This window comes from Achromobacter sp. PD1 (assembly GCF_048541815.1).
Taxonomy (GTDB): Bacteria; Pseudomonadota; Gammaproteobacteria; order Burkholderiales; family Burkholderiaceae_B; genus Achromobacter; species Achromobacter bronchisepticus_A.
Window position 1 is genome coordinate 1466595 of sequence record NZ_CP183349.1, and the last position, 50052, is coordinate 1516646.

The window sequence follows — 50052 nt, forward strand, 5'->3', positions numbered from 1 at the left end:
CGCCGCCGCCGTCGCCGGCCATTTCGTCGACGTCCGCACTTTCCGTTAAACGTCACGCACCGAGTATCGACATCATGCAAGCATTTACCACTCACGAAGGCCTGGTGGCTCCGCTCGACCGCGAAAACGTGGACACGGACCTCATCATTCCCAAGCAGTTCCTCAAATCCATCCAGCGCACCGGCTTTGGTCCGAACCTGTTCGATGAACTGCGCTATCTGGACCATGGCGAACCCGGCATGGACAACAGCAAGCGTCCGCTGAATCCGGATTTCGTGCTGAACCAGCCGCGTTACCAGGGCGCGTCGGTGCTGCTGGCGCGCAAGAACTTCGGCTGCGGCTCCAGCCGCGAACATGCGCCCTGGGCGCTGACGCAGTTCGGTTTCCGCGCCATCATCGCGCCGTCCTATGCCGACATTTTCTTCAACAACAGCTTCAAGAACGGTCTCTTGCCCATCGTCCTGTCGGAACTGGAAGTCGCGCGCCTGTTCGACGAAGTGAAGGCTTTCCCCGGCTACAAGCTGCGCGTCGACCTCGACCGCCAGGTCGTGGTGGCGGCGGATGGGCGCGAGATGGGTTTCGACATCGAACCCTTCCGCAAGTACTGTCTGCTCAACGGCTTTGACGATATCGGGCTGACCCTGCGCCAGTCGGACAAGATCCGCGCTTTCGAGGCCGAGCGCCTGGCCCGCCATCCGTGGCTGGAAAGCCGTCCCATCGCCTGACGCCACCATTCTTCTGATTACAGGATCGTTTTCGTATGACTCACAACATCGCAGTCTTGCCGGGTGACGGCATCGGCCCGGAAATCGTCGAACAGGCCGTGCGCGTCCTGAAGGCGCTGGACGTGTCCTTCGATATCAAGCAAGCGCCCGTGGGCGGCGCCGCCTTCGATGCGTTCGAGCATCCGCTGCCGCCGGCCACGCTGAACCTGGCCAAGGAATCGGACGCCGTGCTGTTCGGCGCCGTGGGCGACTGGAAGTACGACAGCCTGCCGCGCGAGTTCCGCCCCGAGCAGGCCATTCTGGGCCTGCGCAAGGCGCTGGGCCTGTTCGCCAACCTGCGTCCGGCCATCCTGTATCCGGAACTGGCCAGCGCTTCGTCGTTGAAACCCGAGATCGTGTCCGGCCTGGACATCCTGATCATCCGCGAACTGACTGGCGACATCTATTTCGGCACGCCGCGCGGCGTGCGTTCCTCGCCCGACGGCGCCTTTACCGGCGAACGCGAAGGCTACGACACCATGCGCTACGCGGAATCCGAAGTGCGCCGCATCGCACGCATCGGCTTCGAATCGGCGCGCAAGCGCAACAAGAAGCTGTGCAGCGTGGACAAGGCCAACGTGCTGGAGACCTCGCAGTTCTGGCGCGACATCGTCATCGAAGTGGCGCGCGAGTATCCCGACGTGGAACTGTCGCACATGTATGTCGACAACGCCGCCATGCAGCTGGTGCGCAACCCGCGCCAGTTCGACGTCATCGTGACCGGCAATCTGTTCGGCGACATCCTGTCCGACGAAGCGGCCATGCTGACCGGCTCGATCGGCATGCTGCCTTCGGCTTCGCTGAACGCCGGCGGCCAAGGCTTGTACGAGCCCAGCCACGGTTCCGCGCCCGATATCGCCGGCCAAGGCATCGCCAATCCGCTGGCGACCATCCTGTCCGCGGCCATGCTGCTGCGCTATTCGCTGAATCTGGCGCCGCAGGCTGACCGCATCGAGGCCGCCGTGCGCCGTGTGCTGGCCGACGGTCTGCGCACCGCCGACATCTTCGAGCCGGGCACGACCAAGGTCGGCACGGCGCAGATGGGCGACGCAGTGCTGAAAGCGCTGGCCTGATCTTCTCGGGATCGAGCCGCCGGGCGCCCGTGCGCCTGGCGGTTGAAGCGCCGTAAAACAAGGGGCAGCCCGGCTGGGTCGCCCCTTGTTTTGCTGTTGTGGCATCGCCTCGAAAGCGCTCTGTATCCATTGCGGCCCCTATTATTTCTAGCTGCGCCGCAACATCCGGCCGTGCATTCTGATAAATTGTTGAATTGCACGGCTTTTTCCCCTGGACCCTAGTTTCCACACCTTTAAAGAGCGATTGAAATGAATCAAGCAGTAGGCCTTGTCGGCTGGCGCGGTATGGTCGGCTCGGTGCTCATGCAACGCATGCGCGACGAGAACGACTTCGCACTGATCGAACCGGTGTTTTTCTCCACCAGCAACGCTGGCGGCGCCGCGCCCACTTGGGCCACTGGCGCAGGCCCGCTGCAAGACGCCTACAACATTGACGCTCTGAAAAAACTGCCGATCATCGTGACGGCGCAAGGCGGCGACTACACCTCCGAGGTCTATCCCAAGCTGCGCGGCGCAGGCTGGAACGGCATCTGGATCGATGCCGCCAGCACCCTGCGCATGGCCGATGACGCCATCATCGTGCTGGATCCGGTCAACCGCCCGGTCATCGACGCAGCGCTCAAGCGCGGCGTGCGCAACTTCATCGGCGGCAACTGCACCGTCAGCTGCATGCTGATGGGCCTGGCCGGCCTGTTCAACAACGACCTGGTCGAATGGATGACCTCCATGACCTACCAGGCTGCTTCCGGCGGTGGCGCGCAGCACATGCGCGAGCTGCTGACCCAGTTCGGCGAGATCAACGGGTCGGTCAAGTCGTTGCTGGACGATCCCGCGTCGGCCATCCTGGAAATCGACCGCGGCGTGCTGGCCAAGCAAAAGGATCCGGCGCTGCCCCACGAGCACTTCGGCGTGCCGCTGGGTGGCAACCTGATTCCCTGGATCGACAAGGACCTGGGCAACGGCATGTCCAAGGAAGAGTGGAAGGGCGAGGTCGAGACCAACAAGATCCTGGGCCGCGGCGCCGCCTTCGGCACGCCCGCCACGCCGATCGACGGCCTGTGCGTGCGCATCGGCGCGATGCGCTGCCACAGTCAGGCGCTGACCATCAAGCTCAAGCGCGATGTGCCGCTGGACGAGATCGAAGCGCTGATCGCCGAAGGCACGCAGTGGGCCAAGGTCGTGCCCAACACCAAGGAAGCCACGGTTTCCGCGCTGACGCCGGTCGCTGTTACCGGCACGCTGGACATTCCCGTGGGCCGTCTGCGCAAGCTGTCGATGGGCTCGCAGTACCTGGGTGCTTTCACCGTGGGCGACCAGCTGCTGTGGGGCGCCGCCGAGCCGCTGCGCCGCATGCTGCGCATCGCGCTGGCCGAAGCCTGATGCCGTTGCAGGCGGCGTTCGGCGCCGCCTGAGCAGGCACGCAAGGCAAGCAAGGGCACCTCAGGGTGCCCTTGCCGTTTGCAGGGCGTCTGTACCGTGTCGGCGGACAGGCCTGCCAGCAAGCGCGGCCGGGCCTTTCAGGTTTGTGAAATGCGCATGATCCATTACACTTTTCCCGTGAATTGATGCCAGTTCTCACCGATATGGCGTGATCCGGCTCCAGCCCGCAAGTCGACTACAAGACGGAATTCCAGCTTATGACCCAGCGTTCGCGCCAAGTGAAGCATGCCCGCCGTTTAAAAGCCCTGCAGTGGGCGATTGCGCTGGCGATTGGCTCAAGCGTGTGCAGTACCGCCATGGCCATGCGCGTGGGGCATTCGCGGGTGGTTTCCGTGCCGGGCGCGCCGCTGCAGGCGGTGGTGGGATTGCAGGAACTTACGCCCGAGGAAATCGCATCGCTCAAGGTGTCGGTGGCCGACGAGGCCTCCTGGCAACGCGCGGGCCTGAAACCGCCGGTCCCGCTGGCAAGCATGGTGGTCCGGGTTGAGGACGGCCTGGACGCCACGCGCAAGAATCTGCGCGTGCGGGCCTCGCAGCCGCCGGCCAGCGGCGCGGTTGATCTGCTGCTTGATATCAGCTCCAGCTCCGGGCAGCGCCAAGTGCAGGTCAGCATCCTGGTGCCGTTGCGCGGCACCACGGCCGACGTGACGCCGGCCGCGGTCGGCACGCCGGGGCGTGCGGCGGGATCGCGTTCGGTCAACGTGAAGTCTGGCGACAATCTTTTCGCGATCGCGCAGCGCAATGCCGTGCCCAACGCGTCGGTCTATCAGATGCTGGTGGCCTTGTGGCGCGCCAATCCCGAGGCATTCATCCAGAACAATATGAATCTGGTGAAGGCTGGCCAGAGGTTGACGATTCCCGACGCGGCCACCGTGCGCGCGGTGGATCCGGCCGAAGCGCGGCGCATCTTCAATGAGCATGCCGAGGCATTCGCGAAGTACCGCGCGCGCATCGGCGCGGCGGCCGGCGCGAATCCGTCCGTGGTCCAGGGGCAGGGCGCGGCTTCGGGCAGCGTTGCGCCTCCCGCAGATGCCGGGGCGGCCAGCGCATCGCCGCCGCAGGATCGCGTTCGCTTGTCCTCCGGGCAGGCGCAAGACAGCGCGTCGGCCCAAGCCGAGGCGCAGGCTGACGCCAGGACGTCGAGCGAGCGCGCCATGGCCGATGTCCAGGGGCGTGTGAGCCAACTGCAGAGTAATGTCGACGATTTGAACAAGGCGGTGGCACAGCAGGGCACCGCTGGTGCAACGGGCGCTTCGGGTGCAACGGGCGCTTCGGGTGCAGCGGGCGCTTCGGGAGCAGCGGGCGCTTCGGGTGCAACGGGCGCTTCGGGTGCAGCGGGCGCTTCGGGAGCAGCGGGCGCTTCGGGTGCAACGGGCGCTTCGGGTGCAACGGGCGCTTCGGGTGCAACGGGCGCTTCGGGTGCAACGGGCGCTTCGGGTGCAACGGGCGCTTCGGGTGCAGCGGGCGCTTCGGGTGCAACGGGCGCTTCGGGTGCAGCGGGCGCTTCGGGTGCAGCGGGCGCTTCGGGTGCAACGGGCGCTTCGGGTGCGGCGGGTGCTCCGGGTGCGGCAGGCGCTTCGGGCGCTGCGGGTGCGGCAGGCGCTACGGGTGCGGCAGGCGCTTCGGGTGCAGCGGGCGCTTCGGGTGCAACGGGCGCTTCGGGCGCTTCGGGTGCAGCGGGCGCTTCGGGTGCAGCAGGCGCTCCGGGCGCGGCAGGCGCTCCCGGCGCAACAGGAACGGCAGGAGCCGCGAGCACTCCCGGCGCCGCCGGCGCTTCTGGGACACCTTCGCCAGATCAGGCCGCCGGTACGCCGGCAGGCAAGGATTCTGCCTCGGACATGCCTGCGTGGCTGGCCGACAATCTGCTCGTTATCGTCACCGCAGTGCTGGCGCTGATCGCATTCGCGATTGCCTGGCTCTTGCGCCGGGCCGGCGCGCGGCGCGGGGACGATGACGAGGAAACCTACGAATTCAACGAGCCAGCGCTGGATACGGCGGCGCTGAACCGCAAGCTCGGAAGCATCAATCTCGACCTGGACGAACCGCCCACGGACGAACCGCACCGTGTCGGCGGGCCACGGGTTTGATACATGTCTAGAGTTGCATTGGGGCTGGCGTATGACGGCTCCGCCTGGCAGGGTTGGCAGACACAGCCGCATCGGCAAACGGTGCAGGACACGCTGGAGGCCGCCCTGGGCAGTTTTTGTGGTGTGGAAGGGCCGGTGGCGACCATCTGCGCCGGCCGTACGGACACCGGTGTGCACGGCGCGATGCAGGTAGTCCATCTGGACACCGAGCTCGATCGCCGGATGGAATCCTGGGTCCGGGGGGTGAACGCCTTCCTGCCACCCAGTATTTCGGTCCAGTGGGCGCAGCCGGTATCGGACGAATTCCACGCGCGATTTTCCGCGCGCGCCCGCACCTACGTTTATCTGTTGTGGCGCGGCCGCGTTCGGCCTGCGTTGTGGGCCGGGCGGGCTGGCTGGTGTTTTCAGCCGCTGGACGTCGATGCCATGCGGGCCGCGGCAAACGCCTTGCTGGGCGAGCATGACTTTTCCAGCTTCCGTTCCTCGCAATGCCAGGCCAAGCATCCCGTGCGTCATCTCTACCGGCTGGACATCGATGAACGCGGGCCGTTCCTGGTGTTCACCCTGAAGGCCAATGCCTTCCTGCATCATATGGTGCGCAATATCATGGGCGCACTATTGCAGATCGGGCAAGGGCGCGAATCGGTGGACTGGATGGCGCAGTTGCTGTCCTGGCGCGACCGCAAGCGGGGCGCGCCGACCTTCGCGCCCGATGGGCTGTACCTGTCGGCCATCGATTATCCGGAAGCGTTCGGCCTGGATGAGCTCGACGGGGGATCGCAGTTGCTGTCGCCGTTTACTCAAACCTATTAGGGATGTCGCCGGCAACGGCGATGCCTGTCCATATCCGATGGAGGCTCTTGCCATGCAACGCCGCGCGTTTTTGAAGCAGACCGCCCTGGGCGGCGCCGCCCTGGTCGCTCCGGCGTTCGCGCAGGAAGTCCCGTCGACCGAGGAAAACGCCAGCGCTGTCCCGTCGGAACCGCCGTCGGCTCCGCAAGAGGCTCCGGCCAGTCCGCCGCCCGCTCCGGTGGCCGCGCCCGAAGCGCCCGCGGTGGTGGCAGCCCCATCCAAAGTCGCATGGCGGCTGGCCTCCAGTTTTCCCAACGAGTCTCCCACCTTGTTCGCCGGCGCCGAAGACGTGGCGCGTTACGTGAACGAGGTGACCGACGGGCGCTTCAGTATCGAGATCTTTCCCGCCGGCGACCTGGTGCAGCCGGGCCAGGTGCTGGAAGCCGTGCAGCACCGCGTCGTCGATTGCGGCCATACGGCGTCGACCCGCTACTTCGATATCGACCCTGCGCTGTGCTTTGACGCCGGCGTGCCGTTCGGCCTGAACACGCGGCAGATGAACGCGTGGATGACGCAGGGCGAAGGCCTGGCGCTCACGCGCGTGCTGTTCGACAAGTACAACATCCTGAACTTTCCCTGCGGCTATACCGGCGCGCAGATGGGCGGCTGGTTTCGCGGGGAAATCAAGACCGTGGACGACCTGCGGGGGCTCAAGGTGAAGGCCGGCGGGTTCGCCCGCCATGTGCTGGCGCGGATGGGCGCGACGCCCGTGGACGTTCCGGTGGCCGAAGCCTATGGCGCGCTGGAGCAGGGCGTCGTGGACGCCGTGGCGTGGATCGGCCCGTACGACGATGAAAACCTGGCTCTCTATAAAGTGGCCAGGAATTACTATTTTCCGGGCTGGTGGGCGGGCACGCTGCAGCTGTCCTTGTATGTGAACCAGGACGCCTACGACGAGTTGCCCAAGCCGTATCAGTCCGCTTTGACGCTGGCATGCCGCATGGCGACTGCCAACATGATCGCCAAGTACGACGCTGGCAATCCGGACGCGCTGCGCCGGCTGGTGTCGCGCGGTGCGCAGTTGAAGGCGTTTCCCAAGCCGGTCCTGCAGGCGAGCTACGAGGCGTCGCTGGCCGCCTACCAGGAAATGAGCGCCAAGGATCCCATGTTCAAGAAGCTGTACGACAGCATGGCGGCGTTTCGTGACAAGGAAACGCCCTGGTTCCGTCTGGCCGAGGGCAGTTTCGACAATCTCGTGGCCACCATGGGCCAGCCCGCCGCGTAGGCGGTGCCTGCACGCCGGATATACTGATTCGACCAGCCGCGCAGGGCGGCCACGCAAGCGAAGAGTTTCATGCGCACACGCATCAAGATCTGTGGATTGACCCGGGAACAGGACATCGACGCCGCCGTTGCGGCGGGCGTCGATGCGATCGGTTTTGTGTTTTACGCCAAGAGCAAGCGTTGCCTGACGCCGACGCGCGCAGCTCAGTTGCGGCGCATGGTGCCGGCCTTTGTCGACGTGGTGGCCTTGTTCGTGAATGCGCAAGAGGCCGAGGTGCAGGCCGTGCTGGACCAGGTCAAGCCGGAGCTGCTGCAGTTCCATGGCGATGAAACGCCGCAGGATTGCGCGCGCTACGGTCATCGCTTTCTAAGGGCATTCCGTGCCGGCGCGCCCGGTCTGGATACCGCGGAAAGCCTGGCCTCTTCGTGCCGCGCCTATGGCGAAGCCGCGGGCTGGTTGTTCGATAGTTACAGTGCGGGATACGGCGGCAGCGGCCATGGCTTCGACTACACCCTGCTAGACGAGGTGAGGGCCGATCCGGTGTCGCGGCCCCTGATTCTGTCGGGCGGCTTGAACGCAGAAAACGTCGGGCAGGCGGTGGAATTGATCAGGCCTTGGGCGGTCGATGTGAGTAGCGGCGTGGAGCTTGAGCAAGGAATTAAAAGTTCTGATAGAATCTCGTTCTTCGTTGCTGCAGCGCAAGCGGCAGACGCGAAGCTGAAGGGAAATTAGTTAGTGCAGTGCAGGCGGTTTGAAGCGGTGCGGCAATGCTGAAAAGCGGCGCTTAAAGTTTCTTGGAACAAGTTCCTAAGAACGGACTCTTCAAAACGCGTTGCGCAAGGAAGTTTGAAGGCATGCGAAAGTAAACGCCGCAAATTTCGAAGCGCAATAAATAATGCAAAAAATCTTGTTAGACGATTTGCATAGTTTAAAAAAGCACTATATAATTCTTCTTCTTTGCAGGCGGTTAGCTCAGCTGGTTAGAGCGCCACGTTGACATCGTGGAGGTCGTTGGTTCGATTCCAATACCGCCTACCAAATTCCTGCAAAGTGGTGCCTAGCACTGCCTGAAAAGCCGCGTAAGTCTTTGACTTCGCGGCTTTTTGCTTTCTGCGCCGCCAATTGCTGCCAAGTAGTGCCAAGAGATTTAAGGGTAGGAATGAGGGTAAGGCGTCCCGGGATAAGGGTAAGGCTTCCGTACCCTTATTGTTCTGGAGTTTGTGCGCACTCGTCGAGATAATCGGACCACCATTGCATTAACTGCCGGCGCTCATCGAGGTATTCAGCGTGGTTGTATGCGCGCCGGATTAAATTGCGTTCCTTGTGCGCCAGCTGCCGTTCGATTACCTCCGGGCGCGCACCGCTACGCTCGTTCATGATGGTAGAAGCTAGGCCACGGAAGCCGTGCCCGGTCTGCTCACCCTCAAACCCCAGAATTTTGAGCGCCTTGTTGATGGTCTCTGCGCTCATCGGAATCTTGGCCGGGTCGCGCAGCCCGGGGAACATCATGCGGTACCGGCCGGTGTACTGAGACAGCTCGTCCAGCAGGCCCTGAACTTGCCGCGACAGCGGGATTATGTGGTCCGCGCCGTTCTCCTTGGTGACCAGCGTCCCCTTCATCCTGCCGGCCGGGATCCGCCACAGCGCGCCGGCCCTGTCCAGCTCCGTCCATTCCGCCCAGCGCAGCTCATTGGTGCGCGGGAAGGTGTGCATCATGATCTGGATGGCAATCCGGGTTTCCGGCCGGCCGTGATAATTCTTCACGCGCCCGATGAGCGTGCCCAGGGCCGCCTCGTTCACGTGAGGGAAGTGCTTGACCGGCGCGCGCGGGTCCAAGAACCGTTTCAGTCCCTGGGTGGGATCTGCCGGCGCGCGGCCGGTGCCGACGGCGTACTGAAACACCATGCTGGTGGCGCTGATGAACCGCTCGGCCATATCCGGCGCACCGCGGGCTTCAATCCGCTTCGCCGCGTCCAAGACTGCCTTGCCTGGGATCGCATCGATCGCATCGGCGCCGAAGTAGGGGTAGGCGTCGTTCTTGAGCGTGTTCGAAATTCGTGCATGGTAGCCCGCGCTCCACGTCGGCAGCCTGAGCGCAAGCAGTTCGGCCGCCACCGCCTGGAACTGGCGCTCGGCGTCGGCCCGCTCGGCCTGCACTACCTCAAGGCGGTGTGCGACCGGATCCAGGCCCTGCGCCAGCAGCTCGTCGACGCGCGCGCGCTCGGCGCGGGCACGGGCCAGCGGCACCGCGGGGTAGTCCCCGAACGTGAGCATGCTTTCCTTGCCTGTTTGGGGGCTGCGATAGCGCATGCGCCACTTCTTGGCGCCGGAGCGCAGCACCTCCAGGTACAGGCCTCCACCGTCGAACAGCTTGTTTCCGCCGGCGGTGCTGAACTTGGCCAGGCGGCACTTGGGGTCTGTGAGAGGTACTACTTGACGAGCCATTGCGTCCTCAATTCAGTTCTTCGAAACGGCCTGATAGCCATCAGGATCGGCCAGCCAGGCGAGGATATCCGCGCCCCGGTACGCCGTGCAGTTCGGCGACCGGGACACCGGACGCGGCGCGCGGCCTTGCAGAATGCGGTGGCGCCAAGTCTCGCGCGAAAACGGCACGAGCGCCGCGAATTGCCCCCAACGGTATAGACCGTCAGGATGTATCGCGGCCTGGGGCGCAGGCGCCGCGGCCGGTGCTTGGTGTTGGGCTGCGTGTGCCATTACTGCTCCTTGTTGTCGGCTGAGGGGTTTACGCCCATCACATAGACGCAGTTCGGCGTTACCGCACACATGAGCATATGCTTATGCTGAGGTGGCGCTGCTTCCAGGACTAGGCTGAACGCGATGCTAAGCACCAATAGCCCAGCAACTGCTTTCCATATGTTCACGATCCCTCCTTCGCCAATTCATCAGCTCGCACAGTCACCCGCTCAACCGGTATGGCATTGCCGCTAGTGAACTTCTCCCGTAGCAGCATCCCATCCCTCGCCAGCGCCACCAGCTCGTCGCGCTCTACGCGGCTCAGGCTGACCGTCTCGCCGAAGGGCTTACAGCACGTTTGGCGCTGGGCTATCTGCTCCAGTTGGTCCTTGGTCATTACCATAGGTCCTCCGAAAATAGTTGGTCGCCTTGGTACTTGGTTGGGTCATCCGGCCGGATCATTTGCCCGTTCTTACTGGCCAACTCGTAAGCCTCGCGTCGGTTCAGGAATCGCCCGGTGTCATCCAGGAATCCCTGGATGTCAGGCCCAGGGATTCCGCCCATCGCTCGGATCACGTGGTGGTGCCGGTTGGGTGCAGGGAGCGAATGCACTTTCCCTGCATGCTTGATCGCTACATGCGTGATCTTGGGCAGGTCAGCCATTTGTGCCTCCGTCCTTGTTGTCGGGGTGGGCTCTGACAGCTATATCGGCTGCGGCACGAACGATGGCGCGATTCGGGTCAAAGTCTGTAGCTAGTGAGACTTCTCCGTCATAGTCCCAGGCGATGCAGTCCCAGCCGCCGCCCTCCAGGGGAACCAGGCCGAGCCGCAATTTCACCTGCAGACGGCGGTTGTCGCCGTCGTCGGTGAGCGGGTTCCAGATCCTATGTATATCTCCGGTGACATCCCACACGATCTTCCCGCCGGCCGTGAAGTCGAGCTTCATCCCAGCAGCCTTCGCCGCCAACTCCAACAATTCGCGGTCACTCTGCATCGCTCCCTCCGTTCTTCTGCGCGCCCGGTTGCGCGGAATCCGGCTCGGGCCAATCAATGCCTTCTGAACGTGCCAAGTTGCGCATGTCCGCAGCGATCTGCTGCGGCGTTTGCGGCTTCCACTTGTCGTCGCCTTCCGAATTCGGAGCGCCCGGTTGCGCGGACAGGGCGGCGCGGAGCCGTTCCACCTCATCCAATAGCATGGGCAATGCGGTGCGGGCCACCATGACGAATGCGGCGTTTGCTTCTTGCATGCCGCCCACGTGGGGAAATGGCAAGCAAACGGCTACCGGGCAAACGGTTGTTCCGTTCACTGAGGCGAAAAGCGGGAATTCTCGATACCCCTCATCGTCTGCATATGGTTTTCCGAGGCTCCAAGGACCTGGCGTCGCCTTCGCCAGTAGGCCGCGAAGTTGATCAATGTCGATGTTCATTGAGGCTCCCTGTTTACCTGGAGCATCTTCAGCGCACGGATATTTCGGCCCATCCTTTCCATGGTCTGGTTCGCCATTGCCTCGAGTTCCGTGCTGGGCGCGGCCATCAGCCACGAATCACACACGCTCGCCGCTTCCTCCAGCACCGCATTGCGCACCGCCTCGCTGGCCTGGGGCGCGGCATCGCCATACACCAGGGGCCGGACGTGGGCCTTTGCATCCCAGCCTGCGGCCTCGGCATTCAGGCGCTGCTGTTCGGCGTATTCGTGCGCGCTCTCTTCGTTGACCACCAGACGCTGGATGCGGCCATAGGAAATCACGGCATGCGCCACCGCCTCCCCGGCTACAGGGGCGCTTGCTTCACCTTTCAAGTGATCGCGGATCATGTAGGCCACATCCATATCCGCGCAGCTATCGCTATTCCCGCATCGTGGGCACACCGAATCTGAGTTCTCCAGGTCCTGTAGAACGCTCTGGAGCATGGCACGGTCAGTAGTCGTGGCTATAGGGGCGCTTGCCAGGGCGGCGCGGCGTCCTCGTTCTTGCCAAGCCGCGTGCGCTGCGTTCTCAGTCGTCAAAGAGTGTTCCGGGCACGCTTGGTTTTCATCCCACCAGATTCGGAACGCGGCATTCTCCGCATACCCGCGCTCGCGCTCATCGGCTACAGGGGCGCGCAGCTTGGACAGCAGGACGGATTCGACGGCGCGGCCCAGTTCCAATAACCCAGCATCGTCCATGATGGTGCGCGAGGGGCCACCCATTTCATGGACTCGGGTGATATTCAGACTGTCGGACGCGTTGATGGCAGAGCGCAGGATTTCTTCATCCGTCAGCACTGCTTCTTGCTTGGCCGACTGGGCGGCGGGGGTGTGGTCGGTCATTCGAATAGCTCCAGTTGCTGCGGCGCTGTTTGGATGCCGCGCGATTGTTTCCACTGCTCGAAGTCGCTGCCATCCTGGCCGCTCGTGTTGTGGCGGCGTCGGCGTTCGAGCAGGGCATCCCATTCGGCGTAGAGGCCCATGTCTCACCCCTCCTGCTGCTGAGAGGCGGAAAACGACGGCTCGAACTCAAGATCGACTTCCCACCGTCCAATCTCAGGGCCGGTCATCCCATCGAACAGGGCGAACGTCAGCGGCCAATTAGCCTCAAAGCCGTCATGGTTGTGGAAGTAGTCTTCGGCGCAGGCTTCCGCTTCTTCCTCGTCGATATCATCGACAGACGAGCGTTGAACAAAATCCGGGGCCATATCCCGGCTGCCTACGCCAGACTGCGGCCAGACACGCGCATACCAAATGCTCATGCTTCACCCCCTTTGCCCTGCTGGGCGGCAATGGCGGCATCAGCGGCCGCGTCCACCTGATCGGCGCTCGGCGGCGTTTCGTCGTCCAGGTCACACCCCAACGCTGTGAGGGCGGTGTCCATGCGATCCAGCCATCCCAAATCTTGTTGGGTGATAGCGTTGCGGAACGACCGCCACCGCTCCGCATCCCGCGCATCGCCAGCAGCGGGAGCGGGGACCGCATGCGCCCCGTTATAGATGCAGTGCGATCCCTGCCAGACGCCTACGCTGACGCCGCGAGGATCGGGGTCGAGGGATACGGTGATGGGAGCGTCCTGGGTGGTGGCGGGAGGGGTGCAGTCCGGGCACGGCTCAGCGTCGTAGCCGGAATGTGGCGTCAAGCCACCTACCATCCCGTGACCGTTGCAGGTCTGGCACGGCGCGGCGGGCAGCGGCATCCAGTGCGTGGGCTGACTGACCTTGTAGTCCTCATTCGTTTCCCACCATGCGCCGCGATGAAACTTCACCGCTCCAAAGCTGCAGTCGTGAAGTGCTCCGGTATTCCAGTAGCCGAGAATGCCGGTGCCGTCCTTCGGCGCTGATTCAATCGGCTTCCAGCCGGCGGGGAGGGTGGCGGTCATGTCAGGCTCCAGTGAAAAGGGTCAGCAGATAGCGCCAGAGGAAATAGAGGCCAGCGTTAAAAAACGCCAATCCGATGATCGCGCCCGGAAGACCCCAGGCGATGAGAAGGCTTTCAACGAAGTCATCGTCGTCTTCGTTCGGGTGCCACTTGTCTTCATTACGCATGGAAATCTCCAAGGCAATAGGAGGGCAGCCCCGCGAGGAGCTACCGGTAGGCTTTGGCCAAATCGGCGCTGATGGAATGGCCGCGCTTGCGCAAGGCATTCGCGATCAGTGCGCGGTCGCGGTGGCCGTCGACATGACGCAAGAGTCCGAGATAGCTGTTGCCAGTCTCGAAAACCTTCTCTTGGGGAAGCTCTTCGATGCGGCGCAGGGCGGTGCGGACGGAGCGGCGCCGGACTTCTCGGCGCCACGGCTTGATGACGTGCCCGGCGAAATCTACGCCGCGGTCGATGGGCTGGATGATGGTCTTGCGCGGGTTCAGTTCTAGGCCGAGCCGCGGCAGGTAGGCATTGACAGAGGCCAAGGCTTGCCGGAGCCACTGAGCGGACGGGTGAAGCAGTACAAAGTCATCCACGTAGCGCACGTAGTACTTGCCGCGTAGGCAGTGCTTCACGTGCTTATCGAGGCCGTCCAGCAGGATGTTGGCGAAGAACTGAGAGGAGAGGTTGCCTATGGGTAACCCGCAATGGTCTGGCGCTTCGCCCAGTCTCTTGTGCCTAGGAACCAATGCCAGCGTGGCGCGGTTGCCGCGTACCTCAACGTCCGGGCGAGGGTCATGAAACAGGATCTGGGCAGCAAGGCGCCGCCACCAGTGTTCAGGGATCTTCCCGCCTACCCGCAGCCAAAGGCTTCGCTTGTCGATGCTGACGAAGAAGTTGGCTAGGTCTGCCTTGAGGTACATGGCCGGGCGTGACCAGTTCTGCGTGACGCTGCGCACCTTCGAATCCAGCCGTTGGGCAGCATACAAAGTTCCTCGGCCGGGAATGCACGCACAGGAATCGGCAATGAACCCGGCCAGGAAGCGCGGGGCGATCTTGTTGTAGAGAAGGTGGTGAACCACACGATCCCGGAAATCTGCCGCCCAGACTTCGCGCGGCTTGGGGTGGGTAATCACAAAGCAGATCGAGCGGCCGGGGCGGTAGGCGCCACTCCGAAGTTCGTCGTCTAGCTGGGCCAGGTTGCGCTCAAGGTTCATTTCAAAGCGCAGGGCGCTGGCTGTAGTCCTTTTGAGCCGGCGACAGTCGAAGTAAGCCTGCACCAGCTCCGCGAACGAATGGCAAGAATCCATAGAAACTCCGAGCATGATTTGCGGACGGGGCGAACTCGGAACTCGTTGTTGCGGTTCCAGTTGTTGACGTTGCCGTTCTCGAAATTCACCGCCCAGGCGTTGTTGGAGCCGTAGGGCGAGACATCACGCTATCCACGTCGCCCCGCCGAAGGCTTGCCGGATCAGCGGGGAAACTGCGCGGGACCTGGGCGGCCTGAGCCGTTGGTTTCCTCTAAGGCGCATATCGGTGGCCTTGTGGGCCAGCGGCGTGACCAGATCATTAAGCGCGTTGACCCTGCCGCCGTGACGGCGGGGCAGCAAGCGCATTCTCGGAGTGTTTCAGCCATCCTGTGGCCTGACGGCCGATGCTGTCAGTCAAATTGATCGCTTCGCCGTACTGCCCGCGAGAGATCAACCGAAGATCGGCCGCCAGCCGAAGCGACAGATTTGCCGCCTCTACCCCTTCCCGAAGGATTCGGATGATGGGCGGCCTGTCCGATGCCGAATTAGCCCGATACACCAGTGTGACCAAGTCGAAGCACTGCTTGCGCAGGTCGGCTCCGAAGTCGGCCTTGTAGTTCCTGGGCATATTGGCCACCAGCTTCGTGACCAACAGGCTCAGGTCATAGGTAACCTTGAAAATCTTGGTGTCTGTGTGCAGGGCCATGGCATCAGCGGGCTACGCCCGCAAAGGGTTAAAGGGGTGAAGCGATGATGCTGCGGACGGGGCGAACTCGGAACTCGTAGCCGCGGTTCCAGTTGAGGACGTAGCCGTCCTCGAAATTCACCGCCCAGGCGTAGTCGGAGCCGTAGGGCTTGTTCGTCCAATACCAGTCGTCCTTTTCGAACAGGTCCGGCACGTTGATGTAGGCCAGCATCATGTCTTCCTGGTCTGGGGCGCGCCAGTCGCCATGGCCGTTGACTTCGCCCCGGTCAGCCACGGCAGTTGTCAGGTCGTTGAATGCGACATCCGCCAAGTCGAATTCCTTTCCACCAGGGACGATGACGTGATGGGCCACGCCATGGACGAGACGCGTGCCGATGAAGACGCCGCCCTGCTCGGGCCATTCCTGCCCGATGGCGGGCGTGCTGGTTGCGGTTGCGGTCATGCAAGTCTCCTGCGGGCTGCGCCCGCTTAAGGGATAAATGGATCAATAGGTAAATCTGCGGACGGGGCGAACTCGGAACTCGGTGCTGCGGTACCAGGTGAAGACGTGGCCGTTCTCGAAACTCACCGCCCAGGCGTAGCGGGAGCCGCAGGGCGTCGAGGTCCAGTACGGTTTCGGCTGGAACAGATGGGGCAAATTGGCAGCGATGATTTGCAATTCCCGCTTGGCCGGCAGATAGAAGTCGGCGTGACCGTCGGCGCTGTAGGCCTTGGCAGCACGCGCCGCGGGATGACTGGTGTTCAGCCGGAGCAGGGCGTTGGTGTTCACCAGGCCATCCCAGCTACTTGCCTGAATCTCGCCGTCATCAGGGCTCCATTGGTAGGTGCCCTGCAGATCATCCTCGGCCACCACAAGCCCATAGACCGTGCCGTCATCACCAAGAATGTCGCCGGCGTAGATCCCGCCCTGGCCCGGCAGGTATTCGCCGATCTTTACCTGGTGGATAGGCTTTGCCGGCCGGGCAGACAGATAGCTTGCCAACGCGCTGAGCAAGGTCGAAGCGGGAATTTCCAGGCGCAAGCCGCCCGGATCCAACGGGATCATGTTGTTCATGGTCGTCCTAGGGGTTTTGCCGCGGGCGCGGCATGGTGGGTCAGAAAGGCACGTCGTCTGACATATCGGCCAGGGTTGAGGCTTGGGAAGGCTGGGCGGCGCTGCGTTGCGGAGCGGGTTGGCTTTGCTGGCGCGGCGGTTCCGCTGCGGCCGGTTGTTGCTGAGCCGGCGCACCACCGAACTCGATGTTGGAAACGCGGCCAACCAACTTGGCGCCGCGCTCGCCGCCTTGCCGTTCGTAGGTTTCGATGTGCACTTCATCGATGGTGACGCTGACCTTGATGCCGACCGTGAGATACGGCGCGAGCGCTTCGGCGCGCTGGCCCCACAGTGAGGCGTCCACCCATTGAGTCGGTCGCTTACCGTCGGCGTCTTTCTTGCCGTAGGCAAAAGCCAGCGCCAGGTTCGCCACCGGCTCACCGCCTTGCGTGTGACGGACAACAACATCGCGGCCGATGCGGGCCAGGCCAAACAGTTGAGCCATGATTAAGCTGCCTCCTTGCGCAGCAGGTTTTCGTACTTGGAGACCAGGCGCTCGAATGCCATTAGGTCGCCTTCGAGTTCTTCGATGATGTCGTCGTCACGCTCGATGCGGATGATCGTGAGCTGACGTCCGATAGGATCCAGGTCGGGCGCCCACAGGATGAGGTCGACCCATTTGCGGCCGAGCAGCCACATGGCGCCGTTGCATTGGTCGATGTAGGCGCTGATGTCACCGTCGACCACAGCAGTGAAAAGGGTGTCGGACGAAACCATCGTCTTGATCTCGATGACGCCGTCTTCGTCGACGAGGCCGTCCACGCTCACGCCGAATAGGCCGTCGCCCGTGGTGATGAAGCCGGCCTCCTCAACGAAGTTTCCGGTCTTCGCCTCGTAGGCCGCGCGGGCGAAAGGCTCCTGCTCGGTGCCGGTACGCATGGCGGCGTTCGCGAAGACTTCCGGCGTCCGGCCGCCCATACGTTCGCGCGCAACATCCATCGCGTACTTGAGGCAGTCTTTCGAAGGCCCCCCGGCTTTCAGCTTGGACCGTGCGTCCTTGAAACGGCTGCCGGTTATGACGCCTCGGCGGGCGTCCAGCCATTCCTGAGACCCTTGCGGTGCGGTGTGGATGATCGGGTCCATTACTTGGTCTCCTGCTTGAGCATGTTGCGTTTGTCGCGATAGGCCTGCTTGAAAGCTGCAAAGGCGGCGAGGTTGTTGGTCTGTTCGATCGCTTTGCAGCCCGCTTGCCAGATGTCGGCAGCCGCTTCCAGGGTTTCGGCCTGGGCCAGCTTGCTGATCCATTCGTCCCGCAGATCAAGGGCGGCGTCATCAGCGCCGGCGCCGTCATTGTCGTCGCCCTTCTCGGAGATTCCGCAGACCGCTTTCAGCGTGTGACGCTCCAAGTAGGTGGTCGTGGAGACGATGGCCTGGATGGTGTTCTTGCCGCCGCTGTCGTCGGCGGGCGCGTCAAGGGTCACGGACTTCTCGTGGCCAAGACGATGCAGCAGCGTGCACGTGATGAAGATCCGGCCGTTCTTCTGCTCGGGGGTCCAGCTCCAAGAGAAGCCGTGGCGAGAAAGAGCAGGGCCGACTGCCTCGACGACGTCCGACAGTTCCGCGTGCTTGTACTGCGTGCGTCCCTTTTGCGTGGCGAAGTCGACCTGCTTTCGCTTGATCACTTCGACTGCTTCAGCCTTGAACGCCGCGAATGCTTCGTTGAAGGCCTTGCGCGCTTCGTCGGCCTCCCACTCGCGCTGGATCGCCATCATTTCCTTGATCTGATCCAGGGGGATGCCTTGCTTTACGGCAGCCATCATCATGCCCATGGGCGAATTGGCGGCGAGCACAGCGACTTGGCCGGCGGCCGGCTCGGGTTGCATGGCCACTGCGCGGGCCGGGGCGTCGATAACTTCGGTCATGGCGTCCTCAGTAGGTAATTCGAATGTTGGGAATCAGGCCCTTGGCGATCAGCGTGACCGCCTGCCGGGCGCAGTCCTCAGGCACGCCGCCGGCGACGAACGCATCCAGGGCGGCGCGGTTGATGCTTGCCTTGTGCGCCTTGTCTTCCTCGCGGCGCCGGATTTCGGCTTCTTCTGCTGCCTTGGCGTCGGCCTGGCGCTTGATTTCGGCGTGGCGCGCGTCCTCGGCGGCCTGGACCCGGTCCCGCTCGGCCTGCTCAGCGGCCAGGCGTTCACGTTCCGCCGCGGCCGCGCGGTCGATCTCCGCCTGTTTCTCGGCGGCGATGCGGCGCTGATCGGCCAGCTCGGCTTCCAGGCGGGCCGTCTCGGCAGCAGCCAGCGCAACAGCTTCTCGGCGCGCGGCGGCGTCGCGCTCCGCCTGGGCCCGCTCGTCTGCCTTGCGCTGCGCCTCCGCTGCTGCCTCGCGGGCGATGCGCTCTTCGCGGTCCTTCTGCTCGCGCGCCGCGGTCTCAGCGCGAAGCCGCGCCAGTTCGGCCTGGTCCGCGTCGTGCTTCTCCCGGGTGGCCAGGGCCTGCTGCAGCGCCTCCAGCGCGCGGGCTTTGACGCGGTGCGCCTCGGGTTCGAACTCTTCCCAGGATTCATTCACCGCGCGGGCCTGCACGTCGGCAATGGTGGCGCGAAGCTCGTCTGCATCCAGGTCGCGGTTCTCATCGGCGCGTAGCCGGAACCACTCGATACCCTGCTGGTGGCGCTGCTGGCGCGCTTCCTCCGCCTGTTCCCACTGATCCAGCGGTGCGCGGACCTCATCAGCCAGCGCGTCCAGGACGTCGCGCATGCGCTTGCGCTCTGCGTCGATCTTCTTCGGGATATCCTTCAGGCGGTCGACCTGCTCCTTGCCGACGCCATCCAGAGCGGTCTTCACCTTGCGGACCTTGAAGGCCAAGCTGGCGATCGCGTCACGGCCTTTCTTGGTCTTCAGGTCCGGAACGTGGCCCGTCACCTCGGCGCGGATCTTGTCGAGCCAAGGGTCCAGGCCGCCGGGCTTGGAGTAAACCTGCAGCGCAGTTTCCGCCGGCGGCAGCTCGGCAAGTTGGGTCGCTTCGGTCATGTCAGTCCTTGGCTGCGTATTTGGTTGTTCCATCACCCGCGAGGCGGGCAGCTTCGTCTTCCTGTTGCAGGACAGACATGACCCCGACGATGGCGCAGATGATCGAAAAAATGCCCACGGCGGTGTGGGCATCGGTTTGAAGCAAACGGCGAATTAGTTTCTTCATGTCATCCATCCAGTTCGATCTGCACGGCGTCTAGAATCTTTCGTTGGAGGCGCGCTATCTGCGAATCGCCGCTGCGCATCACTGCGCGCAGCATGTGTTCGGCGTCGTACACGTCCAGATCTCGGAACAGGTCCGTCTCCATCAACCGTGCCGCCCACCAGTGCGAGTTATGCCCATCAGAATCCCAGGCATGGATTGACTGCATGACCTCGCCAACCTCTTGAGGCGAAGTCGTCAAGACTTCTAGGTGTTCGTCACCGTGGATTCGGTCCATATCACCACCCGATCAGAAGAAATAGGACGCCGAACAGCACGAGCAGATAGGGCGCCCAGTATTTGAAGTTGTGGAACATGGCTGCTCCGTAGGAAGAGGTGCAGCCCTCTGGCCAATCCTTCACGGCGTTCGGCCGGTCACGCTCCGTGCGCACAGATTGCTGTAGGCCGATTGCTTGGAAGGCGGGAGAGGGCTGCGGTAAGACGTAGATGCTCAAGTCAGCGCACCCCAATGCCGGAGGGACGCACTTTTCGCGGAGTGGGTTGTGGCATGGCGGATGCCGTAGGGATGCGCTGGCCTGAGCAGCCAATGGGAGATCGCCCCGGCAGGCCGGGGCAAAGGGATTAATTGATCAAGCGATGATGCTGCGGACGGGGCGAACTCGGAACTCGAGGAAGCGGAACCAGCGGTAGACGCTGCCGTACTCGAAATCCACCGCCCAGGCGTTGCTGGAGCCGTAGGGCGTCGAGGTCCAGGTGTATTCGCCGTCGTCATTGAAGCCTTCCGAAGCTACCACTTGCAGCAGCTCACGATGGGCCGGCAGGTAGAAGTCGGCGTGGCTGTCGGCCGTGTATTCGGAGGCAGCCAGGGCTGCAGGATGGCCGCCACGCTCCAGCAGCTTGCGGGTATTCTCGGCGCCGTCCAGATCCGAGTAGCCTTCCAGCTTGTCGCCGTAGCCGCCGAATTCGAATTCACCATCCAACGGAGCGACCGCGGCGAACAGGTGGCGGCCTTGGGCCGTCAGGCCGATGTAGATCCCGCCTTGGCCTTCGGCGTACTGGCCAACTACGAATGCATTGCTCATGGTTTCTCCAAGTATTTGAGAGGCCCGATTCATGCCCGGGCGGTTGCTTCTGGGGTAGGGGACAGCCAAGGTGTGTGCACGGCCATTGCCTGATCTGCCGCGCTGCGGTAATCGCGGGCCTCATAGACCCGCACATACAAATCCTGCGTCTGCTGGTGCCCGACGATCTTCTTGACTGCCGGGCTGGCGATTGCCTTGTTGTAGGCGTCGCTTTGATCGCGGGCCTTGAATTCACCCGCGAGAACGGGGCGGGTCAGGCCGCTGCGGGAATGGACGAACGCGTAGAAAGTCATAGCGCTTTCCCGAGCACGTCCAGCAGGTAGGGGCGAAGAACTGAAATCGCCTCTTGGTCGTGGCCGCCGCGCACAAGCTCATGGAGCTTGCCCATCAAGTCCATATCGAGCAGAGGGGGGGCTTCCTTAAACACCGAGAAGCCGCGATTTCCCAGTTCTTCCGACAGGTCATCGGAATCAACATCATCGAGGTCAACATCAACCTCTACGGTCACTTTTGCCATGTTGGCCTCCTTGTTCATTCGTCAGCCATCGCTCATAGAACGGGCTGATGAAAGCGGCCTCTTGCGAGGCCGTTTGCGCCGGGATTCCAACCGGCGTAACCGTTTCTGTTCTTGGCCGTCTACGCCTCACCCAATTGATCCGTGAACCGCGCTTTGGCGGACTGGATACGGCAGGGACACCGCGCAGAGCTACGGCCATGCCCGTAGGTGCGATTGAGCCGGACGAACACCCCACAGGCGGGGTGAGCAACATCGGCGACTGGTTGTTAAAGAGCGGTACTGCTGGTGCAGCTGCCTCTTCTCCATGCCGACTCTTTATGTGTGTGGGCTAACGTCTGCCGCCGAGGTGTCCCGAGGGTGCGGCTCCGTGGAGGTCTTGCTTCGCTGTGTTTGCAGCGCATGGATGAACTATAGCAACGCTACAGTTTTATAGCAATAGCTATGCTATAGATTATTTGTAACTGGCGCAAAAAAGCCCGCTCGAGGCGGGTTTTAGTAGGAGCTGGGCCCTGCTATCCAAAAGCGCAGAACTCTGCGAACCTAAAGCAGTGAAATGTGAAGAGGGCGAGTCACCGTGACCGTCCAGTTATTCACTAGGAGAGTTCACTATGGAACTGATCAAAGCCTCTATCCACACGATGCAGACCAAGTTCGGTACTGAGATCGAGTACGCGCGGCTCACGTATCGGACCGCGAGAGGCATAGTTGGCCAGTCTATGCTGCTGGGTCGGCTGTCGCCTAAGACGCTGAGCCTCGCGCGGGCCGGCTACAGAACTGCGGATTGAGGAGGAGCGGCAACAAAAAAGCCACCCGGAGGTGGCTTGTTATGTCCCTAAATATAAGCAGAGCTATTGAATTTCGAATGGATCGGCTATATTCTGGACTTGCTCTTATTTGAGCAACTAAGGCCCCAGCAACTGGGGTTTCGCAGTAGCCGGAGAGGCGGCTTAGTCACCTCCAGGACCACTCCCCACCCCTTTCGATGCATTGTCACGCCTATACGAAACGGAGGGAGCCCTTGTGCAGAAAGGAGAAAGCCATGAAACCAGTCAAGAAACTAGAGTACGCGCGTTGGGTTGTCGCGGGCGCTATCTTTGGCGCGGCTGCGGCTGGGGCCTTTCTGGGAAAATTTGATGTCAATCTGGCGGGTTTGGACATGAACTCGATGGGCGCAATCGTCGGTGGCATTGCGACGGCATTGCTCGTCAAGGTGGTTCATCTCGTCTGATGTCGGAGTTAGTAGACGGTAACTGGGTAGATATGGCCACCATCGCGGTGGCCATTCTCTATGCAGCGTTCCGTTGCTGGCTGGACAAATGCCGGCGTTCGTGGGAATCGTTTGCCGGTGACGTGAGTTATGGCGTGGTCATCTTTCCCATGCTGCTACTATCCCTGACGGCCATATCCACCAAGGCCTTGCAGATGCTGCTGACCGGGAACAAGATTGTCATCTCCCTGGCTGGGCTGTTCTCCCTCATCGTGATTCTAAAGCGAACTTTCGAGAAGACGAACGGGCAAGCCGACAAGGTCAGTTAAGCCGCCTTTGAGGCGGCTTTTTCATTTCAAGACTTCACCCACTGCCCCGCCTCATCATCCCGCAGCCTGGCGCCAGACCAGACAACCTGGCCCAACACGCGCACAGGCGTGCCATTCTCAAGTGGGATGTCGGGGTAAGCCGGATTGAATGACCGCGCCACCCATTGCTTCGTCAGGCGATCCCGCGTCACCGTCTTCACGATCATCTTGCCGTCATAGTTGATGGCGTAGACGCCGCCCGCGGCCAAGTCACGCACGGTCAGATCCTCATTCGGCACGACTAGCAGTGCAGCTCCATCACGAATGATGGGTTCCATGCTGTCGCCCTTGGCGTAGACGACGCGAGCCTTCCCGGCATCTGCGCCCACGGCACGCAGGAACGAGCGGCGGAAGTGCATCACGCCGGTCTGCTCCTCAAGGTGGTTCTCGATACCGTCGCCCGCAGCTAGGCGGACGTCGGCCATCTCCGGCACCTTTTCGAACTTGTCGTTCGCAGCATATGGCTCGCCAGGGCCGACATTGGCCACCACTCCAGTCTGGGTGCTAATCCGGATCTTGGGATTGGCTTCTGCCTGGTGTGTTGTATTTCCCCCTTCCCACGGGGCAGGGGGGAGGCCTTTGATGCGCATGGGAAATTCGTCGGCGGCGACATCTATGTCGACCACCGAGCCGCGGGTTGGTGCGGCAAATGAGGATGCGGGCCGCTCTGGGACGGTGATCGTCGTAGCCCCATCCGAGTACCCCTGCAGCGCAAACAGCATCACGCCTTCAAGGTGTTTTAGCCGCTCGGCTGGCAACGCCTCAATCCGCTCTCGATCGATCGACGAAAACGGCCACGGGGCAACGGTCGGGCTCGCAGCAGGTGTCGCATCGGACGTTAGCGCCGCGGCCTTCTGTGCCTCGCCTGCGAGTCTTGGGCTGATCTCCGCAAGTGAGCAGCCGAAGCCCTTGGCATACACGGTAGCCGCTTCCAGGTTAAGAGGGCGCCTACCAGTAATGTGCTGGTAAATCATGGCCTGCCCGCCCTTCACCTCGTGGTCGCGAGCGAACGCAGCACGATTCACGCCTTCAAAGCGTGCGCGCAAGGCGGAGGCCTCCTCTTCGATCGTCCAAATTTTCATATAGCAATGCTATTCAAATAAATCTATAGCATGGCTTGCGAATAAACTGTAGCAACGCTATAGTTCAAGCCATGGATCTGAACAACTACCTCAATCGGGACGGAGCAATCAGCGCTGCGGCGCTTGCTCGGTGCGTGGGCGTGTCCCCGGCGCTTGTCTATCAATGGCGCACGGACCGCCGACCAGTCCCGGTCGAACACTGCGCTTCGATCGAACTTGCCACCGCCGGGGCCGTGACGCGCCGCGACTTGCGGCCAGAGGACTGGCAGCGCATCTGGCCCGAGCTGGCCGAGCAGCAGGAGGCGGCGTGATGTCATCGTCTGCGGAGTTTTTCGATGACCGTGGGCGCGGCCTGAGCGGTGACAGGCCCGCTCACGCATACGGGACAACCCAGCCAACCCCCCCACAGGGGCTGCATCAGCACCTTGCGCTGACCGGGCCCGTCGAAGCAGACCTGACAAAGGTAGTGCTCGAAATGCGCCGCGCTTGGATCGGCGGATTCGGAGTCTTCTGGGGTGGGATTTTTCCGGTAGGCAGCAAAGCCATTTCCGATCCCGACAAGCGTGTAATCGCCGCGCTGCGCAATGGCTTCTTTAACTTCGGCCAGCTCCTTTGTGGCCTTGAGATGCTCCTGTTGGAGAGCCATGAGCTGGGCGTTGTGCGTGAAGAGGCTCTGCTGGGCATTGAGCAACTTGTCGTTCATCTCCGCGACCACCGCGGCCAGTTTGTTGGCATCCCGAAGTCCGAGGGCTGCCTTGCCAAGGTCCAGCGCGCTGTTGATGGTCGTGACGGTACCGCTGATCAAGCTGAAGTCCATGAGGGTTCCCCCAACGTAGAAAAGGGCTGTGTGAGAACTCCCGATTCTACGTTGCGCGGGAACCACGGCGGGGAGGGCACATGACTCCATCAATGCACCGTCGCGCTTTCGCGCCCCTCGGTGGCCCACGCCATGCGGTCGCGCTCGGCGCACAGCTCCTTAAAGATCTCCAGCACTGCCTCTTCGGACGGATCGATAAAGGTCCTCTTGGCCACGTCCGCTGCGTTCTTAAGCAGTTTCTCGGTTTCGGTGGGAATCATGGTCGCTCCTTGGCGCGTTGTCGATGGAGCCATCTTCGAATCAGCCCACGCTGTAAGTCATCGTGTAACGCGTTGATTTTTTCCTATCGCGAAATCGCGCTTGGAGCACTGGTAGAGCATCAATTTCCACCGTTTTTTGTCAGCGCCGACTGCTTCGGCGCATTTAAGTCCGCAAAACGGTCCTGGCTATCACAAGCCCATTCTGTAATTCAAGCTGTAACTCGATGAATTTTCACTATGGCCACTAACGGTTCGGATATTTCCCCTGCGCTGATTGCTCTCGGCGCGCGAAATCTGCAGGGCGCCGCAACGGGGCGTTTTGTACCCGAGGCGCAGATCCGCGCATGCCAAACCTATCGCGCTGCAGTCCTTCTGGCGTGGGAGAACCGCAGCCGCAAATGGCTGACCCAGAGAGCACTGGCAGAAGAATGCGGCCTGTATGCGCCGCACGTGAGCAGCTATCTGCACCCCGAGCCGTTGGACGCGAAGAGCCGCCCGCGGCTGGACTTGCCGGCCGACTGCATCGATGCCTTCGAGGAGGCGGTCGGCAACCATGCAATCCGCCAGTACCTCAACCACCTTGGCCGGCTGACGATCATGGAAGAAGTCATTGCCCAGAGGGCCGCATGACCTATGAGCAAGCCCTGGCCATCACCAAGCGTGCCTTCGAAGAAGAGTTGCGCCGGCACAACTGGGACCGCGTGAAGGCATACGAGGAAATGATGCTGCGCGAGGACCGAGACCCCCAATTGCGTGAAGCCTTCCATGTGGCGGGCCTTCATTACGTATTTGCTACGAGGCACTAATGGATAAGCAAGTGTTCATCCTCGCCAATGAGCAGGTGCGTCGGAACGCCGTCATGGCGGTCATGGTGGCCGGCCTTGATATGCGCGTCGAGATCAAGCCTAAGGGACGCACGCCTGCGCAGAACGCCTTTTCGCACGTTTGGTACGAAGAGATTTCGGAAGCGTTCCCTGAAGACGACGAGCTTGGCTGGAAGTGCTATTGCAAGCTACACCACGGCGTACCTATCTTGCGCGCTGAAGACGAAGAATTTCGGCTCGCCTACGATGGGACCATCAAGGGTCTGACATACGAGCAGAAGTTGCTGGCGATGCGCGTCTTCCCCGTGACCTCCCGTATGAACGTGGGGCAGCTGACGAAGTACGCCAACGCTGTCCGCGATGACTTCGCGGCCCGCGGGCTGCTGCTCGAAGTGAAGGGGGGCTGAATGCGTACCTCCACGCTACAGCGAAAGACGCCGATGCGCCGGGCCAAGCCTAAGCGCGAGAAGGGCCTTGGCCACAAGATCGAGGTTGTCATGGGCTTCTACCGCCCGCCGGGCCACAAGCTGCCGACCCTGCTGCGCAGTGAACAGCATCGCCGCAATGTGGCGGCATTGGACTGCGCATGCTGCGGGCGCCAGGGGCCGAGCCAAGCGGCACACGCGAACATCACCAAGGGCATGGGCCTGAAGGCGTGCGACAGCCTCACTTTCCCGCTGTGCCCTGAATGTCACCGCGATCTGGATCAAGCCGGCAAGTTGCTCAAAGACGCCCGACGCCACCGTGAATGGGTCTATGTCGACTGGGCGCGCGCCGAACTCATGGCGCTAGGTAAGTGGACCCCGGAAATCGAATTGCACTATCGCAAGGCCATCGAGCCGTTGCGCGCGCTCGGCAATCCGGACGACGCAAAAGAAAAGGCCGCTGTGACGAGCGGCCCGGGTACTGCACTGATGGAGAAATTCTAATGGCACGGATCAGAACGATCAAGCCAGATTTTTGGACAGATGAGAAAGTCACGGAGTGCTCCATGAGCGCTCGCTTACTGTTCATTGGCATCTGGAACTTCGCGGACGATAACGGCAATCTTCAGCGCTCTGCGAAGAAGGTAAAGATGCAGGTGTTCCCTGCGGACTCGGTGGATTGCGAGCCCCTAATTCAAGAACTGATCGCTCACGGAATGCTCATTGAGTATTCCGTGAACGGCGATTTGTTCTTGCATATCAAGGGGTTCAAGAAGCATCAGGTCATCAATCGGCCTTCTAAATCCAACATTCCTCAGCCATCGATCAATGATGACTCACTGAGTGTTCCCGGAAGCATCATTGACGGAAAGGAAGGGAAAGGAAAGGAAGAGGATAAAGACCCCCCTAGCCCCCCTTCGCAGGGGGGTGACGAGCCCGGCGCGCCTTCGGCTGGCAAACCCAAGCGTGAGCGCCAGCCTGCCATCGCCCTGAAGACCTTTTTGGAAAAGTGCAAGGAGCGTGGCGAGAAGGCGATCAGCGAGCACAAGCCGCTGCTGACCTACGTCGAGGACACCCAGCTGCCGATGGATTTCGTCAACCTGGCGTGGATGGAGTTCAAGCGGCGGCACCTGCCCGAGGGGCCGGATGAACGCCGCCTGCAGGCTGACTGGCGCAAGCACTTCGTGAATTGCGTGACGAAGGGCTGGTACAAGCTCTGGTACGCCAGCGCTGACGGCGGCTACGCGCTGACGACGGTCGGAATCCAAGCTCAGCGCCTGCACGAGAAGCGGGAGGCCGCATGACCCCCGAGGCCGTACGAGTGCCGCCGCATTCCGTCGACGCCGAGCAGGGCGTGATTGGCGGCCTGCTGCTGGACAACCGCGCATGGGACCGCCTGGGCGACCTGCTGAGCGCGGAGGACTTCTACCGCCACGACCACCGGTTGATTTTCGGCGCCACGGCCGGCTTGCTGAACGCGAGCAAGCCGGCCGACGTGCTGACCGTGTTCGATTCGTTGCAGGCCGCCGGGCAGGCTGAGGATGCGGGGGGCTTGGCCTACCTGACCGCGATCGCCAACAGCGTGCCCAGCAGCGCCAACGTGCGCAGCTACGCGGAGATCGTCCGCGCCCACCGCGTTCGCCGCGACGTGCTGGCCGTTGGCCACGACATCGCCGAGCTCGCGGAAACAGCAGACCCGGCCGAGCTGGTGGAGCGTGCGACCGGCCTAGTCATGGCGCTGGCGGACACGCGCACCGCGGGCCGCGACCCGGTTGAGGTTGGCGCGCTGCTGCGGAACGTACTTGAGCAGCTTGAGGCCCGAGGGGAGCGTGAGGGCGGAGTTTCGGGCTTGGCCACTGGATTCGTCGACCTGGATGAGAAGACCAGCGGCTGCCAGGACGGCGACCTGATCATCGTGGCGGGCCGGCCATCGATGGGCAAGACCACGTTCGCCATCAACATCGCGGAGAACGTGACCGAGAAGGAGGGCGTTGCCCTCGTGATCAGCCTGGAAATGGCTGCCGCCCAGTTGGCGGAACGTTCCATTGCACGCTACGGCGCCATTGACACTCAGCGCCTGCGCACCGGGAAACTGCACCAAGGCGACTGGCCGCGGCTGACGCACGCCATCCAGATGCTGGAGAACCAGCGCTTGGTCATCGCAGACGATCCCAGCCTGGCCAACGTCGCGCGGATTCGGCTCACCGCGCGTAAGGTCAAGCAGCGCCAGGGACGCCTGGACCTGATCGTCGTCGACTACCTGCAGCTCATGCAGGGCGAGGGCTCCACGCGGAACGAAGACCTGGGTGGAATCACCCGAGCGATCAAGCTGCTGGCGCGTGAACTGGGCTGTCCGATCATCGTGCTGTCCCAGCTATCGCGGAAGGTCGAGGAGCGCCCCAATAAGCGGCCGATCCTCAGCGACCTGCGCGAATCCGGCGCGATCGAGCAAGACGCTGATGTGGTGCTGATGGTCTACCGGGACGAGTACTACCACGAGGACAGCCCGCTAAAGGGCTTGGCAGAGATCCTCATCCGCAAGCAACGCATGGGCCCTCTGGGCGAAGTCTTCCTGACATTCCAGGGGCAGCACTCCCGATTCCTGGACGCAGACCAGCAAGCAGTCGCCGAGGCCAGGAACGCCGTGACGTTCAAGCCGAAACAGAAATACAGCCAACTGAGGGATTGAAATGATCACTGTTGAACTCCCCTGGCCGCCCAAGGAACTCAGCCCGAACCACCGCGGGCATTGGGCGCCGGTGTCCCAAGCGAAGAAGCGCTATAGGACGGCAGCTCGCCTGCTGGCGCGTTCTGCGCTCTCTAAAGCGGATGACTTCAGCCAGTTTCTCGGGGTGCGCCTTGTGTACGAATTTTTCCCACCCGATGCGCGCGCGTATGACCGCGACAACCTCGCGGCCCGAATGAAGGCTGCAACGGATGGCATTGCCGATGCGGTAGGGATGAATGACCGCGGCTTTCACTTTGCCCCGGCCGAGATTCGCGAAAAGGTCAAGGGCGGCTTAGTCCGCGTCACTATCGAGCAGGTGAACCTATGACGATTATCGAAAAGCCCCGAGCCCGGGAAGAGGGCGGCATGTGGTTGGTCTGGTGCGCAGCTGTTGGCCCGAGCCCTCGCGTTACCTTCGAAGCGGCATATCTGGCTTGGGCCCGACGCCGGGGGGTGGCTCGCATGACGGCGGACCTGCAGAAGTGGGAATTCCGGGATCCGATGCTAGTGGTCATGAGCCGGCAGCAAGCCGCGGCGAATCGGTCGTGCAAGGGCTGTGCGCACGCCAAGACGATAGAGACGCCGTTCGGCGACACGATCACGCGTTGCCTGAAGGGCAAGCCCTATGGGAAGAAATGCAATAGGTACGAGGTGACCGATGAATAGCCTGACAGGTGACGACCTGCTCTGGAACTGGGCCCGCTGGACGTGGTCGGGGACCACGGTGGGCAACATGGAGGCGTATGTGTCCTGGGAAGATGACCACCGCCCGATCCTGACGGACCATGCCCTGGTCGTGGAGAGCATGCATGCGGCGCTCCCCTGGCATGAACGCATGGTGATCATCGCCGAGTATCCACAGAAGAACGCCATGTTCGGGGACCTGGATGCTCGGGCTCGGGTCAAAGCGGCGCGCGAATGGATCGCCAATACCACGGGCGTGGCGCTCACCGAAACCGACTACAAGCTGTACCTGGGCCTTTTCCGCAGCCAGGTCGAAAGGAGGCTGGCGTGAAGTACGCGCACGAGGTGATGGACTTGATGGGCGCGTATCCGATGCGAAGCTTCCGGATGATCGAGCTGGTGCGGCATGTGACCCGCGGCCGAACGCTCGAGCCGCGCGAGCGCGACGCCGCACGAAAGGCAGTTCAGCGGGTGCTTGACGCCCTGGTGGCGGCCGGATCCGTCCAGGTCAGCGCGCCCGCAGCGGGCCGCGGCGCCTTTGCGGGATACTCCGTGTCCCACAAGTGGGACATAAGCTCCACACAAGTGGGACGGGAAGTGGGACAATTCTCCCGGGCTCTTGCGCCCTGAAGAATTGAAGCCCCGGCCATGCGCTGGGGCTTTTTTGTTTTCACACGCTTGGCGATTGGCTGGGACCGCTAACGGGTAAGGCCGAGCAAAGGGCCGTCAGTCGCCAGCCGTGTGGGAACAGCCGCAGCAATCAACCAGTGACATACGCCAGGCGGACCAGAATGCAGGGGCGTGCGTATGTGCGGAGTGTTCCGCAAACAGGCTGGCTCTGACCTGCGCCGCCCGTTAAGCCCCTATCGGTCCAACCAGCGCACACCGAGGTGCGTCAAGGGGCGGGCCCCACAACCCACAAGGACCAGCATGGCCATCTTCGGACGCCTGACCGCCGAGCAGTTGGCGGCCGACTACACGCACTACGGTCGCATGTACAAAATCGTCCCGGTCTACCTAGGCGACCCGCATGGCGAGTGCCGCGTGGCAGTGCGCAACTGGTGGCCTGAATGGATGCTGGACGCGGCTGACTGGATCTGGTCGGCTGCTGTCGTCTGCATGCAGGCCATCAACCCTGAATTCGAACACCCCGGCTTCATGATCGCCATCGACGGCGAACTGAAGCACTGACCGCACCCCATGAGTCGCCTCAGCAGGCCTGGCGCCCGCGCAGGGGCAAATGCGCGGGACACTTCTTGCCGGTCTTGTCGCCGGTGGCCAGCGTGACGAGAACCGCGGCGCCCAGCTCGCTACAGCGAGTAGCCGGATGGGGGCAACAGCAGTGTCAGCGCGTGCCACATTTCGGGCACGGCTCTCCGTCCGCTTGAAAGGTTCTCTCCGTACCGGGCCAGCGAGCCCGGTGATCACCTGCTTCGACGCGCGTCGAGCTCCATTCCTTGGAATAGGGCTGGTCGTTCTCGCTGAAGACCTCGGTTGCGCGATAACCACAAGCCGGGCAGTGATAGTGCGTATAGGTGCGCATCGTCATATGAGCATCCATCAAGTGAACAGGGAAGTTTGATTGAACCATGGGACGACCGTCAAAGCTCACAGACGCCCAGTGGGAGACCATCGGCAAGCGCCTGCTGTCCGGTGAATCCACGTCTGCTCTGGCTCGAGAGTTCGGAGTCAGCAAGGGCGCCGTATCCAGCCGGTTTTCAAAACGCACGGAAACGATCAAAGCCGTTGCAAATCAATTGGTTGCGGCTGACCGGGCGATGGCGAATCTGAACGTTTCTGAACAGATTGCCGCCCGTTCACTTGCCGATGACCTGAAGGCGATATCCGAGCACCTGGCCGGAGCCGCGCGGTACGGCAGCGCCACCGCGCACCGACTGCTGGGCGTGGCTCACGGGAAGGTCGCGGAGATCGACGACGCTGACCCGCTCAATCCCGAGAGCGTGGAAGCCATGAAAGGCATCGCCGCCATGACCAGGTTGGCGAATGAATCCAGCGAAATCGCGGTGAACCTGCTGCGAGCCAACAAGGACAACATCGACGACCTCAACCGGGGCGGCAAGGACGTGCCGGCGGGTCTCGACCATTTCTACTCAGGGCAGTCATGAAAGAAATCCCCCTCTCTCGCGGGCTGGTAGCGCTTGTGGATGAAGCCGACTTTGACCGCCTACGAGCCTTCCGCTGGTGCGCCACTTCCCGTCGTTACGCCTACCGCCATGAGCAGGTGAATGGAAAGCAAACTGGGTATGCCATGCATCGGGAAATCATGGGCCTGTCGAAAGATGATCCCCACGAGGTCGATCACATCGACGGCAACCCGCTCAACAACCAGCGGTGCAATCTCCGCGTATGCAGTCACGCAGAGAACACCCAGAACAAGCGGAAAGGCCGCCGCAATGCATCCGGATATAAGGGCGTGACCTGGAGCAAGCGGGATCGCCGCTGGCAAGCCCAGATCATGCGGGCCGGTAAACAAAAATGGCTCGGGCTGTTCCCAACGGCGGAACTCGCGCATGCTGCGTATTGCCAGGCCGCTGACGCCTTACATGGCCAATTTGCGAACTATGGAGCTTCTTCAGTCTAGGCCGACGCTTAACCCGGCGCTGCGCGATTTCTGGCTCAAGCCCGCGCGCAACCGTGTTCTGCATGGCGGCCGGGCGTCCACGAAGTCCTGGGACGCGGCTGGCTTCGCCACCTTCCTGGCCAGCAACTACAAGCTCCGCATCCTCTGTGTCCGGCAGTTCCAGAACAAGATCGAGGAATCGGTCTACACGCTGCTGAAGACCCAGATCGAGCGATTCGGGTTGAACCCGCAGTTCCGGATCCTGGACAACAAGATCCACCACCGCAAGACCAAGACGGAATTTCTGTTCTACGGCTTGTGGCGGTCGATTGACGAAATCAAGTCGCTGGAGGGCATCGACGTCCTCTGGATTGAGGAAGCCCATAACCTGACCGCCGAGCAATGGGAGATCCTGGAACCGACCATCCGCAAGGCTGGGTCACAGATCTGGATCATCTTCAACCCCAAGCTGGCGACCGACTTCGCCTACAAGCGCTTCGTGCTGAACCCGCCGCCCAATACGGTGGTGCGCCAAATCAACTACGACGAGAACCCGTTTCTCTCGCAGACGATGCGCGACATCATCGAGGCGGCAAAAGCCGAGGACTATGACGAATACGCCCATGTGTACCTGGGCGTGCCACGCGACAGTGACGATGGCGTGATCATCCGTCGGGCCTGGATCATGGCCGCGATCGACGCGCACCTGAAACTTGGCTTTGAGGCCGCGGGCGACAAGCGGATCGGCTTTGACGTGGCCGACAGCGGCGACGACAAGTGCGCGAACGTCTACGCGCATGGTTCGGTGGTGTCCTGGGCGGACGAATGGAAAGCGGCCGAGGACGAACTGCTCAAGAGCTGCACGCGGACCTACGCAGCGGCCCGTGAGCGCGGCGCAGGCGTCACCTACGACTCTATTGGCGTAGGGGCTGGCTGCGGTGCCAAGTTCGGCGAGATCAACGAAGGGCGGCGCCATGAGAGCGACAACCAGCCTGTGCTGTACGAGAAGTTCAACGCTGGCGGTGCGGTGTTTGAGCCCGACGAGGAATACTCGCCCGGCACAACGAACAAGGACATGTTCGCCAACATCAAGGCTCAGGCCTGGTGGATGCTGGCAGACCGGTTCCGCAATACCTACAACGCGATCCACCGCGGCGAGAAATTCGATGTTGACCAGATGATCAGCATCACCAGCGACTGCCCGTACCTGGAAAAGCTGATCGACGAGTTGTCGACGCCGAAGCGCGACTACGACCAGAACGGGCGGGTCAAGGTGGAAAGTAAGAAGGATCTGGCCAAACCCACGCGGGAAGGTGGCCCGGTCAAGTCCCCCAACATCGCGGACGCGCTGGTCATGTGCTTTGCGCCCCGTGATCGCAGCCTGGAGGTCTGGGCGCGACTAGCAGCATAAGGAAAACCATGGGCCGTCGCTCATTCGGAAAGGTCGCAGCGCGTAAAGACGCTCAGGCCACTGTCACCGCGCCGGCCCGCGATTCCTTCGCTAACATCGAAGCACGCGTGGGCATCCAGGCGAACAATCAGGCGTCCCAGGGGCGTTACACGTTCGACCTGGTCAGCCGGAACCGCATCCAGATGGAGGCGGCCTACCGCTCGTCTTGGATCTGCGGGATGGCTGTTGACGCCGTCGCCGAAGACATGACGCGCGCGGGTATCGAGCTGGCCAGCGACATTGACCCGGACGATGTGGAGCGTATCCAGTCGACGATCGAGCAATTCCAGGTGTGGGACGCCTTGTGCGACACGGTCAAGTGGTCACGGCTGTATGGCGGCGCCATCGCGGTCATGCTGGTCGATGGCCAGGACGTAAGCACCCCGCTCAAGCTGGACAGCATCGGCAAGGGGCAGTTCAAGGGGCTGATGCCGCTCGACCGCTGGCTGGTGCAGCCATCGCTGACGCATCTGGTCCGCGAATACGGCCCAGACCTTGGCAAGCCGGAGTATTACGACGTCCTGATTGCCGCCCCGGCCTTGTCGGGACAGCGCGTGCACTACAGCCGCGTGATCCGCCTGGAGGGCCTGAAGCTGCCGTACTGGCAGCGCATCGCGGAGAACTTGTGGGGTCAATCGGTGCTGGAGCGCCTGTGGGATCGCCTTCTGGCATTCGACAGCACCACCGAGGGCGCCGCGCAGTTGGTCTATAAGGCCCACCTGCGCACGTACAAGGTCAAGAAGCTGCGCGAGATCCTGTCCATGGGCGGACCGGCCGAGGCAGGGCTGATGAAGCAAATCGACTTCATTCGCCGCTTTCAGTCGAACGAGGGTATGACCCTCATGGATGCGGATGACGAGTTCGAAGCGCACCAGTACACATTCAGCGGCTTGGACAACGTCCTGCTGCAGTTCGGCCAGCAGATCTCTGGAGCACTCCAAATTCCGCTGGTCCGCCTCTTCGGACAGTCCCCAGCTGGCCTGAACGCCTCGGGTGATTCGGACCTGCGTACCTATTACGACAACGTCGCAAACGGTCAGGACAAGCAGCTACGAGCAGGAATGAGCGTCTTGCTGGACGTCGTTCATCGGTCAACGCTGGGACGACCGCCAGATGACAAGTTCGGCTTCGAGTTCCGATCCTGCTGGCAGCTGACGGATACCGAGAAGGCGACAGTCGCCAAGGATGTCGAATCCGCGGTTGCGGATGCCTACGACAAAGGCATCATCGGTCGCAAGACGGCGCTGTCCGAGCTGCGCAAGTCGGGACACAAGACTGGCGTGTTTGCCACGATCACCGAGGAAGAGATTGATGCCGCAGACGACGAGCCGCCCGAACCTGGCGAGGTCGGCATACCTGGGCTCGATATCGGGAAGAACCCGGGACAAGCACCAGGGGCGCAAGCAGCCGCAACGGCGTGATCCGGTCAATGCTAGGAGGGCCGAGGGGCCATATGGCCGGCAGCTGAAGAAGGTGGCGCAGAACGTCGGGCGGATCATCAACGCGTTTCCGCCCGACGAGCCCAACGCAGTCCCTCCGATGGCGGCGGTGCTCAATGCCTATGCGGAGACACTCACCGAATGGGCGCGCGCTACCGCGCTACAGATGGTCACAGACGTGAACCGGCGCGACCGTGACGCCTTCATGGAGCGAGCCCGGGACTTGTCGACGGGACTTCGGCAGGAGCTGCGCAATGCCGAAACAGGCCGGGTGATGCGGCAATTGATGGGTGAGCAAGTCGACCTCATCAAGAGCATCCCGATCGAGGCCGCCAAGCGCGTTCATGTCCTGACGTCCGAGGCGTTGCTGGACAGTACGCGCGCCGCGGAGATCGCCAAGGAAATCAGGCGTTCAGGAAAAGTGGCCGAGAGCCGTGCACTCCTGATCGCTCGAACCGAGGTGGCCAGGACAGCCGCCAAGCTTACCGAGGCTCGCGCTCAGGCGGTTGGCAGTACCCACTACATCTGGCGCACGTCGGGAGATTCTGACGTTCGTGCTGGCCATAGGCACATGAACGGCAAGGTGTTCGCTTGGGATGACCCGCCCATGGTGAACGAAGGCGACGCGAAGCGTCCCAACTGGATCCGGCACCACCCTGGAGAGATCTGGAACTGCCGATGCTGGGCCGAGCCGATCTTGGCAAAGGAATGAGCATGCATACCACTGACCGAATGGCCAGCGGCTTCTACACGGTCGAACGCCTGGGCGCGAGGCAATCCGTCACCAATGACGGATTCCTGCTGTGCGAGGGCGTACCGATCGCGCGTATCGGCGAGCTGCTGTACGCCGATGGGGAAGTGCCGGTCGAGCCTGGGCGTGACGGGATCATCCGTATCGATCGCACGCCTGAAGAGGTATTCCGGTCTGAGACCCTGGCCAGCTTCGAGGGCAAGCCGGTCACGATGGACCACCCCGCCGAGTTTGTGACGCCGGACACATGGCGGCAATTGGCGGTTGGGATCACCCAGAACGTCCGGCGCGGCGAAGGCTTGGACGCCGACTACATCCTGGCCGACATGCTGATCACGGACCGCGCGGCCATTGATGCAGTGCGCGCCGGTCTGCGGGAGGTTTCCTGTGGGTATGACGCGGACTACGAACAGATTGAACCCGGGCGCGGGGTACAGCGCAACATCATCGGCAACCACACGGCGCTGGTAGAGCGTGGCCGCTGCGGCCCGCGTTGCGCAATCGGAGATAAGGAAAGCGATATGAGCAAGAAAAAGAGTACCTGGGACCGTATCCGGGCGGCCTTCAAGTCCAAGGACGAAGCCGCACTGGAAGAGGCGCTGGAGGATGCGGAGACGTCGGATGCCGATGGTGACGACGACGAAAAGGACAAGGACGATGACAAGTCGGCCAAGACCGGCGACGGCGCTACCCTGGACGCCATCCTTGGTGCCGTCCAGACGCTGACCAAGCGCGTCGGCGACATGGAAGCCAAGATGGACGAGAAGGACGACGAAAAGGAAACCAAGGACACCGTCCTGGAAGCCGAAGAAGCCGAACACAACTCAGAAGCGAAGGGCGAAACCTACACCGGCGACATGGCTACGGTTCGCTCCGGTGCGGAGATCTTGGCGCCCGGCATCAAGCTGCCTACCTTTGACAGCAAGAAGGTCAAGACGGCGGATGCTGTCTGCGCTTGCCAGCGCAAGGCCCTGGAAACGGCCTACGCCACCGACGCAGGCCGCGCTGCCATCGATCCCTTCCTGGCTGGCCGCGCGCCCGAGTTCGGCACGATGGACGCTTCCTCGGTGTCAACGATCTTCAATGGCGCGGCAGCCCTGCGCCGCCACCAAAACAACACCTCCGGCGTGCGCAGCGGCATCACCACGCAGGACTTCGGCCGGCCCTCTACGGTCAGCAGCATCAACGAGCAGAACCGCAAGTTCTGGGACGCCCGGACGGGCAACTAATAAGGAACCACCATCATGGTCGCATTTGTTTATCGCATGCCGTCCGGCATTCCGGGCGATGTCAGCCGTAAGGAAAACTCGGTCGTCGAGACCCAGATCCTGAACGCTTCCCTGCCGTTCTCGGCCTATGGCCTGGTCGGCAAGATGGCCGCGGGAAAGTTCGTGCCCTTCGCCGGCGGCGAAGCTGCCACCGACGCGTACGGCGTCCTGGTCCGTCCGTTCCCGACCAATTCGGGCACCGATGGCCTGGGCACGGCGACGCCGCCCGCTTCCGGCCCGGGCGATGTCCTGCGCCGCGGCTACATCACGGTCAAGCTGAACGGCGGCGCCACTGTGGCGGCTGGCGGCCAAGCGTACATTCGCGTCGCTGCTGCGGCGGCTGGCAAGCCTTTGGGCGGCTGGGAAGGCGCAGCCGACAGCACCAACACCGTCGCGATCAACGCCATCTTCATGTCGGGCGCTGACGCGGACGGCAACGTCGAAATTTCCTTCCGCAACTGATCCCCATCACCGGAACGGGCCACCTACGGGTGGCCTTTTTTTTCGCCCCTACGGAGCAAACATGAACCTGAGCAAAACCGAACTGGCGGCCGTGATGGATGCGACTCGCCGCCTCAAGCGCGCCCGCACCACGGACAGCATGATCACCTTCGACCGCCAGACGATCGACTCGGCCGGCGCCTTCCTCATCGGCGAACTTGAACGCCTCGACCAGACCCTGCACGCGCCGCTGGCGTCCGTGACCTGGTCCCGCGACATCGATCTGCGCGAAGACGTCTCGATTGCTGACGAAACCTCGTCCTTCACCAACTCCAGCTTTGCCGCTGCTGGCGGTCCGTCGCCCACTGGCAAGAGCTGGATCGGCAAGGATGCCAATTCCATCCAAGGCTTGGCCCTGGACATCGGCAAGACGGCCAGCCCCCTGACCCTGTGGGGCATGGAACTGGGCTGGACCATCCCCGAGCTGGAGTCTGCGCAGAAGTTGGGCCGCCCCGTCGACCAGCAGAAGTACGCCGGCATGCAGCTCAAGCACAACATGGACATCGATGAACAGGTGTACATCGGTGACGCCACGCTGGGCTTGTACGGTCTGGTCAACAGCCCGAAGGTCACGAACTCGAGCAATGCGCAGACGGGCAACTGGGCCACGGCCACGCCGCAGCAGATGCTGGACGACGTGAACGAGCTGATCAACAGCACTTGGGCCGCATCCGGCTATGCAATCTGCCCCAGCAAGCTGCTGCTGCCGCCGATCCAGTATTCCAAGCTGGTCGGCACGCTGGTCTCCAGCGCGGGCAATATCTCGGTGCTGGAATTCCTGCGCCAGAACAGCCTGGCCAACAGCGTCAACGGCCGGCCGCTGGACATCCAGCCGCTGAAGTGGCTGTATCAGCGCGGCGCCAGCAATGCCAACCGCATGATGGTCTACACGCAAGACCAGCAGCGCGTGCGCTTCCCGCTGGTGCCTCTGCAGCGTACTCCGCTGGAATACCGCAGCATCTACCAGATGACGACCTATTTCGGCCGTCTGGGCGCCGTCGAATTCGTGTACCCGGAAACGCTGGGCTACCGCGACGGCATCTAAGGAGAACGGCATGCCGAAAATCTACGTCAACCGCGAATTCACGCTGCAGCTGGGCGGGGAAAAGCGGCATTTCACGGTCGGCAACCACACTGTGGACGCCGAAACCGCCAGCCACTGGTATGTGAAGGCGCACGTCGGCGACGAGCCGGCGCTGGACCCGGACACCAGTGCCGCGGCGGATGCGTTGCTTTCGGAGCTGGACGCGCGCGCCAAGGTGCTTCAGGATGCCGAGTTGAAGGTCGCCCAGCGCGAGCAGGCGGCCGATAAGCGCGAGGCCAGCCTGGACGAGCGCGAAAAGGCTGTGGCCCAGCGTGAGCAGGCGGTGGTCGATGCCGAACAGGCCGCGGCTGCCAAGCCGAAAACTACCAAATAGGGACGCACAATGGACGCAGCCACTTTCCGCCAGGACTTTCCTGAGTTCTCGGACCTGCTGATCTATCCGGATTCGCAGGTCGACTTCTACCTTCGGGTGGCGGAAAAGCTGCTTCCGGAGTGCCGGTGGGGCGAAATGCTCCCCTACGCGATCGAGCTGTTCGTCGCACACCATCTGGCTATCGGGCGGCAGAATGATCAGGCGGCCAGCGTCGGAGCGGTCCCGGGCTCGGTGAAGGGGCCGACGACGTCCAAGGCGGTTGACAAGGTCAGCGTCGGATATGACGCGGGCTCGGTGGCGCTGGAGGACGGCGGGTTCTGGAACCTGACTACCTACGGGATCCGGTTCCTGCAGTTGGCGCGGTTGTTCGGCGCCGGAGGCGTGCAGCTATGAGCGGGAAATTCCGCGTCGATCGCTTAGATGGCGTCTTGGCCTCGATTAACGAGCTGGTCAAGAAGCAGGTCTTGGTCGGCGTGCCAGACAGCGCGCCAGACCGTAAGGAAGGCCCGTTGTCCAATGCCCAGATCGGCTACATCTTGGAGCACGGCTCGCCGGCGAACAACTTACCGCCGCGGCCGCATCTGCTGCCAGGCGTGCAGGACGCGCGCCCGAAGGTCGAACCCGAACTGCAGGCCGGCGTAAATGCTGCGCTTGACGGCGATGCGCAGCTGGTGGATACCCGCCTGAACCGCGCCGGGATCGTGGCGGCAAGCGCGGTCAAGGCGAAGGTCAACAGCAACGTGCAGCCGGCGCTTTCCGAACGGACGCTCGCAGATCGCCGCCGGCGCGGCGTCACTCGCGAGAATACGCTGGTCGACACCGCGCAGTATCGAAACTCGATTACCTATGTGGTTCGAAAGAGGGGATAGAGATGGCGCTTCTTGATGTCACCGACGTTCTGCTTGATCCGGACTTCATGGACACCGGCCTGGTCTGCAATCGGATGGCCCAGACGATTGACGTTGATGGCATCGCCACCAACACAGCGACCGCCCACCCATTCGCCGCGGTCGTCACCAGCGACAAGGGCGACCTTCTGCATCGCAATGCGGACGGGTCGCGCATCGTTGGCTCGATCACGGTCCACACCATCTTCCGTCTGTCGGACGGCAGCGCTGGCCAGGACGCGGACGAGATCGTGTGGCAGGGTCGTACCTATACGGTGGTTAACGTCAATGACTATTCGCACTTTGGGCGCGGCTTCGTCTGCGCTACCTGCGACCTGAAAACCCCTTTCAGTGGGTGAGCTATGAACGACAGTTCGACCGGTGGCTATCTCTCTCCCGCCGCCGCGACGCCGCCCGAGGAAGATCTGGAGCTCGATCGGCTTCTGAGCCAGATGGTCCGGGGTATCTCTGGACTACCCGCGGGGGCCGTCCGACCGCGCTGGCAGCCCACGACACCGAAGCAGCCGCCGAACCCAGACGAAAATTGGTGCGCTATTGGAATCTCCGACCAGACTCCCGACGCTTCTCCGGCGATCTTGCACGATCCAGCTGGCGATGGGCGGGACATCTACTGGCGGCACCAGGACATCGAGCTGCTGTGTACCTTCTATGGGGGCCAGGCGAAGATGCGGGCCCAAGCGCTGGCCGATGGCGTGGGAATCCCGCAGAACCGGGAGGCGCTGGGTCTGCGAGAAATGGCGGTGATTGGTACCGGCCCAATTCGGGCTGTGCCGGAGTTGGTCAACAACGTTTGGGTACGTCGCTATGACGTGGTCATTTTTCTGCGCAGGAAGATCAGCCGCACCTATTCCGTTCTCAACCTTCTGAGTGCGGAGACGACGACACACACCGAAGCCGGCGGGGCGGTAGTGGACTCGGTTCCATAAAGCCCCCCCCTTAGCACCGTATTTAGCCGCCTCCGGGCGGCTTTTCTTTTTCCGATCGTAGAGGATCCCATGGCCAATGGACTGCCTGTATCTCGTCTGATCAACGTATCGATCAACATGTCACCCCTGGCCGCACAGGGTGCGAATCTGAACACTGCTCTGCTCCTGGGAGCTTCTACCGTCATCGGCACAGGTGAGCGCATGCGGGCGTACGGAGATATCGATGCCGTAGCGGCGGATTTCGGGACAACGGCGCCCGAGTATCTGGCAGCGGCGCTGTACTTCCAACAAACACCTCAGCCGGCCCAGGTCTATATCGGCCGTTGGGCCAAGACGGCCAGTGCGGGCTCGTTGCGCGGGGCTGTGCTTTCCGCCGCTCAAAAAGACATGACGGTGTGGAACGCCGTGACAGCTGGCGGCTTCAAGATTCAGGTCGACGGGGCGGAAAAAACCGTCGCTGCCCTGGACTTTTCGACGGAGACCAATCTCAATGGCGTAGCCAGCCAAATCGACACGGCTCTGACCGGCGCATCGGTGGTCTGGAATGGATCGCAGTTTGTGGTTACCTCCGACACGACCGGCGTTGCTTCGACCATTGGCTATGCGACTGCGCCGGCAACGGGTACCGACGTATCCGCAATGCTCGGATTGACCTCGACGCAAGCAAGCGCGCCCGAGCCTGGGATTGTTGCAGAGAGCCCTGTCGATGCTGTGGCGGTGTTCCTGGATCGCTTTGCTAACAAGTTCCTGGGCCTGACCTTTGCCGATGCCGCTATGGAAGACAGCGACCATCTGGAGGTGGCTGCATTGATCGAGGCCGATCAGCGCCACCTGTACGCGGTCAGTACGAAGGAGGCCCAGGTGCTGGATCCTGTCTCTACGACGGATATAGCGAGCCAGTTCAAGGCGCTCAGTTACAAATACTCGATGGTGCAGTTCTCGAGTAGCAATTCTTATGCTGCCGCCTCTCTGCTGGGGCGCCTGTTGACGGTGAACTTCAACGCCAATAACACCACGATCACGCTCATGTACAAGCAGGAGCCGGGGATTGTGGCCGAGACGTTGACGAGCACGCAGGCCAACACATTGGAGGCCAAACGCTGCAACGTGTTCGTGGCTTACGACAACGATACGGCCATCATCCAGTACGGTGTGACGCCCAGCGGGATCTTCATCGACTCGGTCTACAACGCGATTTGGTTCCGCAACCGCGTGCAGACGGACGTCTACAACCTCTTGTACACCAGCCCCACCAAGGTGCCGCAGACCGACGCCGGAAATCAACTGATCGCCTCGGTTATCGAGGCGGCCTGCGAAGCCGCGGTCAACAACGGCTACCTGGCGCCAGGTGTGTGGAACTCGGGAGGTTTCGGCGCGCTGAAGCAGGGCGAGACGCTGGCCAAGGGCTACTACGTCTACGCGCCGGCGATCGCTACGCAGTCGCAGGCCGACCGCGAGGCGCGCAAGGCGGTTCCGTTCCAGGTCGCCGCCAAGGAGGCGGGCGCCATTCATACCGTCGACGTTCTGGTCACGGTCAACCGATAAGGGGCAAGCATGACCACTTACAGCTTTATGGATGTGTCCGCCAACCTGGTCGGGCCCGGCGGCGCGTTCAGCCTTGGCTATGGCTCGGCGAATGCAGAAGAGGGGATCACGATCGCGCCAGGCGCGGACAAGAACACCATGATGATCGGGGCGGACGGCGAGGGCATGCATAGTCTGCACGCCGACAAGTCCGGCCAGGTCACACTGCGATACTTGAAGACGTCGCCCACCAATGCACTGCTACAGGCGCTGTATGACGCCCAGTCGTTGGACAGCCGGCTGTGGGGCAAGAACCTGATCACGGTGACCAACAGCGCCAGCAATGACGTCACGGCCTGCCGGTCTTGTGCTTTCAAGCGAAAGCCGGATCTGACCTACGCCAAGGACGGCGATATCGTCGAGTGGGTGTTCGACTGCCTAAAGGTGGACACCCTGCTGGGGACCTACTGATGTCGAGGCGCCAAGATCTTTCCGCCGAGGAAATCCGCGCGCTGTTGGACTACGACGCCATGTCCGGAGAGTTTCGTTGGCACCGCGACATCACGACCGGAAAGGGGCGCGTACTTGCGGCCGCCGGCACTGTTGCGGGCTCTCGAAATCGAGGCGGATATGTCGTTGTGGGAATCCGCGGCCGACGATACATGGCCCATAGGCTTGCTTGGCTTCACGTGACCGGTTCTTGGCCGAATGAGGATGTGGACCATGTCGATGGAAATCCCGGGAACAACTCTTGGGAGAACCTGAGAGATGTTGCCCATGTCACGAATCTACAGAACCAGCGACATGCCCAGAAGGGAAGCCAGTCTGGAATTCTGGGCGTGACCTGGCAGCCGTCCAGGAACAAATGGCAAGCCCGGATCTGCGTGATGGGCAAGCAGATGCATCTGGGGCTTTTCCTGACTGCGACGGAGGCGAGTCTCGCCTACGTGAATGCCAAACGTGCCCTGCACCTCGGCGGCACACTTTGAGGAAATTATGGGTACAGAAATCGAACTTTCCGGGAACCGTTACTCCATCGGGCGCCTGAACGCGAAGCAGCAGTTTCACCTGTCGCGACGGATCGCGCCTGTCATTCCGCCCCTTATCCCGGTGTATCTGCGTCTGGCCCAGGGCGGAACACCGCTGATGGACGATCCTTCAAGCCTCGGTGAGCTGCTACAGCCGTTCACCGACGGCCTGGCGGCGATGAAGGATGAGGACGCGGACTACATCATGGGAGTCTGCCTCAGCGTGGTGCAGCGCCAGCAGAACGGCGCATGGGCCAACGTGTGGAGCGCGAGCCAGGGTGTATGCATGTTCCAAGACATGGATCTGGGCGTGATTCTGCCGCTGATCGTGCGCGTCATCACCCAGAACCTTGGCCCTTTTATGCAAGGCCTGCTTACCAGTCAAGGGAGCGGGCCGGCCGAAGCGCAATAGCCTGGGCCAGCCTGCCGGACGGCGAGGATTGGCTGCTGGCGCCAGTCCTGCGCGGTCACATCCACTACGACAAGCTGCTGGACGGCTCGATCGACCTGGCCGACATCGCGCTCATGAACGACGCGGCGGCCGTGCAGGCTGACAATGAAGTGCTCGCGCGGCGGGCAAGGGAAGAAGGCAATGGCCGGCAACGCTGAAGTGATCCGCGAATTTCTGGTCGCGCTTGGTTTCAAGGTCGACCAGAAGGGGCTCAAGACCTTCAAGGAAGGGGTTGAGGATTCCACCAAGGGCGTTGTGCGCCTGGTGGCAACCATCCAGGGGGCAGCCTTAACCATCGGCGCCAGCGTCGCCGGCTTCGCGTCCAAGATCGAGAGCCTGTATTTCGTCGGCCGTCGCGTAGGCGCCACGGAGAATAGCCTGCGGGCGCTTGGTGGAGCCGCGCGCGATTTCGGCGTGTCGGCAGACGTGGCCCTGGGCAGTGTGGAGGCCATTGCCAAGTTCATGCGGAACAATCCGGCCGGCGAGTCGTATATCGCTAGCCTGGGAGTTCAGACGCGCGACGCCAATGGCAATCTGCGCGACACGGTCGACCTCGTCGCGGACATCGGCCGCGTGATGGCTGCAAAGCCCACTTGGCTGGCCAGCCAGTACAGCAGTGTGCTCGGGATCGACGAGAACCTGATGCTCGCAATGCGGGATCCGGCTTTCGTCGAACGCCTGCAGCAGATCCGTAAGGAGTCCGAGAACAATGGCATGTCGCGGGCGGCCAAGGACGCCCACGAGCTGATGAACTCGATCCGTGAGCTTGGCCGCACCGCGGACAACATGTTCACGCTGATCCAGGCTGATCTGCAGGAAAAGGTCGGGCCTGAGCTGAAGCGGTTTTCAGCATGGTTCAAGGACAACGCGCCAGAAATTGCGAAACGCATCTCAGATGTGGCGCAGGTCGTGCTCAGGATGGCCGAGACAATTCTGCCGATCCTTGGCGTCGTAATCGAGAAGTTTGTCGAGTGGGACAAGGCAACCAACGGCTGGACGACCAACATTCTGTTGGCGGTGGCTGCTCTGAAGGTTCTTGGGGGCTTCCAGATCCTGAGCGGCCTTGGGAAGCTATCGGCGGCATTGCGCGGGGTGGGCGGGGCGGCAGCTGCAGCCCAGGCAGGAGCGGCGGCTGGTGGCGCTGCGGCAGCTGGCGCTGGCGTAGCGGCTGGGGCGACGATAGGCACGACCGCACTGGCCGCGGCAGCTATCGGCGCTCCTATAGCCATCGGGGGAGCCTACCTGCAGCACCAGATGACCGGCACGGAAGAGGGTATCAAACAACGTATTGCCGATCGCCAAGCCAGGATCAAGGAAAAGGACGAACTGATCGAGCTGGATCCTCGGAACGCGGCGAAGTACCAAGCGGAGAAGATCCCGCTAGAGCGGGATATTGCCGAGTACACAAAGAAGCTGGAGCAGTTGAAAGCCGCACCGGCGCCAGTGCCCGCGCCTACGCCGGCCGCCGCACCTGCTCCCGCCCCTCAAATCAGCGCTCCACCGAACCCCATGGCGGGGGCCTTGTTCGACAACCTGGAGAAGCAATACGGCTTACCTCTGGGCTTGTTGGACAGCGTTTGGCTGCAGGAATCGGGACGTGGCAAGAACATGCTGTCTCCGGCCGGGGCGGAGGGCCATTTCCAATTCATGCCGGAGACGGCTAAGGAAGTGGGCCTCAAGGATCCGAATGACCTGGAGCAGTCAGCCAACGCCGCGGCGCGCTACCTGAAATGGCTGCTTGGGCAGACTGGCGGTGATCTGAAGAAGGCGCTGGCGGCCTACAACGGCGGCATCGGGAACCTTGGCAAACTTGGCCTGGATGGTATGCCGGCCGAATCGCAGAAGTACTACCGCGACGTGCTCAGCAGGCTGGACCAACAGCCGTGGCAGGGGTACTACGCGGGGGCCGATCAGGGGCAGACCGTCGGAGTGGAAAAGGGAAGGGCCGTCTCGATGAACGCGAACACCACGATCTATGTCAGCGGAGCTCGCGATCCGATGGCGGTCGCTGAGGCCGTGGCCGACGAGCAGGGGCGCGTCAATGACGCGGCGGTACGAACTATTGGCGGGGCACAAGGATGAGCATTATCGATTCGCTGGGCCTGGACATGATCCTGCTGTCGTCGAAGAAGATCGGCGACATCACGATATCGGCCACGTTGGAAGAGGTCTACCACGACGAGCTGACCATCACGGAGCATCCCGTCGAGAACGGCGCCAATATCAACGATCACGCCTTCAAGCGGCCCAACGAGGTGATCATCAAATGTGGGTGGAGCAACTCCGACTACACGGCCATCCTGGGCGGCACGCCGGCCAAGGTGAACAACGGCATGCCGGCGACGTCTACCTATGTGGACGCCGTCTACTCCCAGCTGCTGGCCTTGCAAGAGTCCCGCAAGCCGTTCGACCTCGTCACCTGCCGGCGGCAGTACTCGAACATGCTCATCCAGAGCCTGATGGTGATAAACGACGATAAGACGTCTGGCGCGCTGATGGTCACGGCCACCCTGCGCGAGGTGATTATCGTCAAGACGAAGGCGACGACGCTGCCGCCGCGGGACGCGCAGGAAGACCCAGCCGCTACAGCGGAGACGGAGAACAAGGGATCAAAAGCGCCGGTACCAGGCACGCCGGCACCGGGTGGAGCATTGCCCGTTCCCAGTTCCATTGGAGGTTGACATGGCTGTGTATGAGATCCCGCTGACGCCAGCGCCTCAAACCTTCGGCATCACGCTGGGCGGCATCGACTACCGCCTGACGCTCCTTTACCGCGGCGGCTGGACAGTCGACATCGCCGACGGCGGGGGCAATCTTTTGGTAGGCGGAATCCCGCTTGTCACTGGCGCCGACCTGTTGGAGCAGTTCAGACATCTGGGATTCCTGGGAGGGCTATTCGTGCAGGGTGCCACCAGCCCAGACGAGTTGCCCACGTTCGAGGACCTCGGGTTCGGATCACGACTATTTTGGGTCACCAAGGAGTAGGCTTTGACCGCCCAAGAACTCCCCGCCATCACCACCTACGGCGACGACGTCACGGCAGCCGAAGACACTGAACAGTGGATCCGGAAGGCTTCGTTGATCGTCGGCACCGAGGACGCGCTGGACCTGTCCGATCTGCGCTTCATCTTCCGTATCAAGCGCGGCGACGTGCAGACGCCAAACACGCTCCGAGTCCGCGTCTATAACGTGGCGCCCCAGACGGCACTGCGCACGATGAAGGAATTCACCCGTGTCGTTTTGCAGGCCGGGTATGAGGGCAACTACGGCATCATTTTCGACGGAACGATCATTCAGGTACGGATCGGGCGAGAGAACCAGACCGACACGTACGTGGACATTCTGGCCGCCGACGGTGACAGCGCCTACAACTTCGGCTTCGTGAACACGACGCTGGCGGCCGGCGCCACCATGCAGGATGTGGTCGACGCTTCGCTTAAGGCCATGGCTCCCAAGGGCGTCACGAAGGGGTATATGGCGCCGCTGACGGAGCGACGACTGCCGCGGGGAAAGGTGATGTTCGGCTTAGCCCGAGATTTTATGGCCGGCGTGGCCCGCACCAGCCAATCCGTCTGGAGCATTCAGGATGGCAAGGCGGTCATGTGGCCAGAGACTTCCTACAACCCTGGCGATGTCCCCGAGATTGGTCCTGATTCTGGTTTGGTCGGGCTGCCGGAGCAAACGTCGAACGGCATCACCGCTCGCATGTTGCTCAATCCTAGCGTGAAAATCGGAACGCTGATCCGACTGAAGAACGAAGCGATCCAGCTGTACGAATACAGCCCTGTGGCAGACCAACAAGCGGAAAACTCGAGAGTGGCAATGCAGAGCGCCCTTCAGGAAGAGGGTTACTACTACGTGATGCTTGCGGAGCATTGGGGGGATACGCGTGGCAACGATTGGTACACCGAGGTGGTTTGCTTGTCAGCAGACGTGTCCGGGTTCCTCGGTTTCGCTCGGATCGGAAAGGCCGCTGACCCGGATCTGATGGTCGTAAAGACCAACCTTTAGCGCAGCGAGTCCTGATATCGCTTCACGTTCGCGCGGTATTGCTCTGGGCTCATGGCAGGCCCCTGAATGATGTATGCACCGGATCCATTGATCTTCGCGCGAGCAAAGTTCGTCAGGTTTAGATCGGAAGCGATGCTGCCGTATTCACCGATGACCACGACCTGGCTTTTCGTCGGCTCAAGGGCAATCCCCCAGCACCCCTTAGACGGGCGCTGCAGGTTGTAGATGTCGGCCAGCTTCAGATTCTTCTGGTTGGCTATCGGAAGGGGGCAAGGACGGCTCGTGTAGAGCGTATAGATAATTTCCTTTTTGGGCATTTCATTGCCGACATCGTCATAGCCTGGAAAGACGTAGACGTCCTCGGCCTGCGCATTGAAGCCAATCAGCGCCAGGGCCAGCAAAATTTTTTTCATATAGGCACCATGAAGCGAATCGAAAGGTCCGACAATCCAGAACTGGCATTTCGCCAGTCATTTCGAGGGCTGCAGGCAGAGATGTGGACGGCGCTACCCGGCATCGTGCAATCGTTCGATCCAGCCGCCCAGACCTGTGCCGTGCAGCCGTCGATCATGATGCCGATTCGCGGGGAGGATGAGACGTTCGTCGCCACGGCGTTGCCGCTACTGACGGACTGCCCGGTCCACTTCCCATCTGGCGGGAATTGTACGCTGACGTTTCCCGTCAAGGCCGGTGATGAGTGTTTGGTTGTTTTCTCGTCGCGGTGCATCGATAGCTGGTGGCAGTCGGGCGGCATTCAGGAGCAGGCCGAGCGGCGTATGCATGACCTGTCGGACGGCTTCGTCTTCGTGGGCGTCCGGTCCCAGCCGCACACCGTTCCGAGCATCAGTACCAGCGCCACGCAGTTGCGCAGCGACGACGGCCAGGCGTTCTTTGAACTGGACCCGAGCAGCCACAAGCTGCGCATCGTGGCGCCTGGCGGCCTGGAGGTGATCACGCCGCATGCCACATTCAGCGAGAGGGTGACCGTGACCGGCCTCTTTACGTTCCTGGGCGGCTTGATCGGCAGCGCGGTATCGGGTGCCGCGGCGACGATCACAGGCACCATCAACTTCTTCGGGTCGCTGACCTCGAACGGTAAGCGCATCGACGACACGCACGCCCACAGCGGCGTGCAGGGTGGCTCGTCCAACTCCGGGCCTGTTGTGTAGGAGATTCCATGCGGTACCGAAAACTAGACGCTAACGGGGATTACTCGTTCGGCGGGCAGCAGCTCGACTATTTCCGGGATACGCCGATGGCGGTGGCTCAGGCAGTCGAGACGAGGCTGATGCTGTTCCGGGGGGAATGGTTCTTGGACACGACAGACGGAACTCCCTGGATGCAGGAGATCCTGGGCAAGAACACGCGCTCGACCTATGACGCGGCTATCCGCCAGCGGATCCTCGGCACACCGGGGGTAACAGAGCTGCTGGCTTACAGCAGTGACCTCGATACAGAGGCAAGACACGTAGCCGTAGCGGCGACTATCAAGACGGTCTACGGACAGACCACGGTACAAGCGAGGATTTGATGGCCATCACCACGACGGCGCCGACGGTAGATGCCACCGGCATCCACGCGCCTACCTATGCGGAAGTCCTATCTTTCCTGCAGACCCAGTTCCGGGCGATCTATGGCGCCGACACGTATCTGGAGGCCGACAGCCAGGACGGCCAGTTTCTGGCCATCATCGCCGCGGCGATCAACGACACGAATACTGCAGCCGTCCAGGTGTACAACTCCTTCTCGCCGGCCAAGGGTATCGGCGCGGCGCTATCCAGCAACGTCAAGATCAACGGCATCAGCCGGGCCTCCGCGAGCGCGTCGACGGTCGATCTGCGGATTGTTGGCCAGGCAGGCACGACGATCCAGAACGGCATAGCCAAGGACGCGAACCAGCAGCAATGGGCGCTTCCTGCAACGGTGATTATCCCGCCCGCTGGCGAGGTGACCGTGACGGCAACCAACACTGTGCAGGGAGCCCTCGCGGCACCGGCAGGGACGATTACTCAGATCGGAACCCCCACACGGGGCTGGCAGTCGGTGACCAACCCGGCTGCGGCCACGCTGGGTGCGCCAGTCGAGAGCGACGCCGCATTGCGCGTGCGTCAGGCTGTTTCCGTTGCGCTGCCGTCTCGCACGGTGCTGGAAGGGAC

General features: G+C 62.2%; 76 protein-coding genes, 1 tRNA gene and 1 pseudogene (2 of these 78 running past the window's edge). 49 read left to right on the forward strand and 29 right to left on the reverse strand.

Features of this window, described 5'->3' with window-relative positions; genetic code table 11:
* The 9 genes and pseudogenes from leuC to ACM1PE_RS06715 all read left to right on the forward strand — a co-directional run.
* Positions 1-49, forward strand: the final stretch of a protein-coding gene (gene leuC / locus ACM1PE_RS06675; RefSeq protein WP_059371195.1) for a 3-isopropylmalate dehydratase large subunit. The gene continues 1355 nt to the left of window position 1, outside the view; the window shows 49 of its 1404 coding nt (coding positions 1356-1404); its start codon lies beyond the left edge, outside the window; it ends in the stop codon at positions 47-49.
* A 25-nt stretch (positions 50-74) separates the two neighbouring features.
* Entirely contained in the window at positions 75-725 is a 651-nt protein-coding gene (gene leuD, locus ACM1PE_RS06680) for a 3-isopropylmalate dehydratase small subunit (RefSeq protein ID WP_054458281.1), read from the forward strand.
* A 35-nt stretch (positions 726-760) separates the two neighbouring features.
* Entirely contained in the window at positions 761-1837 is a 1077-nt protein-coding gene (leuB, locus tag ACM1PE_RS06685) for a 3-isopropylmalate dehydrogenase (RefSeq protein WP_118934947.1), read from the forward strand.
* Positions 1838-2086: 249 nt separating this feature from the next.
* Positions 2087-3217, forward strand: a complete 1131-nt coding sequence (asd, locus tag ACM1PE_RS06690; protein ID WP_059371193.1) for an aspartate-semialdehyde dehydrogenase — start codon at positions 2087-2089, stop codon at positions 3215-3217.
* Positions 3218-3474: 257 nt separating this feature from the next.
* Positions 3475-5364, forward strand: a complete 1890-nt coding sequence (locus ACM1PE_RS06695; RefSeq protein ID WP_419342741.1) for a FimV family protein — start codon at positions 3475-3477, stop codon at positions 5362-5364.
* Positions 5365-5367: 3 nt separating this feature from the next.
* A complete protein-coding gene (gene truA, locus ACM1PE_RS06700) occupies positions 5368-6177 on the forward strand; it encodes a tRNA pseudouridine(38-40) synthase TruA (RefSeq protein ID WP_118933334.1) in 810 nt (269 codons plus the stop codon).
* A 52-nt stretch (positions 6178-6229) separates the two neighbouring features.
* On the forward strand, positions 6230-7441 hold the full coding sequence (locus tag ACM1PE_RS06705) for a TRAP transporter substrate-binding protein (RefSeq protein WP_118933333.1): 1212 nt from the start codon (positions 6230-6232) through the stop codon (positions 7439-7441).
* A gap of 57 nt (positions 7442-7498) precedes the next feature.
* Positions 7499-8173: pseudogene (locus ACM1PE_RS06710) on the forward strand (phosphoribosylanthranilate isomerase); the annotation flags it as partial.
* 229 nt (positions 8174-8402) lie between these two features.
* A tRNA-Val gene (locus ACM1PE_RS06715) sits at positions 8403-8479 on the forward strand.
* A gap of 165 nt (positions 8480-8644) precedes the next feature.
* Here ACM1PE_RS06715 and ACM1PE_RS06720 read toward each other — a convergent pair.
* The 25 genes from ACM1PE_RS06720 to ACM1PE_RS06840 form a co-directional block, all read right to left on the reverse strand.
* The gene (locus ACM1PE_RS06720) at positions 8645-9886 is read right to left on the reverse strand and encodes a tyrosine-type recombinase/integrase (protein WP_306633315.1); all 1242 of its coding nucleotides are present in this window, start codon (positions 9884-9886) and stop codon (positions 8645-8647) included.
* 12 nt (positions 9887-9898) lie between these two features.
* Positions 9899-10156: a helix-turn-helix transcriptional regulator gene (locus ACM1PE_RS06725; RefSeq protein WP_419342742.1), complete on the reverse strand. Its 258-nt coding sequence runs from the start codon at positions 10154-10156 to the stop codon at positions 9899-9901.
* Positions 10157-10319: 163 nt separating this feature from the next.
* Positions 10320-10532, reverse strand: a complete 213-nt coding sequence (locus ACM1PE_RS06730; protein WP_419342743.1) for a hypothetical protein — start codon at positions 10530-10532, stop codon at positions 10320-10322.
* Positions 10532-10798 carry a hypothetical protein gene (locus tag ACM1PE_RS06735; RefSeq protein WP_419342744.1) on the reverse strand — a complete coding sequence of 89 codons (267 nt, stop codon included), beginning with the start codon at positions 10796-10798 and terminating at the stop codon, positions 10532-10534. The genes ACM1PE_RS06730 and ACM1PE_RS06735 overlap by 1 nt, the downstream gene beginning before the upstream one ends.
* Positions 10791-11129, reverse strand: a complete 339-nt coding sequence (locus ACM1PE_RS06740; RefSeq protein ID WP_419342745.1) for a hypothetical protein — start codon at positions 11127-11129, stop codon at positions 10791-10793. The genes ACM1PE_RS06735 and ACM1PE_RS06740 overlap by 8 nt, the downstream gene beginning before the upstream one ends.
* On the reverse strand, positions 11119-11562 hold the full coding sequence (locus tag ACM1PE_RS06745; protein ID WP_419342746.1) for a hypothetical protein: 444 nt from the start codon (positions 11560-11562) through the stop codon (positions 11119-11121). Before ACM1PE_RS06745 ends, ACM1PE_RS06740 begins: the two co-directional genes overlap by 11 nt.
* Complete coding sequence (locus ACM1PE_RS06750; RefSeq protein WP_419342747.1) at positions 11559-12443, reverse strand: hypothetical protein; 885 nt, start codon at positions 12441-12443, stop codon at positions 11559-11561. Before ACM1PE_RS06750 ends, ACM1PE_RS06745 begins: the two co-directional genes overlap by 4 nt.
* Positions 12440-12583, reverse strand: a complete 144-nt coding sequence (locus tag ACM1PE_RS06755; protein ID WP_419342748.1) for a hypothetical protein — start codon at positions 12581-12583, stop codon at positions 12440-12442. Before ACM1PE_RS06755 ends, ACM1PE_RS06750 begins: the two co-directional genes overlap by 4 nt.
* A gap of 3 nt (positions 12584-12586) precedes the next feature.
* On the reverse strand, positions 12587-12862 hold the full coding sequence (locus tag ACM1PE_RS06760) for a hypothetical protein (protein WP_419342750.1): 276 nt from the start codon (positions 12860-12862) through the stop codon (positions 12587-12589).
* Positions 12859-13482: a DUF551 domain-containing protein gene (locus ACM1PE_RS06765; protein WP_419342751.1), complete on the reverse strand. Its 624-nt coding sequence runs from the start codon at positions 13480-13482 to the stop codon at positions 12859-12861. The genes ACM1PE_RS06760 and ACM1PE_RS06765 overlap by 4 nt, the downstream gene beginning before the upstream one ends.
* Before the next feature lies 1 nt (position 13483).
* A complete protein-coding gene (locus ACM1PE_RS06770; RefSeq protein WP_419342752.1) occupies positions 13484-13648 on the reverse strand; it encodes a hypothetical protein in 165 nt (54 codons plus the stop codon).
* 40 nt (positions 13649-13688) lie between these two features.
* Positions 13689-14774, reverse strand: a complete 1086-nt coding sequence (locus ACM1PE_RS06775) for an RNA-directed DNA polymerase (protein ID WP_419342753.1) — start codon at positions 14772-14774, stop codon at positions 13689-13691.
* A 259-nt stretch (positions 14775-15033) separates the two neighbouring features.
* On the reverse strand, positions 15034-15420 hold the full coding sequence (locus ACM1PE_RS06780) for a four helix bundle protein (RefSeq protein ID WP_419342754.1): 387 nt from the start codon (positions 15418-15420) through the stop codon (positions 15034-15036).
* Between the two features lie 28 nt (positions 15421-15448).
* The gene (locus tag ACM1PE_RS06785) at positions 15449-15862 is read right to left on the reverse strand and encodes a DUF1566 domain-containing protein (RefSeq protein WP_419342755.1); all 414 of its coding nucleotides are present in this window, start codon (positions 15860-15862) and stop codon (positions 15449-15451) included.
* 42 nt (positions 15863-15904) lie between these two features.
* Entirely contained in the window at positions 15905-16474 is a 570-nt protein-coding gene (locus ACM1PE_RS06790) for a DUF1566 domain-containing protein (protein WP_419342757.1), read from the reverse strand.
* Between the two features lie 40 nt (positions 16475-16514).
* On the reverse strand, positions 16515-16958 hold the full coding sequence (locus ACM1PE_RS06795; protein ID WP_419342758.1) for a single-stranded DNA-binding protein: 444 nt from the start codon (positions 16956-16958) through the stop codon (positions 16515-16517).
* A 2-nt stretch (positions 16959-16960) separates the two neighbouring features.
* Positions 16961-17596 carry a lambda exonuclease family protein gene (locus ACM1PE_RS06800; RefSeq protein ID WP_419342760.1) on the reverse strand — a complete coding sequence of 212 codons (636 nt, stop codon included), beginning with the start codon at positions 17594-17596 and terminating at the stop codon, positions 16961-16963.
* Positions 17596-18375, reverse strand: coding sequence for an ERF family protein (locus tag ACM1PE_RS06805; RefSeq protein ID WP_419342761.1), 780 nt, complete (start codon positions 18373-18375; stop codon positions 17596-17598). Before ACM1PE_RS06805 ends, ACM1PE_RS06800 begins: the two co-directional genes overlap by 1 nt.
* 7 nt (positions 18376-18382) lie before the next feature.
* Positions 18383-19483, reverse strand: coding sequence for a hypothetical protein (locus tag ACM1PE_RS06810; protein ID WP_419342762.1), 1101 nt, complete (start codon positions 19481-19483; stop codon positions 18383-18385).
* Between the two features lies 1 nt (position 19484).
* Positions 19485-19649, reverse strand: a complete 165-nt coding sequence (locus ACM1PE_RS06815; RefSeq protein ID WP_158598564.1) for a hypothetical protein — start codon at positions 19647-19649, stop codon at positions 19485-19487.
* 1 nt (position 19650) lies between these two features.
* Positions 19651-19854 (reverse strand): hypothetical protein, encoded by a 204-nt coding sequence (locus tag ACM1PE_RS06820; RefSeq protein ID WP_147400252.1) that lies wholly within the window; start codon positions 19852-19854, stop codon positions 19651-19653.
* A gap of 70 nt (positions 19855-19924) precedes the next feature.
* Positions 19925-20140: a hypothetical protein gene (locus tag ACM1PE_RS06825; protein WP_419342764.1), complete on the reverse strand. Its 216-nt coding sequence runs from the start codon at positions 20138-20140 to the stop codon at positions 19925-19927.
* Positions 20141-20275: 135 nt separating this feature from the next.
* Positions 20276-20728 (reverse strand): hypothetical protein, encoded by a 453-nt coding sequence (locus tag ACM1PE_RS06830; RefSeq protein ID WP_419342766.1) that lies wholly within the window; start codon positions 20726-20728, stop codon positions 20276-20278.
* A 29-nt stretch (positions 20729-20757) separates the two neighbouring features.
* Positions 20758-21021: a hypothetical protein gene (locus tag ACM1PE_RS06835; protein ID WP_419342767.1), complete on the reverse strand. Its 264-nt coding sequence runs from the start codon at positions 21019-21021 to the stop codon at positions 20758-20760.
* Positions 21018-21245 carry a hypothetical protein gene (locus tag ACM1PE_RS06840; protein WP_419342768.1) on the reverse strand — a complete coding sequence of 76 codons (228 nt, stop codon included), beginning with the start codon at positions 21243-21245 and terminating at the stop codon, positions 21018-21020. Before ACM1PE_RS06840 ends, ACM1PE_RS06835 begins: the two co-directional genes overlap by 4 nt.
* Before the next feature lie 608 nt (positions 21246-21853).
* On the opposite strand from ACM1PE_RS06840, the gene ACM1PE_RS06845 reads away from it, so the two are divergent.
* The 3 genes from ACM1PE_RS06845 (at position 21854) to ACM1PE_RS06855 (ending at position 22781) form a co-directional block, all read left to right on the forward strand.
* Entirely contained in the window at positions 21854-22030 is a 177-nt protein-coding gene (locus ACM1PE_RS06845) for a hypothetical protein (protein WP_419342769.1), read from the forward strand.
* Positions 22031-22284: 254 nt separating this feature from the next.
* Positions 22285-22473: a hypothetical protein gene (locus ACM1PE_RS06850; protein ID WP_419342770.1), complete on the forward strand. Its 189-nt coding sequence runs from the start codon at positions 22285-22287 to the stop codon at positions 22471-22473.
* Positions 22474-22505: 32 nt separating this feature from the next.
* Entirely contained in the window at positions 22506-22781 is a 276-nt protein-coding gene (locus tag ACM1PE_RS06855) for a hypothetical protein (RefSeq protein WP_419342771.1), read from the forward strand.
* A gap of 26 nt (positions 22782-22807) precedes the next feature.
* Here ACM1PE_RS06855 and ACM1PE_RS06860 read toward each other — a convergent pair whose 3' ends face one another.
* The gene (locus tag ACM1PE_RS06860) at positions 22808-23902 is read right to left on the reverse strand and encodes a S24 family peptidase (RefSeq protein ID WP_419342772.1); all 1095 of its coding nucleotides are present in this window, start codon (positions 23900-23902) and stop codon (positions 22808-22810) included.
* 71 nt (positions 23903-23973) lie between these two features.
* Here ACM1PE_RS06860 and ACM1PE_RS06865 point away from each other — a divergent pair, with 71 nt between their 5' ends.
* Positions 23974-24213, forward strand: a complete 240-nt coding sequence (locus tag ACM1PE_RS06865) for a transcriptional regulator (RefSeq protein ID WP_419342773.1) — start codon at positions 23974-23976, stop codon at positions 24211-24213.
* Between the two features lie 2 nt (positions 24214-24215).
* Here the strand turns inward: ACM1PE_RS06865 and ACM1PE_RS06870 are convergent, their stop codons facing one another.
* Together ACM1PE_RS06870 and ACM1PE_RS06875 are read right to left on the reverse strand one after the other, a co-directional pair.
* Positions 24216-24719, reverse strand: coding sequence for a hypothetical protein (locus ACM1PE_RS06870; protein WP_054453426.1), 504 nt, complete (start codon positions 24717-24719; stop codon positions 24216-24218).
* A gap of 89 nt (positions 24720-24808) precedes the next feature.
* Complete coding sequence (locus ACM1PE_RS06875) at positions 24809-24979, reverse strand: hypothetical protein (protein WP_419342774.1); 171 nt, start codon at positions 24977-24979, stop codon at positions 24809-24811.
* A gap of 237 nt (positions 24980-25216) precedes the next feature.
* On the opposite strand from ACM1PE_RS06875, the gene ACM1PE_RS06880 reads away from it, so the two are divergent.
* From ACM1PE_RS06880 to ACM1PE_RS07040, 33 genes are all read left to right on the forward strand, one after another.
* A complete protein-coding gene (locus tag ACM1PE_RS06880) occupies positions 25217-25609 on the forward strand; it encodes an XRE family transcriptional regulator (protein ID WP_419342775.1) in 393 nt (130 codons plus the stop codon).
* Positions 25606-25785, forward strand: coding sequence for a hypothetical protein (locus ACM1PE_RS06885; protein WP_419342776.1), 180 nt, complete (start codon positions 25606-25608; stop codon positions 25783-25785). The genes ACM1PE_RS06880 and ACM1PE_RS06885 overlap by 4 nt, the downstream gene beginning before the upstream one ends.
* On the forward strand, positions 25785-26210 hold the full coding sequence (locus ACM1PE_RS06890; protein ID WP_419342777.1) for a hypothetical protein: 426 nt from the start codon (positions 25785-25787) through the stop codon (positions 26208-26210). Before ACM1PE_RS06885 ends, ACM1PE_RS06890 begins: the two co-directional genes overlap by 1 nt.
* Positions 26211-26732: a hypothetical protein gene (locus ACM1PE_RS06895; RefSeq protein WP_419342778.1), complete on the forward strand. Its 522-nt coding sequence runs from the start codon at positions 26211-26213 to the stop codon at positions 26730-26732.
* Between the two features lie 62 nt (positions 26733-26794).
* Complete coding sequence (locus ACM1PE_RS06900; RefSeq protein WP_419342779.1) at positions 26795-27532, forward strand: hypothetical protein; 738 nt, start codon at positions 26795-26797, stop codon at positions 27530-27532.
* Positions 27529-28917 (forward strand): replicative DNA helicase, encoded by a 1389-nt coding sequence (gene dnaB / locus ACM1PE_RS06905; protein ID WP_419342780.1) that lies wholly within the window; start codon positions 27529-27531, stop codon positions 28915-28917. The genes ACM1PE_RS06900 and dnaB overlap by 4 nt, the downstream gene beginning before the upstream one ends.
* Before the next feature lies 1 nt (position 28918).
* Positions 28919-29284 carry an endonuclease gene (locus ACM1PE_RS06910; protein WP_419342781.1) on the forward strand — a complete coding sequence of 122 codons (366 nt, stop codon included), beginning with the start codon at positions 28919-28921 and terminating at the stop codon, positions 29282-29284.
* Entirely contained in the window at positions 29281-29622 is a 342-nt protein-coding gene (locus tag ACM1PE_RS06915; protein ID WP_419342782.1) for a hypothetical protein, read from the forward strand. The genes ACM1PE_RS06910 and ACM1PE_RS06915 overlap by 4 nt, the downstream gene beginning before the upstream one ends.
* The gene (locus ACM1PE_RS06920; protein ID WP_419342783.1) at positions 29615-29971 is read left to right on the forward strand and encodes a hypothetical protein; all 357 of its coding nucleotides are present in this window, start codon (positions 29615-29617) and stop codon (positions 29969-29971) included. The genes ACM1PE_RS06915 and ACM1PE_RS06920 overlap by 8 nt, the downstream gene beginning before the upstream one ends.
* Positions 29968-30270 (forward strand): hypothetical protein, encoded by a 303-nt coding sequence (locus tag ACM1PE_RS06925; protein ID WP_419342784.1) that lies wholly within the window; start codon positions 29968-29970, stop codon positions 30268-30270. The genes ACM1PE_RS06920 and ACM1PE_RS06925 overlap by 4 nt, the downstream gene beginning before the upstream one ends.
* 300 nt (positions 30271-30570) lie before the next feature.
* The gene (locus ACM1PE_RS06930; RefSeq protein WP_419342785.1) at positions 30571-30831 is read left to right on the forward strand and encodes a hypothetical protein; all 261 of its coding nucleotides are present in this window, start codon (positions 30571-30573) and stop codon (positions 30829-30831) included.
* 398 nt (positions 30832-31229) lie between these two features.
* The gene (locus ACM1PE_RS06935; protein WP_419342787.1) at positions 31230-31766 is read left to right on the forward strand and encodes a helix-turn-helix domain-containing protein; all 537 of its coding nucleotides are present in this window, start codon (positions 31230-31232) and stop codon (positions 31764-31766) included.
* Positions 31763-32242 carry an AP2 domain-containing protein gene (locus ACM1PE_RS06940; RefSeq protein ID WP_419342788.1) on the forward strand — a complete coding sequence of 160 codons (480 nt, stop codon included), beginning with the start codon at positions 31763-31765 and terminating at the stop codon, positions 32240-32242. Before ACM1PE_RS06935 ends, ACM1PE_RS06940 begins: the two co-directional genes overlap by 4 nt.
* Positions 32172-33632: a PBSX family phage terminase large subunit gene (locus ACM1PE_RS06945; protein ID WP_419342789.1), complete on the forward strand. Its 1461-nt coding sequence runs from the start codon at positions 32172-32174 to the stop codon at positions 33630-33632. The genes ACM1PE_RS06940 and ACM1PE_RS06945 overlap by 71 nt, the downstream gene beginning before the upstream one ends.
* 8 nt (positions 33633-33640) lie before the next feature.
* Complete coding sequence (locus tag ACM1PE_RS06950) at positions 33641-35092, forward strand: DUF1073 domain-containing protein (RefSeq protein WP_419342791.1); 1452 nt, start codon at positions 33641-33643, stop codon at positions 35090-35092.
* 52 nt (positions 35093-35144) lie between these two features.
* Complete coding sequence (locus ACM1PE_RS06955; RefSeq protein ID WP_419342792.1) at positions 35145-35822, forward strand: phage minor head protein; 678 nt, start codon at positions 35145-35147, stop codon at positions 35820-35822.
* Positions 35819-37090, forward strand: a complete 1272-nt coding sequence (locus ACM1PE_RS06960) for a DUF2213 domain-containing protein (RefSeq protein WP_419342793.1) — start codon at positions 35819-35821, stop codon at positions 37088-37090. Before ACM1PE_RS06955 ends, ACM1PE_RS06960 begins: the two co-directional genes overlap by 4 nt.
* 15 nt (positions 37091-37105) lie before the next feature.
* Complete coding sequence (locus tag ACM1PE_RS06965) at positions 37106-37591, forward strand: structural cement protein Gp24 (RefSeq protein WP_338329177.1); 486 nt, start codon at positions 37106-37108, stop codon at positions 37589-37591.
* Positions 37592-37652: 61 nt separating this feature from the next.
* Positions 37653-38675: a DUF2184 domain-containing protein gene (locus tag ACM1PE_RS06970; RefSeq protein WP_419342794.1), complete on the forward strand. Its 1023-nt coding sequence runs from the start codon at positions 37653-37655 to the stop codon at positions 38673-38675.
* A gap of 10 nt (positions 38676-38685) precedes the next feature.
* A complete protein-coding gene (locus tag ACM1PE_RS06975; RefSeq protein WP_419342795.1) occupies positions 38686-39048 on the forward strand; it encodes an STY1053 family phage-associated protein in 363 nt (120 codons plus the stop codon).
* Positions 39049-39057: 9 nt separating this feature from the next.
* On the forward strand, positions 39058-39441 hold the full coding sequence (locus ACM1PE_RS06980; protein WP_419342797.1) for a DUF4054 domain-containing protein: 384 nt from the start codon (positions 39058-39060) through the stop codon (positions 39439-39441).
* Entirely contained in the window at positions 39438-39917 is a 480-nt protein-coding gene (locus ACM1PE_RS06985; protein WP_419342799.1) for a hypothetical protein, read from the forward strand. The genes ACM1PE_RS06980 and ACM1PE_RS06985 overlap by 4 nt, the downstream gene beginning before the upstream one ends.
* A gap of 2 nt (positions 39918-39919) precedes the next feature.
* A complete protein-coding gene (locus ACM1PE_RS06990) occupies positions 39920-40294 on the forward strand; it encodes a hypothetical protein (protein ID WP_419342801.1) in 375 nt (124 codons plus the stop codon).
* A 3-nt stretch (positions 40295-40297) separates the two neighbouring features.
* Positions 40298-40882 (forward strand): phage neck terminator protein, encoded by a 585-nt coding sequence (locus ACM1PE_RS06995; RefSeq protein WP_419342802.1) that lies wholly within the window; start codon positions 40298-40300, stop codon positions 40880-40882.
* Positions 40883-40951: 69 nt separating this feature from the next.
* Positions 40952-42427 (forward strand): DUF3383 domain-containing protein, encoded by a 1476-nt coding sequence (locus ACM1PE_RS07000; RefSeq protein ID WP_419342804.1) that lies wholly within the window; start codon positions 40952-40954, stop codon positions 42425-42427.
* 9 nt (positions 42428-42436) lie between these two features.
* Positions 42437-42877, forward strand: a complete 441-nt coding sequence (locus ACM1PE_RS07005) for a phage structural protein (RefSeq protein WP_419342805.1) — start codon at positions 42437-42439, stop codon at positions 42875-42877.
* Positions 42877-43395: an HNH endonuclease gene (locus tag ACM1PE_RS07010; RefSeq protein WP_419342806.1), complete on the forward strand. Its 519-nt coding sequence runs from the start codon at positions 42877-42879 to the stop codon at positions 43393-43395. Before ACM1PE_RS07005 ends, ACM1PE_RS07010 begins: the two co-directional genes overlap by 1 nt.
* Positions 43396-43402: 7 nt before the next feature.
* Complete coding sequence (locus tag ACM1PE_RS07015; RefSeq protein WP_419342807.1) at positions 43403-43846, forward strand: phage tail assembly chaperone; 444 nt, start codon at positions 43403-43405, stop codon at positions 43844-43846.
* A gap of 74 nt (positions 43847-43920) precedes the next feature.
* On the forward strand, positions 43921-44043 hold the full coding sequence (locus ACM1PE_RS07020) for a DUF6889 family protein (protein WP_419343817.1): 123 nt from the start codon (positions 43921-43923) through the stop codon (positions 44041-44043).
* A complete protein-coding gene (locus ACM1PE_RS07025; protein ID WP_419342808.1) occupies positions 44027-45967 on the forward strand; it encodes a lytic transglycosylase domain-containing protein in 1941 nt (646 codons plus the stop codon). Before ACM1PE_RS07020 ends, ACM1PE_RS07025 begins: the two co-directional genes overlap by 17 nt.
* Complete coding sequence (locus tag ACM1PE_RS07030) at positions 45964-46566, forward strand: phage baseplate protein (protein WP_419342809.1); 603 nt, start codon at positions 45964-45966, stop codon at positions 46564-46566. Before ACM1PE_RS07025 ends, ACM1PE_RS07030 begins: the two co-directional genes overlap by 4 nt.
* Before the next feature lies 1 nt (position 46567).
* Positions 46568-46870, forward strand: a complete 303-nt coding sequence (locus ACM1PE_RS07035) for a phage baseplate plug family protein (protein ID WP_419342810.1) — start codon at positions 46568-46570, stop codon at positions 46868-46870.
* A gap of 3 nt (positions 46871-46873) precedes the next feature.
* Positions 46874-47896, forward strand: coding sequence for a phage protein (locus tag ACM1PE_RS07040; protein ID WP_419342811.1), 1023 nt, complete (start codon positions 46874-46876; stop codon positions 47894-47896).
* Here the strand turns inward: ACM1PE_RS07040 and ACM1PE_RS07045 are convergent.
* Positions 47893-48309 carry a hypothetical protein gene (locus tag ACM1PE_RS07045; protein ID WP_419342812.1) on the reverse strand — a complete coding sequence of 139 codons (417 nt, stop codon included), beginning with the start codon at positions 48307-48309 and terminating at the stop codon, positions 47893-47895. The genes ACM1PE_RS07040 and ACM1PE_RS07045 overlap by 4 nt on opposite strands.
* Positions 48310-48318: 9 nt before the next feature.
* Here ACM1PE_RS07045 and ACM1PE_RS07050 point away from each other — a divergent pair, with 9 nt between their 5' ends.
* The 3 genes in view from ACM1PE_RS07050 to ACM1PE_RS07060 are tightly spaced (at most 8 nt apart) and all read left to right on the forward strand, a layout consistent with a single transcriptional unit that may run on beyond the window.
* On the forward strand, positions 48319-49065 hold the full coding sequence (locus tag ACM1PE_RS07050) for a Gp138 family membrane-puncturing spike protein (protein WP_419342813.1): 747 nt from the start codon (positions 48319-48321) through the stop codon (positions 49063-49065).
* Between the two features lie 8 nt (positions 49066-49073).
* Complete coding sequence (locus tag ACM1PE_RS07055) at positions 49074-49427, forward strand: hypothetical protein (RefSeq protein ID WP_419342814.1); 354 nt, start codon at positions 49074-49076, stop codon at positions 49425-49427.
* Positions 49427-50052 carry the 5' portion of a baseplate J/gp47 family protein gene (locus ACM1PE_RS07060; RefSeq protein WP_419342815.1) on the forward strand. The gene runs 556 nt beyond the window's last position, so the window shows 626 of its 1182 coding nt (coding positions 1-626); the start codon lies at positions 49427-49429; its stop codon lies off the right edge, out of view. Before ACM1PE_RS07055 ends, ACM1PE_RS07060 begins: the two co-directional genes overlap by 1 nt.

Excerpts from the sequence above, each read along its gene's own strand:
- leuD (WP_054458281.1), top strand. The coding sequence starts at position 75 with ATGCAAGCATTTACCACTCACGAAGGCCTGGTGGCTCCGCTCGACCGC.
- leuB (WP_118934947.1), top strand. The coding sequence starts at position 761 with ATGACTCACAACATCGCAGTCTTGCCGGGTGACGGCATCGGCCCGGAA.
- asd (WP_059371193.1), top strand. The coding sequence starts at position 2,087 with ATGAATCAAGCAGTAGGCCTTGTCGGCTGGCGCGGTATGGTCGGCTCG.
- ACM1PE_RS06695 (WP_419342741.1), top strand. The coding sequence starts at position 3,475 with ATGACCCAGCGTTCGCGCCAAGTGAAGCATGCCCGCCGTTTAAAAGCC.
- truA (WP_118933334.1), top strand. The coding sequence starts at position 5,368 with ATGTCTAGAGTTGCATTGGGGCTGGCGTATGACGGCTCCGCCTGGCAG.
- ACM1PE_RS06705 (WP_118933333.1), top strand. The coding sequence starts at position 6,230 with ATGCAACGCCGCGCGTTTTTGAAGCAGACCGCCCTGGGCGGCGCCGCC.
- ACM1PE_RS06720 (WP_306633315.1), bottom strand. The coding sequence starts at position 9,886 with ATGGCTCGTCAAGTAGTACCTCTCACAGACCCCAAGTGCCGCCTGGCC.
- ACM1PE_RS06725 (WP_419342742.1), bottom strand. The coding sequence starts at position 10,156 with ATGGCACACGCAGCCCAACACCAAGCACCGGCCGCGGCGCCTGCGCCC.
- ACM1PE_RS06730 (WP_419342743.1), bottom strand. The coding sequence starts at position 10,532 with ATGACCAAGGACCAACTGGAGCAGATAGCCCAGCGCCAAACGTGCTGT.
- ACM1PE_RS06735 (WP_419342744.1), bottom strand. The coding sequence starts at position 10,798 with ATGGCTGACCTGCCCAAGATCACGCATGTAGCGATCAAGCATGCAGGG.
- ACM1PE_RS06740 (WP_419342745.1), bottom strand. The coding sequence starts at position 11,129 with ATGCAGAGTGACCGCGAATTGTTGGAGTTGGCGGCGAAGGCTGCTGGG.
- ACM1PE_RS06745 (WP_419342746.1), bottom strand. The coding sequence starts at position 11,562 with ATGAACATCGACATTGATCAACTTCGCGGCCTACTGGCGAAGGCGACG.
- ACM1PE_RS06750 (WP_419342747.1), bottom strand. The coding sequence starts at position 12,443 with ATGACCGACCACACCCCCGCCGCCCAGTCGGCCAAGCAAGAAGCAGTG.
- ACM1PE_RS06755 (WP_419342748.1), bottom strand. The coding sequence starts at position 12,583 with ATGGGCCTCTACGCCGAATGGGATGCCCTGCTCGAACGCCGACGCCGC.
- ACM1PE_RS06760 (WP_419342750.1), bottom strand. The coding sequence starts at position 12,862 with ATGAGCATTTGGTATGCGCGTGTCTGGCCGCAGTCTGGCGTAGGCAGC.
- ACM1PE_RS06765 (WP_419342751.1), bottom strand. The coding sequence starts at position 13,482 with ATGACCGCCACCCTCCCCGCCGGCTGGAAGCCGATTGAATCAGCGCCG.
- ACM1PE_RS06770 (WP_419342752.1), bottom strand. The coding sequence starts at position 13,648 with ATGCGTAATGAAGACAAGTGGCACCCGAACGAAGACGACGATGACTTC.
- ACM1PE_RS06775 (WP_419342753.1), bottom strand. The coding sequence starts at position 14,774 with ATGGATTCTTGCCATTCGTTCGCGGAGCTGGTGCAGGCTTACTTCGAC.
- ACM1PE_RS06780 (WP_419342754.1), bottom strand. The coding sequence starts at position 15,420 with ATGGCCCTGCACACAGACACCAAGATTTTCAAGGTTACCTATGACCTG.
- ACM1PE_RS06785 (WP_419342755.1), bottom strand. The coding sequence starts at position 15,862 with ATGACCGCAACCGCAACCAGCACGCCCGCCATCGGGCAGGAATGGCCC.
- ACM1PE_RS06790 (WP_419342757.1), bottom strand. The coding sequence starts at position 16,474 with ATGAACAACATGATCCCGTTGGATCCGGGCGGCTTGCGCCTGGAAATT.
- ACM1PE_RS06795 (WP_419342758.1), bottom strand. The coding sequence starts at position 16,958 with ATGGCTCAACTGTTTGGCCTGGCCCGCATCGGCCGCGATGTTGTTGTC.
- ACM1PE_RS06800 (WP_419342760.1), bottom strand. The coding sequence starts at position 17,596 with ATGGACCCGATCATCCACACCGCACCGCAAGGGTCTCAGGAATGGCTG.
- ACM1PE_RS06805 (WP_419342761.1), bottom strand. The coding sequence starts at position 18,375 with ATGACCGAAGTTATCGACGCCCCGGCCCGCGCAGTGGCCATGCAACCC.
- ACM1PE_RS06810 (WP_419342762.1), bottom strand. The coding sequence starts at position 19,483 with ATGACCGAAGCGACCCAACTTGCCGAGCTGCCGCCGGCGGAAACTGCG.
- ACM1PE_RS06815 (WP_158598564.1), bottom strand. The coding sequence starts at position 19,649 with ATGAAGAAACTAATTCGCCGTTTGCTTCAAACCGATGCCCACACCGCC.
- ACM1PE_RS06820 (WP_147400252.1), bottom strand. The coding sequence starts at position 19,854 with ATGCAGTCAATCCATGCCTGGGATTCTGATGGGCATAACTCGCACTGG.
- ACM1PE_RS06830 (WP_419342766.1), bottom strand. The coding sequence starts at position 20,728 with ATGAGCAATGCATTCGTAGTTGGCCAGTACGCCGAAGGCCAAGGCGGG.
- ACM1PE_RS06835 (WP_419342767.1), bottom strand. The coding sequence starts at position 21,021 with ATGACTTTCTACGCGTTCGTCCATTCCCGCAGCGGCCTGACCCGCCCC.
- ACM1PE_RS06840 (WP_419342768.1), bottom strand. The coding sequence starts at position 21,245 with ATGGCAAAAGTGACCGTAGAGGTTGATGTTGACCTCGATGATGTTGAT.
- ACM1PE_RS06845 (WP_419342769.1), top strand. The coding sequence starts at position 21,854 with ATGGAACTGATCAAAGCCTCTATCCACACGATGCAGACCAAGTTCGGT.
- ACM1PE_RS06850 (WP_419342770.1), top strand. The coding sequence starts at position 22,285 with ATGAAACCAGTCAAGAAACTAGAGTACGCGCGTTGGGTTGTCGCGGGC.
- ACM1PE_RS06855 (WP_419342771.1), top strand. The coding sequence starts at position 22,506 with ATGGCCACCATCGCGGTGGCCATTCTCTATGCAGCGTTCCGTTGCTGG.
- ACM1PE_RS06860 (WP_419342772.1), bottom strand. The coding sequence starts at position 23,902 with ATGAAAATTTGGACGATCGAAGAGGAGGCCTCCGCCTTGCGCGCACGC.
- ACM1PE_RS06865 (WP_419342773.1), top strand. The coding sequence starts at position 23,974 with ATGGATCTGAACAACTACCTCAATCGGGACGGAGCAATCAGCGCTGCG.
- ACM1PE_RS06870 (WP_054453426.1), bottom strand. The coding sequence starts at position 24,719 with ATGGACTTCAGCTTGATCAGCGGTACCGTCACGACCATCAACAGCGCG.
- ACM1PE_RS06875 (WP_419342774.1), bottom strand. The coding sequence starts at position 24,979 with ATGATTCCCACCGAAACCGAGAAACTGCTTAAGAACGCAGCGGACGTG.
- ACM1PE_RS06880 (WP_419342775.1), top strand. The coding sequence starts at position 25,217 with ATGGCCACTAACGGTTCGGATATTTCCCCTGCGCTGATTGCTCTCGGC.
- ACM1PE_RS06885 (WP_419342776.1), top strand. The coding sequence starts at position 25,606 with ATGACCTATGAGCAAGCCCTGGCCATCACCAAGCGTGCCTTCGAAGAA.
- ACM1PE_RS06890 (WP_419342777.1), top strand. The coding sequence starts at position 25,785 with ATGGATAAGCAAGTGTTCATCCTCGCCAATGAGCAGGTGCGTCGGAAC.
- ACM1PE_RS06895 (WP_419342778.1), top strand. The coding sequence starts at position 26,211 with ATGCGTACCTCCACGCTACAGCGAAAGACGCCGATGCGCCGGGCCAAG.
- ACM1PE_RS06900 (WP_419342779.1), top strand. The coding sequence starts at position 26,795 with ATGAGCGCTCGCTTACTGTTCATTGGCATCTGGAACTTCGCGGACGAT.
- dnaB (WP_419342780.1), top strand. The coding sequence starts at position 27,529 with ATGACCCCCGAGGCCGTACGAGTGCCGCCGCATTCCGTCGACGCCGAG.
- ACM1PE_RS06910 (WP_419342781.1), top strand. The coding sequence starts at position 28,919 with ATGATCACTGTTGAACTCCCCTGGCCGCCCAAGGAACTCAGCCCGAAC.
- ACM1PE_RS06915 (WP_419342782.1), top strand. The coding sequence starts at position 29,281 with ATGACGATTATCGAAAAGCCCCGAGCCCGGGAAGAGGGCGGCATGTGG.
- ACM1PE_RS06920 (WP_419342783.1), top strand. The coding sequence starts at position 29,615 with ATGAATAGCCTGACAGGTGACGACCTGCTCTGGAACTGGGCCCGCTGG.
- ACM1PE_RS06930 (WP_419342785.1), top strand. The coding sequence starts at position 30,571 with ATGGCCATCTTCGGACGCCTGACCGCCGAGCAGTTGGCGGCCGACTAC.
- ACM1PE_RS06935 (WP_419342787.1), top strand. The coding sequence starts at position 31,230 with ATGGGACGACCGTCAAAGCTCACAGACGCCCAGTGGGAGACCATCGGC.
- ACM1PE_RS06940 (WP_419342788.1), top strand. The coding sequence starts at position 31,763 with ATGAAAGAAATCCCCCTCTCTCGCGGGCTGGTAGCGCTTGTGGATGAA.
- ACM1PE_RS06945 (WP_419342789.1), top strand. The coding sequence starts at position 32,172 with ATGCTGCGTATTGCCAGGCCGCTGACGCCTTACATGGCCAATTTGCGA.
- ACM1PE_RS06950 (WP_419342791.1), top strand. The coding sequence starts at position 33,641 with ATGGGCCGTCGCTCATTCGGAAAGGTCGCAGCGCGTAAAGACGCTCAG.
- ACM1PE_RS06960 (WP_419342793.1), top strand. The coding sequence starts at position 35,819 with ATGAGCATGCATACCACTGACCGAATGGCCAGCGGCTTCTACACGGTC.
- ACM1PE_RS06965 (WP_338329177.1), top strand. The coding sequence starts at position 37,106 with ATGGTCGCATTTGTTTATCGCATGCCGTCCGGCATTCCGGGCGATGTC.
- ACM1PE_RS06970 (WP_419342794.1), top strand. The coding sequence starts at position 37,653 with ATGAACCTGAGCAAAACCGAACTGGCGGCCGTGATGGATGCGACTCGC.
- ACM1PE_RS06975 (WP_419342795.1), top strand. The coding sequence starts at position 38,686 with ATGCCGAAAATCTACGTCAACCGCGAATTCACGCTGCAGCTGGGCGGG.
- ACM1PE_RS06980 (WP_419342797.1), top strand. The coding sequence starts at position 39,058 with ATGGACGCAGCCACTTTCCGCCAGGACTTTCCTGAGTTCTCGGACCTG.
- ACM1PE_RS06985 (WP_419342799.1), top strand. The coding sequence starts at position 39,438 with ATGAGCGGGAAATTCCGCGTCGATCGCTTAGATGGCGTCTTGGCCTCG.
- ACM1PE_RS06990 (WP_419342801.1), top strand. The coding sequence starts at position 39,920 with ATGGCGCTTCTTGATGTCACCGACGTTCTGCTTGATCCGGACTTCATG.
- ACM1PE_RS06995 (WP_419342802.1), top strand. The coding sequence starts at position 40,298 with ATGAACGACAGTTCGACCGGTGGCTATCTCTCTCCCGCCGCCGCGACG.
- ACM1PE_RS07000 (WP_419342804.1), top strand. The coding sequence starts at position 40,952 with ATGGCCAATGGACTGCCTGTATCTCGTCTGATCAACGTATCGATCAAC.
- ACM1PE_RS07005 (WP_419342805.1), top strand. The coding sequence starts at position 42,437 with ATGACCACTTACAGCTTTATGGATGTGTCCGCCAACCTGGTCGGGCCC.
- ACM1PE_RS07010 (WP_419342806.1), top strand. The coding sequence starts at position 42,877 with ATGTCGAGGCGCCAAGATCTTTCCGCCGAGGAAATCCGCGCGCTGTTG.
- ACM1PE_RS07015 (WP_419342807.1), top strand. The coding sequence starts at position 43,403 with ATGGGTACAGAAATCGAACTTTCCGGGAACCGTTACTCCATCGGGCGC.
- ACM1PE_RS07025 (WP_419342808.1), top strand. The coding sequence starts at position 44,027 with ATGGCCGGCAACGCTGAAGTGATCCGCGAATTTCTGGTCGCGCTTGGT.
- ACM1PE_RS07030 (WP_419342809.1), top strand. The coding sequence starts at position 45,964 with ATGAGCATTATCGATTCGCTGGGCCTGGACATGATCCTGCTGTCGTCG.
- ACM1PE_RS07035 (WP_419342810.1), top strand. The coding sequence starts at position 46,568 with ATGGCTGTGTATGAGATCCCGCTGACGCCAGCGCCTCAAACCTTCGGC.
- ACM1PE_RS07045 (WP_419342812.1), bottom strand. The coding sequence starts at position 48,309 with ATGAAAAAAATTTTGCTGGCCCTGGCGCTGATTGGCTTCAATGCGCAG.
- ACM1PE_RS07050 (WP_419342813.1), top strand. The coding sequence starts at position 48,319 with ATGAAGCGAATCGAAAGGTCCGACAATCCAGAACTGGCATTTCGCCAG.
- ACM1PE_RS07055 (WP_419342814.1), top strand. The coding sequence starts at position 49,074 with ATGCGGTACCGAAAACTAGACGCTAACGGGGATTACTCGTTCGGCGGG.